54 protein-coding genes, 3 tRNA genes and 2 pseudogenes (1 of these 59 cut by a window edge) are annotated in these 57,116 nt (G+C 70.3%); 37 read left to right on the top strand and 22 right to left on the bottom strand.

What is annotated here, in order from left to right:
• Positions 1-16 precede the first annotated feature (16 nt).
• The 4 genes from GKE56_RS13985 to GKE56_RS13970 are packed head-to-tail and all read left to right on the top strand — an operon-like array spanning position 17 to position 4,589.
• A complete protein-coding gene (locus tag GKE56_RS13985) occupies positions 17-1,288 on the top strand; it encodes an amidohydrolase family protein (RefSeq protein ID WP_154685050.1) in 1,272 nt (423 codons plus the stop codon).
• Positions 1,289-1,319: 31 nt separating this feature from the next.
• Complete coding sequence (locus GKE56_RS13980; RefSeq protein WP_195908134.1) at positions 1,320-2,258, top strand: carbon-nitrogen hydrolase family protein; 939 nt, start codon at positions 1,320-1,322, stop codon at positions 2,256-2,258.
• 47 nt (positions 2,259-2,305) lie between these two features.
• Positions 2,306-3,067: an amidohydrolase gene (locus GKE56_RS13975; RefSeq protein ID WP_195908133.1), complete on the top strand. Its 762-nt coding sequence runs from the start codon at positions 2,306-2,308 to the stop codon at positions 3,065-3,067.
• 19 nt (positions 3,068-3,086) lie between these two features.
• Entirely contained in the window at positions 3,087-4,589 is a 1,503-nt protein-coding gene (locus tag GKE56_RS13970; RefSeq protein WP_154685813.1) for an aldehyde dehydrogenase (NADP(+)), read from the top strand.
• A 770-nt stretch (positions 4,590-5,359) separates the two neighbouring features.
• Here GKE56_RS13970 and GKE56_RS13965 read toward each other — a convergent pair.
• A complete protein-coding gene (locus tag GKE56_RS13965) occupies positions 5,360-5,560 on the bottom strand; it encodes a hypothetical protein (RefSeq protein ID WP_154685047.1) in 201 nt (66 codons plus the stop codon).
• A gap of 486 nt (positions 5,561-6,046) precedes the next feature.
• On the opposite strand from GKE56_RS13965, the gene GKE56_RS13960 reads away from it, so the two are divergent.
• The 9 genes from GKE56_RS13960 to GKE56_RS13920 all read left to right on the top strand — a co-directional run bounded on the left by GKE56_RS13960 (position 6,047) and on the right by GKE56_RS13920 (position 12,529).
• Positions 6,047-6,400 carry a hypothetical protein gene (locus GKE56_RS13960; protein ID WP_154685046.1) on the top strand — a complete coding sequence of 118 codons (354 nt, stop codon included), beginning with the start codon at positions 6,047-6,049 and terminating at the stop codon, positions 6,398-6,400.
• Between the two features lie 188 nt (positions 6,401-6,588).
• Entirely contained in the window at positions 6,589-7,572 is a 984-nt protein-coding gene (locus tag GKE56_RS13955) for a DUF6454 family protein (protein ID WP_154685045.1), read from the top strand.
• A gap of 59 nt (positions 7,573-7,631) precedes the next feature.
• A complete protein-coding gene (locus GKE56_RS13950; RefSeq protein ID WP_154685044.1) occupies positions 7,632-8,630 on the top strand; it encodes a pirin family protein in 999 nt (332 codons plus the stop codon).
• Positions 8,631-8,652: 22 nt separating this feature from the next.
• On the top strand, positions 8,653-8,874 hold the full coding sequence (locus tag GKE56_RS13945) for a hypothetical protein (RefSeq protein ID WP_154685043.1): 222 nt from the start codon (positions 8,653-8,655) through the stop codon (positions 8,872-8,874).
• A gap of 2 nt (positions 8,875-8,876) precedes the next feature.
• Positions 8,877-9,716, top strand: coding sequence for an oxidoreductase (locus GKE56_RS13940; protein ID WP_154685042.1), 840 nt, complete (start codon positions 8,877-8,879; stop codon positions 9,714-9,716).
• Between the two features lie 43 nt (positions 9,717-9,759).
• Complete coding sequence (locus tag GKE56_RS13935; RefSeq protein WP_154685041.1) at positions 9,760-11,202, top strand: GuaB1 family IMP dehydrogenase-related protein; 1,443 nt, start codon at positions 9,760-9,762, stop codon at positions 11,200-11,202.
• Between the two features lie 7 nt (positions 11,203-11,209).
• Complete coding sequence (locus GKE56_RS13930; protein WP_154685040.1) at positions 11,210-12,259, top strand: PHP domain-containing protein; 1,050 nt, start codon at positions 11,210-11,212, stop codon at positions 12,257-12,259.
• Positions 12,260-12,363: 104 nt separating this feature from the next.
• A tRNA-Glu gene (locus GKE56_RS13925) sits at positions 12,364-12,436 on the top strand.
• A 19-nt stretch (positions 12,437-12,455) separates the two neighbouring features.
• Positions 12,456-12,529 (top strand) — tRNA-Asp (locus GKE56_RS13920).
• 62 nt (positions 12,530-12,591) lie between these two features.
• Here the strand turns inward: GKE56_RS13920 and GKE56_RS13915 are convergent.
• A complete protein-coding gene (locus GKE56_RS13915; RefSeq protein ID WP_154685039.1) occupies positions 12,592-13,515 on the bottom strand; it encodes an NADP-dependent oxidoreductase in 924 nt (307 codons plus the stop codon).
• Positions 13,516-13,685: 170 nt separating this feature from the next.
• Between GKE56_RS13915 and GKE56_RS13910 the strand changes: the two genes are divergently transcribed.
• The 7 genes from GKE56_RS13910 (at position 13,686) to GKE56_RS13880 (ending at position 22,404) form a co-directional block, all read left to right on the top strand.
• Positions 13,686-13,762: transfer RNA gene (locus GKE56_RS13910), tRNA-Phe, on the top strand.
• Positions 13,763-14,201: 439 nt separating this feature from the next.
• Positions 14,202-14,990: a hypothetical protein gene (locus GKE56_RS13905; protein WP_154685038.1), complete on the top strand. Its 789-nt coding sequence runs from the start codon at positions 14,202-14,204 to the stop codon at positions 14,988-14,990.
• A gap of 48 nt (positions 14,991-15,038) precedes the next feature.
• Complete coding sequence (gene speB / locus GKE56_RS13900; protein WP_230208986.1) at positions 15,039-16,010, top strand: agmatinase; 972 nt, start codon at positions 15,039-15,041, stop codon at positions 16,008-16,010.
• A gap of 21 nt (positions 16,011-16,031) precedes the next feature.
• Entirely contained in the window at positions 16,032-17,492 is a 1,461-nt protein-coding gene (locus GKE56_RS13895; RefSeq protein ID WP_195908132.1) for a cytosine permease, read from the top strand.
• Between the two features lie 8 nt (positions 17,493-17,500).
• Positions 17,501-18,931 (top strand): amidase, encoded by a 1,431-nt coding sequence (locus GKE56_RS13890; protein WP_195908131.1) that lies wholly within the window; start codon positions 17,501-17,503, stop codon positions 18,929-18,931.
• Positions 18,932-18,999: 68 nt separating this feature from the next.
• Positions 19,000-20,391 carry a sigma 54-interacting transcriptional regulator gene (locus GKE56_RS13885; protein WP_154685036.1) on the top strand — a complete coding sequence of 464 codons (1,392 nt, stop codon included), beginning with the start codon at positions 19,000-19,002 and terminating at the stop codon, positions 20,389-20,391.
• 306 nt (positions 20,392-20,697) lie between these two features.
• Positions 20,698-22,404, top strand: a complete 1,707-nt coding sequence (locus GKE56_RS13880; RefSeq protein ID WP_230208985.1) for a VWA domain-containing protein — start codon at positions 20,698-20,700, stop codon at positions 22,402-22,404.
• Positions 22,405-22,433: 29 nt separating this feature from the next.
• Here GKE56_RS13880 and GKE56_RS13875 read toward each other — a convergent pair whose 3' ends face one another.
• The 3 genes from GKE56_RS13875 to GKE56_RS13865 form a co-directional block, all read right to left on the bottom strand.
• Positions 22,434-22,826 carry a hypothetical protein gene (locus GKE56_RS13875; protein ID WP_154685035.1) on the bottom strand — a complete coding sequence of 131 codons (393 nt, stop codon included), beginning with the start codon at positions 22,824-22,826 and terminating at the stop codon, positions 22,434-22,436.
• 133 nt (positions 22,827-22,959) lie between these two features.
• Positions 22,960-24,093, bottom strand: a complete 1,134-nt coding sequence (locus tag GKE56_RS13870; protein WP_154685034.1) for a CaiB/BaiF CoA-transferase family protein — start codon at positions 24,091-24,093, stop codon at positions 22,960-22,962.
• A gap of 111 nt (positions 24,094-24,204) precedes the next feature.
• A complete protein-coding gene (locus tag GKE56_RS13865; RefSeq protein WP_154685033.1) occupies positions 24,205-24,393 on the bottom strand; it encodes a BldC family transcriptional regulator in 189 nt (62 codons plus the stop codon).
• A gap of 223 nt (positions 24,394-24,616) precedes the next feature.
• Here GKE56_RS13865 and GKE56_RS13860 point away from each other — a divergent pair, with 223 nt between their 5' ends.
• The 4 genes from GKE56_RS13860 (at position 24,617) to GKE56_RS13845 (ending at position 28,261) form a co-directional block, all read left to right on the top strand.
• Complete coding sequence (locus tag GKE56_RS13860) at positions 24,617-25,729, top strand: Glu/Leu/Phe/Val dehydrogenase dimerization domain-containing protein (protein WP_230208984.1); 1,113 nt, start codon at positions 24,617-24,619, stop codon at positions 25,727-25,729.
• Between the two features lie 153 nt (positions 25,730-25,882).
• Complete coding sequence (locus GKE56_RS13855; protein ID WP_154685032.1) at positions 25,883-26,080, top strand: DUF3073 domain-containing protein; 198 nt, start codon at positions 25,883-25,885, stop codon at positions 26,078-26,080.
• A 130-nt stretch (positions 26,081-26,210) separates the two neighbouring features.
• Complete coding sequence (locus GKE56_RS13850; protein ID WP_154685031.1) at positions 26,211-27,713, top strand: cytosine permease; 1,503 nt, start codon at positions 26,211-26,213, stop codon at positions 27,711-27,713.
• Positions 27,710-28,261 (top strand): cysteine hydrolase family protein, encoded by a 552-nt coding sequence (locus GKE56_RS13845; protein WP_230208983.1) that lies wholly within the window; start codon positions 27,710-27,712, stop codon positions 28,259-28,261. The genes GKE56_RS13850 and GKE56_RS13845 overlap by 4 nt, the downstream gene beginning before the upstream one ends.
• A gap of 11 nt (positions 28,262-28,272) precedes the next feature.
• Here the strand turns inward: GKE56_RS13845 and GKE56_RS13840 are convergent, their stop codons facing one another.
• The 3 genes from GKE56_RS13840 to purM all read right to left on the bottom strand — a co-directional run bounded on the left by GKE56_RS13840 (position 28,273) and on the right by purM (position 30,472).
• On the bottom strand, positions 28,273-28,731 hold the full coding sequence (locus tag GKE56_RS13840) for a hypothetical protein (protein ID WP_154685030.1): 459 nt from the start codon (positions 28,729-28,731) through the stop codon (positions 28,273-28,275).
• 104 nt (positions 28,732-28,835) lie between these two features.
• Positions 28,836-29,318 carry a hypothetical protein gene (locus tag GKE56_RS13835; protein ID WP_154685029.1) on the bottom strand — a complete coding sequence of 161 codons (483 nt, stop codon included), beginning with the start codon at positions 29,316-29,318 and terminating at the stop codon, positions 28,836-28,838.
• A gap of 38 nt (positions 29,319-29,356) precedes the next feature.
• Positions 29,357-30,472 carry a phosphoribosylformylglycinamidine cyclo-ligase gene (gene purM, locus GKE56_RS13830; protein WP_154685028.1) on the bottom strand — a complete coding sequence of 372 codons (1,116 nt, stop codon included), beginning with the start codon at positions 30,470-30,472 and terminating at the stop codon, positions 29,357-29,359.
• Positions 30,473-30,571: 99 nt separating this feature from the next.
• Between purM and GKE56_RS13825 the strand changes: the two genes are divergently transcribed.
• The 3 genes from GKE56_RS13825 to GKE56_RS13815 all read left to right on the top strand — a co-directional run bounded on the left by GKE56_RS13825 (position 30,572) and on the right by GKE56_RS13815 (position 32,526).
• Positions 30,572-31,444, top strand: a complete 873-nt coding sequence (locus GKE56_RS13825) for a hypothetical protein (RefSeq protein WP_154685027.1) — start codon at positions 30,572-30,574, stop codon at positions 31,442-31,444.
• A gap of 101 nt (positions 31,445-31,545) precedes the next feature.
• Entirely contained in the window at positions 31,546-32,043 is a 498-nt protein-coding gene (locus tag GKE56_RS13820; RefSeq protein WP_154685026.1) for a hypothetical protein, read from the top strand.
• Positions 32,044-32,058: 15 nt separating this feature from the next.
• Entirely contained in the window at positions 32,059-32,526 is a 468-nt protein-coding gene (locus tag GKE56_RS13815; RefSeq protein ID WP_154685025.1) for a hypothetical protein, read from the top strand.
• Positions 32,527-32,550: 24 nt separating this feature from the next.
• On the opposite strand, the gene purF is transcribed toward GKE56_RS13815, so the two are convergent.
• On the bottom strand, positions 32,551-34,089 hold the full coding sequence (purF, locus tag GKE56_RS13810) for an amidophosphoribosyltransferase (protein WP_154685024.1): 1,539 nt from the start codon (positions 34,087-34,089) through the stop codon (positions 32,551-32,553).
• A gap of 21 nt (positions 34,090-34,110) precedes the next feature.
• The gene (locus GKE56_RS13805) at positions 34,111-34,335 is read right to left on the bottom strand and encodes a hypothetical protein (RefSeq protein ID WP_154685023.1); all 225 of its coding nucleotides are present in this window, start codon (positions 34,333-34,335) and stop codon (positions 34,111-34,113) included.
• 80 nt (positions 34,336-34,415) lie between these two features.
• Between GKE56_RS13805 and GKE56_RS13800 the strand changes: the two genes are divergently transcribed.
• The 4 genes from GKE56_RS13800 to GKE56_RS13785 all read left to right on the top strand — a co-directional run bounded on the left by GKE56_RS13800 (position 34,416) and on the right by GKE56_RS13785 (position 38,184).
• Positions 34,416-36,011 (top strand): molybdopterin-dependent oxidoreductase, encoded by a 1,596-nt coding sequence (locus GKE56_RS13800; RefSeq protein ID WP_195908130.1) that lies wholly within the window; start codon positions 34,416-34,418, stop codon positions 36,009-36,011.
• Between the two features lie 107 nt (positions 36,012-36,118).
• A complete protein-coding gene (locus GKE56_RS13795) occupies positions 36,119-36,763 on the top strand; it encodes a fasciclin domain-containing protein (RefSeq protein ID WP_154685021.1) in 645 nt (214 codons plus the stop codon).
• A gap of 24 nt (positions 36,764-36,787) precedes the next feature.
• Positions 36,788-37,441: a sigma-70 family RNA polymerase sigma factor gene (locus tag GKE56_RS13790; protein ID WP_154685020.1), complete on the top strand. Its 654-nt coding sequence runs from the start codon at positions 36,788-36,790 to the stop codon at positions 37,439-37,441.
• A complete protein-coding gene (locus GKE56_RS13785; RefSeq protein WP_154685019.1) occupies positions 37,438-38,184 on the top strand; it encodes an anti-sigma factor domain-containing protein in 747 nt (248 codons plus the stop codon). The genes GKE56_RS13790 and GKE56_RS13785 overlap by 4 nt, the downstream gene beginning before the upstream one ends.
• A 41-nt stretch (positions 38,185-38,225) precedes the next feature.
• Here the strand turns inward: GKE56_RS13785 and GKE56_RS13780 are convergent, their stop codons facing one another.
• Positions 38,226-39,089 carry an LLM class flavin-dependent oxidoreductase gene (locus GKE56_RS13780; protein ID WP_154685018.1) on the bottom strand — a complete coding sequence of 288 codons (864 nt, stop codon included), beginning with the start codon at positions 39,087-39,089 and terminating at the stop codon, positions 38,226-38,228.
• A 66-nt stretch (positions 39,090-39,155) separates the two neighbouring features.
• On the opposite strand from GKE56_RS13780, the gene GKE56_RS13775 reads away from it, so the two are divergent.
• From GKE56_RS13775 to GKE56_RS13765, 3 genes are read left to right on the top strand one after another with little or no spacing between them, the layout of a single operon-like run.
• Positions 39,156-40,202 carry a zinc-dependent alcohol dehydrogenase family protein gene (locus GKE56_RS13775; RefSeq protein WP_154685017.1) on the top strand — a complete coding sequence of 349 codons (1,047 nt, stop codon included), beginning with the start codon at positions 39,156-39,158 and terminating at the stop codon, positions 40,200-40,202.
• A gap of 11 nt (positions 40,203-40,213) precedes the next feature.
• Positions 40,214-41,011 (top strand): spermidine synthase, encoded by a 798-nt coding sequence (locus GKE56_RS13770; RefSeq protein WP_230208981.1) that lies wholly within the window; start codon positions 40,214-40,216, stop codon positions 41,009-41,011.
• The gene (locus tag GKE56_RS13765) at positions 40,996-42,063 is read left to right on the top strand and encodes a Gfo/Idh/MocA family protein (RefSeq protein ID WP_154685015.1); all 1,068 of its coding nucleotides are present in this window, start codon (positions 40,996-40,998) and stop codon (positions 42,061-42,063) included. The genes GKE56_RS13770 and GKE56_RS13765 overlap by 16 nt, the downstream gene beginning before the upstream one ends.
• A 50-nt stretch (positions 42,064-42,113) precedes the next feature.
• On the opposite strand, the gene GKE56_RS13760 is transcribed toward GKE56_RS13765, so the two are convergent.
• The 5 genes from GKE56_RS13760 to purS all read right to left on the bottom strand — a co-directional run bounded on the left by GKE56_RS13760 (position 42,114) and on the right by purS (position 47,142).
• The gene (locus GKE56_RS13760; RefSeq protein WP_154685808.1) at positions 42,114-42,476 is read right to left on the bottom strand and encodes a sterol carrier family protein; all 363 of its coding nucleotides are present in this window, start codon (positions 42,474-42,476) and stop codon (positions 42,114-42,116) included.
• A 241-nt stretch (positions 42,477-42,717) separates the two neighbouring features.
• The gene (locus tag GKE56_RS13755) at positions 42,718-43,917 is read right to left on the bottom strand and encodes an ATP-binding protein (protein WP_154685014.1); all 1,200 of its coding nucleotides are present in this window, start codon (positions 43,915-43,917) and stop codon (positions 42,718-42,720) included.
• Positions 43,918-43,919: 2 nt separating this feature from the next.
• Positions 43,920-46,220: a phosphoribosylformylglycinamidine synthase subunit PurL gene (gene purL / locus GKE56_RS13750; RefSeq protein WP_230208979.1), complete on the bottom strand. Its 2,301-nt coding sequence runs from the start codon at positions 46,218-46,220 to the stop codon at positions 43,920-43,922.
• Complete coding sequence (purQ, locus tag GKE56_RS13745; protein ID WP_154685013.1) at positions 46,217-46,888, bottom strand: phosphoribosylformylglycinamidine synthase subunit PurQ; 672 nt, start codon at positions 46,886-46,888, stop codon at positions 46,217-46,219. Before purQ ends, purL begins: the two co-directional genes overlap by 4 nt.
• Complete coding sequence (gene purS / locus GKE56_RS13740) at positions 46,885-47,142, bottom strand: phosphoribosylformylglycinamidine synthase subunit PurS (RefSeq protein ID WP_154685012.1); 258 nt, start codon at positions 47,140-47,142, stop codon at positions 46,885-46,887. Before purS ends, purQ begins: the two co-directional genes overlap by 4 nt.
• A 167-nt stretch (positions 47,143-47,309) precedes the next feature.
• Here purS and GKE56_RS13735 point away from each other — a divergent pair, with 167 nt between their 5' ends.
• Positions 47,310-47,762: a nitroreductase/quinone reductase family protein gene (locus tag GKE56_RS13735; RefSeq protein WP_195908129.1), complete on the top strand. Its 453-nt coding sequence runs from the start codon at positions 47,310-47,312 to the stop codon at positions 47,760-47,762.
• Here the strand turns inward: GKE56_RS13735 and GKE56_RS13730 are convergent.
• Positions 47,759-48,658, bottom strand: a complete 900-nt coding sequence (locus GKE56_RS13730; protein ID WP_154685010.1) for a phosphoribosylaminoimidazolesuccinocarboxamide synthase — start codon at positions 48,656-48,658, stop codon at positions 47,759-47,761. The two genes, GKE56_RS13735 and GKE56_RS13730, sit on opposite strands and share 4 nt — an antisense overlap.
• A gap of 53 nt (positions 48,659-48,711) precedes the next feature.
• Positions 48,712-49,996: pseudogene (purD, locus tag GKE56_RS13725) on the bottom strand (phosphoribosylamine--glycine ligase).
• A 297-nt stretch (positions 49,997-50,293) separates the two neighbouring features.
• Between purD and GKE56_RS13720 the strand changes: the two are divergent.
• Positions 50,294-51,292 carry a helix-turn-helix transcriptional regulator gene (locus tag GKE56_RS13720; RefSeq protein WP_195908128.1) on the top strand — a complete coding sequence of 333 codons (999 nt, stop codon included), beginning with the start codon at positions 50,294-50,296 and terminating at the stop codon, positions 51,290-51,292.
• 171 nt (positions 51,293-51,463) lie between these two features.
• Here the strand turns inward: GKE56_RS13720 and GKE56_RS13715 are convergent, their stop codons facing one another.
• The gene (locus GKE56_RS13715) at positions 51,464-52,171 is read right to left on the bottom strand and encodes a GNAT family N-acetyltransferase (protein ID WP_154685008.1); all 708 of its coding nucleotides are present in this window, start codon (positions 52,169-52,171) and stop codon (positions 51,464-51,466) included.
• A gap of 222 nt (positions 52,172-52,393) precedes the next feature.
• On the opposite strand from GKE56_RS13715, the gene GKE56_RS13710 reads away from it, so the two are divergent.
• Complete coding sequence (locus GKE56_RS13710) at positions 52,394-54,628, top strand: AAA family ATPase (RefSeq protein ID WP_230208978.1); 2,235 nt, start codon at positions 52,394-52,396, stop codon at positions 54,626-54,628.
• Between the two features lie 15 nt (positions 54,629-54,643).
• Here GKE56_RS13710 and GKE56_RS13705 read toward each other — a convergent pair.
• The 3 genes and pseudogenes from GKE56_RS13705 to fbaA form a co-directional block, all read right to left on the bottom strand.
• Positions 54,644-55,946: pseudogene (locus tag GKE56_RS13705) on the bottom strand (adenylosuccinate synthase).
• 300 nt (positions 55,947-56,246) lie between these two features.
• Positions 56,247-56,651: a DUF3151 domain-containing protein gene (locus GKE56_RS13700; protein ID WP_154685006.1), complete on the bottom strand. Its 405-nt coding sequence runs from the start codon at positions 56,649-56,651 to the stop codon at positions 56,247-56,249.
• Positions 56,648-57,116 carry the 3' portion of a class II fructose-bisphosphate aldolase gene (gene fbaA / locus GKE56_RS13695; protein WP_154685005.1) on the bottom strand. It continues 557 nt past the right edge of the window, so 469 of the gene's 1,026 nt are visible here — the last part of the coding sequence; the start codon falls outside the window, past its right edge; its stop codon occupies positions 56,648-56,650. The genes GKE56_RS13700 and fbaA overlap by 4 nt, the downstream gene beginning before the upstream one ends.

Below are 57,116 nucleotides of genomic sequence, written 5' to 3'. Positions count from 1 at the left end.
AAGGCATACGACGAGAATGACCACGAGTGACGACCTGATCTGGATCCGCGGCGGTACCGTGCTGACAGGCGACGGCGGAGGCGCCCTCACCGACTCCGCAATCGGGTTGCGAGATGGGCTTATCGAGCATGTCATCCCCTGGATCGACCTCGATGGCGAGTTGAGGGCCGACGCGATCGACCTGAGCGAGTACACGATTGCGCCCGGATTCATCGACGCTCATGTGCACCTCCTCTTCACCTGCGAGAGCGACCACGAGGTTACCCGCACGACTTTCCAGAGATCTTCGACAGCGGAGCTCGCACTAACGGGCGCGCGCAACGCGGTTGAGTGCCTCCTCGGAGGGATCACGACCGTCCGCGACCTCGGCGACACCCGACTGGTGGTGCTGGCGCTCCGCGACGCGATCGCGGCAGGCACTCTGCCAGGGCCACGCGTACAGAGCGCCGGCGCGCCCCTGACCACCACAGGTGGCCACCTTCATTGGTGCGGCAACACCGCCGACTCCGTAGACGAGGTACGCAAGGTCGTGCGCGCGCTGTGCACCGCCGGCGTGGATGTGCTCAAGATCATGGCGAGCGGTGGCAACATGACGCGCGAGTCGAACGTGCGCGACCCGCAGTTCTCACTGGAGGAACTCACGGTTGCGGTGACCGAGGCTCATCGGTTCGGGCGGAGGGTCGCCGCGCACAGCCTCAACGCCGAGAGCATCAGACGAAGCGTCCAGGCGGGGGTCGACACCCTCGAGCACTGTCTCTGGCGCGACCGGGAGGGTTTGCCCCTACCGACGGAAACCCTCGTCGAGTTGCTTCGCGGGTCCACGACCTCCGTTACGGTGACGCTCGCAGGAATCCAGCGCGCACTACTGCCTGATGCCGATCCTACCGACGTCGAACGTGCCGCGGCACTGGCCGCGTCCCCAACCGGAGGACTCTCCAGCGACTTCGGCTGGGTCAAGGCGCTGATGGATGCCGGTGTCAATGTCGCACTCGCCAGCGATGCCGGCGTGCGGTTCACTCCGTTCCGACGCTTCCACGAGACAGTGCGCTGCGGCATCGAAGGTTTCGGCGTCACTCCGTCCCAGGCGGTAGGTATGGCGACCCACAACGCGGCGAAGTCCCTCGGCATCTCCGACCAGGTCGGGCTCATCGCGCCCGGGCTGCGCGGTGACCTGGTCGTCCTCGAGGGCACGGACGTGTCGCAGAGCCTCGGCGCGGTCCACCAGGTCTACAGAGATGGCCGGCTCGTCGTGGACCGTGGGCAGATCCTGCTCGACGACCTCCGCTAGTCCTCAAGCCCCAGAGAAAGAAGGAGACCTCGTGTCACGCAACACCACGGTCAGCTGCTTGACCGCTGCCCCGCTCCCGTTCGATGCAGCCACCGACCTCGAGGAGATCGTCGAGCGGACGGTCGACTTCTGGGGGCGTCGGCTGGAGGACGTCCTACCAGACCAGCCTGACATCATCGTTCTGCCGGAAACTGTCGACCGACCCTCGGCCAGCACGTTCGGTCCTGAGCGCCTGCTGGAGTACTACCACCACCGCGGCACGCGCGTCCGCGACTACTTCGCCGAGGTCGCGCGGCAGAACGGCTGCCACATCGCATACTCCGCGGTCATGTTCGTCGACGGTATCGGTCAAAACTGCACGCAGATCCTCGACCGCTCGGGCGCGGTCGTGGGCGACTACGCCAAGAACTTCCTTGTCATCGACGAGAACGAAACCCTGGGACTGAGCTACGGCCAGCGAGCACAGTGCTTCGACCTCGACTTCGGACGGGTTGGATCCGCGATCTGCTTCGACCTCAACTTCGACGAGGTGCGAACGGCCTACGTGCAGGCGAAGCCGGAGCTGCTCCTGTTCAGCTCCGAGTACCACGGCGGTCTCATGCAGAACTACTGGGCCTACTCACTGCGGGCGTACCTAGCGGCCTGCGTGCGGCCCCCGGCGCCCAGCGCCATACTCTCTCCGCTCGGTGAGGTGGTGGCGACGAGCACCAACTACTTCGAGCACGTCACCCAGACGGTGAATCTGGACTACGCGATCCTGCACCTCGATGGGCACTGGACCAAGCTGGCCGACATCAAGAGAAAGTACGGACCAGGGGTCGGCATTCACGACCCCGGGCGGCTCGGACCCGTCCTGCTCACAAGCGAGTCCAACGACTTTTCGGTGACGGACATCGTCGCAGAATTCGACCTCGAGCTCCTCGACGACTACCTCGCGCGTGCGCGGCGCCACCGCGCGGAACACCTTTGACAGGCCTTTGTCCCGCGTCTGCGGCCTTCGACATCGTCGACAGCCACGTGCACGCAGGACCGCCGTCCTTTCCGCCGTTCGAGGAGTACCAGCGATATGCGCGCGCGGCGGGCATCAGCGGAGCCGTCCTGACCCAGCACTTCGGCGAATTCGACAACGAATACCTGCTCCGCTGTGCCGCCACGTCGCCATCTGACCTGGCGGTGATCGGGATGGTCGACTGCGCCTCAACGCAAGCACCTGAGGAGGTCGCTCGCGCCGCCTCGTTTCCGGCCTTCCGGGGCGTGCGGCTACGCGCGTCCACGCGCTCGCCCGGTGACGATCCGCTAGCGATCTGGCGCGCAATTGAGGCCAACGGCCTGGTCGCCAGCGTCCGCGGACCCGTCGCGTCGCTCGTCCACCCTTCGTTCGCGGAGATGCTGAGGGAGCTTCCCAGTCTCAAGGTGCGGATCGACCACCTTGGCCTCTTCGCATATGGCATCGACACGGACACCGATTTCGAGCGCCTCATGGCGCTCAGCGCCTTCCCCAACGTCCACCTGCTCTGGGCAGGCTTCCACGCCTACAGCACCCAAAGCTTCCCCTATCGCGATGCACACCCCTACCTGCTTCGAAGTCTCGCTGCCTTCGGTGCGCAGCGGATCATGTGGAGCGGGGACTGGGCCCGCGCGGGCCATGCAGCCCCACACGGCTACTACTCCGTTGACGCACGCCTCGTCAGGACCCAGCTCGGCTTCCTCACAAAACAGGACCGCGTCGCGGTTCTCGGCGGAACGGCACGGCGTCTGTTCCGCCTCGGCCGTCCCTGACAACACCCAGGAGAACTCAATGCACCCAGCCACTTTGCACGACCTCGACCAGATCGCCGCGCGTGCCAGCGCTGCTGCATCGGTGTGGGCCACGACCCCACCGCGCGAGCGCGCGCGAGCACTTGTCGCCATCGCCGACGCACTCACCGCTCATAGCGCCGAGCTCGTCGCAATCGGCTCCATGGAGACGGGGCTGAGCGAACCGCGGCTGAGCGGCGAGCTCACCCGCACGGCGGTTCAGCTGCGGCTGTTTGCCGACACAGTCCTCGATGGTGGCTACCTAGACGTTCGAATCGACGAGCCGGACCCCGAGTTCGCCCTGGGAGCGCGCCCTGACCTACGCCGATATCTGGTGCCAGTGGGACCAGTACTCAACTTCGCGGCCAGCAACTTCCCGTTCGCCTTCTCGATCGCCGGCGGCGACACAGCCTCGGCTCTGGCGGCTGGGTGCCCTGTTGTCGTCAAGGCCCATTCTGGGCATCCGCGTCTCTCGGCCCGCACGGGCGAGGTCGTCGTCGCTGCCCTCACCGCCGCGCATGCCCCCGAAGGAACCCTTCAGCTGGTCTATGGAGAGGACGAGGGGGTCACCTTGCTGAAGGACCCCCGAATCGCCGCGGCCAGCTTCACCGGCTCCATCCGGGTGGGACAGCTCCTCGCCAGGATCGCGGCGGCGCGACCGCAGCCGATTCCCTTTTTCGGGGAGCTAGGTAGCGTCAACCCGGTGTTCGCCACAGCGGCCGCCGTCACCGAGCGAGCGGCGCAGCTGGCAAAGGGGTATGTCACCAGCGTTTCTGGGTCGGCCGGTCAGCTGTGCACAAAGCCAGGCTTCCTGTTCCTTCCTAGCGGTCACGGCTTGACCGATCTACTCGCCGACTCTGCCTCCTCAGTCGATGAGCACCGACTGCTCAACTCATCGATCACACGCGGCTACCGGGACAGGCGGACAGCAATCCTTGAAACCGCCGGCGTGAAGGTCATCGCCGCAGGCTCTCTGCGCGTCGAGAACGAGGACCAAGGCTGGGCCAGCCCGACGATCGTCAGCGTTCCGGTCAGCACGCTTCTGGGAGAGCGAGACCGCCTCCTCGACGAGGCCTTCGGACCACTGTCCATAGTGGTCGAGTACGACGACGAGACGAACCTCGCAGCGCTATGCGCGGACCTCTTCGCCGGAAACCTCACCGGCACGGTGCACATCGCGACGGGTGAGGACACGCCAGCCCTTCGCCAGTTGCTGAGCGCCCTGTCCAGTCAGGTCGGTCGGGTGATCATCAACGGCTGGCCCACTGGCGTTGCCGTTACCCCCGCCATGCAGCACGGCGGACCGTGGCCAGCCACGACCAATGACTCCTCGACGTCGGTCGGCACCGCGTCGATCGGCAGGTTCCTGCGTGGGGTGGCCTACCAAGACACCCCACGTGCGCTCCTGCCGGAGCCCCTCCGCGACGACAATCCTTGGGGTGTCGTGCAGCATCGGAGCCCTGCCGGATCGTCCCGTCACTGGGGCTCGCTCGTCGACGCCTGACTCGCCAGCCTGCACCCTACGACGCGAGGGACCGTGAGGGGAGGGCGTCGCGCCGCGCCTGTCCCCCGCTTGCCGGGGGACACAGAGCGCTTCAACCGCACGCTGCTCGCCGAATGGGCCTACCGGCACATCTTCCTTCTTGCCCCGAAGGACATCAGTTAAGGAAGGCATCCCCGCACACATTCGGGATGCCCGCCTAGGCGCCGCAGGCGCCGATGCGACCCCTAATGCGCCGTGCTGCACACCTCCCGAGCCGTGAACCCATGTCACCTCGGACGTGCCCCTCCGTGCTGGGCCAACTCGGTGGGCGCACTCAGGTGACACCCCGCCTGTTAGCACGGGGTCCATCCTTCGGCGAGATTCGCAACGTGGACTCGCCGGAGCACCTTGGAAACGTACCTCGTCCCCGTACCGGCATCCCTTCCCCGGCTGGACATCCGCGGCTACTCGCGCGGAATGACAGCACGCCTGAAACAAACGGCATGCCCCCCTGTGGGGCGCGTGCACGCTCACTTCCTGCTGATGTCCTTGCCTGGAGTTCGGGACGAAGGGCGCGCGCCGCGATTTCGTGGGCGGGGAGCTCGAAGCGACCTCACCACCGCTCACCCGTACGCTCACACATGAACACAGACCGCCGGCGATCCCGACGGGCCAGCGAGCGTCAGCCGCGACTCCCAAGACGTAGTCGATAGCCGTACCTGCTCGCCCCCTTAGAGTCCGTAGGTTGTCGGTTCGAATCCGACGGGGCCCACGAACACCCAGCTGTGTGGCTAGGGCGGCCCGTGCCCAGGCACGTCCCAGGTACCGACACCATCGGGCAGCGGGCGGTTCCGCTTGGGGAAGAAGCCGTCATTCGGGCCTGCGCCCTCAGGTTCTCCCGGGCTCGACCCGTCCCAGCCGGCATACCCACCAAGCAGACCGAACGACGACTCGGCCGACAGCGCGGCGTCCGCCAGGCGCCGAGCCACCATCGCCGGGAGCCCGCTGAGCCACGCTCTGGGTGATCGATGGGCTCCGACGGCAATGAGATGCGCAAGTCCAGACGTGTTATCCGCCGCCACATGATGTCCGGTGTTGAACGTCTCGCGAACCGCCTGGAGCACAGAACGGCGCTCAGCGCCGGTGATCCTCTGGAGCGCTTCCTTGTGCGCGCCCTCGAGCGCGTCGACGGGGCCAGTGGTGAGCAGGTACCGATACTGCCTCAGCAGAGGGTCCTCCGACGGTCCCTCCAGGACCCTCGTCGGGTGATTCCACCGCAACCGGACCACGGCCCAATGGTAGGGCGGTTGGGGTCGAGCCGACCATCCTGCAGGGCCCGACAACCCGATCTGCGCGCGCGATTTGCGCGTACTCACCTCTGGCGCTTCGCGGCGTGTCCTTGCCAAGTCTTTACCTTTACCTGTCATATATTTACCCGAGTTCGCCCGCGCAGGGGCGACCGCTGGCAGGAGTTTTCGATGCGAATTCGCGAGCGACGCGCACGGCAGGTGCCTTCCGCGGGGCAAGAGGTCGACCCGGTCCTCGATGAGTCGGAGCCGATCCTCGACACCCAGTCGTTGGCCACGGCATACCCCCCACAGGCCGACGAAGACCCGTGGCCGATGGCGCGGATCTCGGTCATCCGCGCAGGGTTCTACGCGATCTCCGAGGCCGGCGCACCCCGCGCGGGCACCATCTACGGCGACTACGTCATCGGCTTCACGGTGACCTACGGAAACTTCCACGGCCGGTTCGCCACCATGGCCGAGGTGCACCAGTTCGTTGGCGAGGCGTATGCCATCCGCCACGGACTCGCAGTTCAGGCGTCGTAGCAGCCCGACACCCCCCAGGGCTCCGAGCCTGAGCTGCGAGCACGGCCGACGCATCGCGTCGGCCGTGCTGGCGTCTGCCCCGTTGGCCCTCGGCGGCTGTTCAACTGTTCGGCACCCGAGCCACCCGCGTTGTTCACGGGGGCGACCTAGGTTCGGTGGCCGCAGGAACCCGTCGCAGAGAGGTCGTCATGTACCGAGTTCGCACCCAGATCGTCGCCGTCGCCGTCCTCGCGACGGCCGTGCTGGGCGGCGCAGCAGCAGCGCGCGCCGCGTCAGCCGGCCAGCAGCACACCCCGGACACCGCCTTGGCGGACGATTTCAACGCCGTCACGCGAGACACGAAGTGGCAGCAGACGAGCAAGCTCAAGCTGACCTTCCCGACCTACCACACCGAGGGCCTCGCCTACTCGCCCGACCACATCTTCCTGTCGGCCGTGCAGATCCTGGAACCCACGGTGAAGTACCCGACGCCGCAGGGGGGCTACGACCGGACGCCCGGCAAGGGAATCGGCCACCTGTTCGTCATGGACAGGGCCGGCCACCTGCAGAAGGACATCACGCTCGGCGAGGGCGACATGTACCACCCGGGCGGCATCGACTTCGACGGCACGAACGTGTGGGTCCCGGTCGCGCAGTACCGGCCGAACTCGAGCGCCATCATCTACCGGGTCGACGCGACGACGTTGGCCGTCCACAAGCAGTTCCAGGTCGCCGATCACTTCGGCGGCATCGTCATGGACAAGCAGACGGGTCATCTGGTCGGGAACACCTGGGGATCACGGCGATTCGCCGAGTGGGATCTGCGTGGCAAGCAGCTGAAGACCTGGGCCAATCCCAACTTCTTCATCGACTACCAGGACTGCACGTACGTCCCGAGCAGCAAGATGCTGTGTGCCGGCGTGACCAACCTCCCCCAGACCCCCAGTGCCGGAGGGACGAGCGCGACGTACGAGCTCGGTGGCGTGGCCATGCTCGACCTCACCACCGAGCAGGTGACTCGCGAGATCCCGTTCCAGCAGTGGTCGACCGCAGGACACGTAGCCACTCGCAACCCGTTCACGATGACCGCCGACGGCAACCACCTCACGATGCGGGTCGCCCCCGACAACGGCGACGAGGGCAACGGCACCGAGATCCTGACCTACGAGACGACGGTCTCACCGCGCCCCTGAGGCAACCGTCAACGGCCATCAGCGGCCGCCGCCTGCGCGTCAGGTGCGAGACTGGATCGGTGAGCAATGTCGAGGCACGACCCGAGGAGCTGCAGTGCGCTGCAGCAGCACCGGCCGCGGGGCTCGAGGTGCTCGAGCCCCGCGACGTCCCGCTCGGCGGCCCCCGCGCCATGACCGTGCGACGGACGCTCCCTCAGCGCCAGCGCTCCCTGATCGGCGCCTGGTGCTTCGCCGACCACTACGGCCCGGACGACGTCGCCGCGACCGGTGGCATGGACGTCCCGCCGCACCCGCACTGCGGCCTGCAGACCGTCAGCTGGTTGTTCTCCGGGGAGATCGAGCACCGCGACAGCCTCGGCTCCCACGCCCTCATCCGACCCGGTGAGCTCAACCTCATGACGGGCGGCCTCGGCATCGCCCATTCCGAGGTGGCCACGCCCCAGACGACCGTGCTCCACGGTGCCCAGCTCTGGGTGGCGCTGCCAGAGCGAAATCGCCACGCCCCCAAGGCTTTTCAGCACTATGCACCCGAGCCAACCCTGATCGACGGCGCCTCCGTGTCGGTCTTCCTCGGTTCCCTCGCCGGGACGACCTCGCCTGTGGAGACCTTCACCCCGCTGCTCGGCGCCGAGATCGTGCTCGACGCGGGGGCCCGGCTGGAGCTGGCGCTCGACCCGGCATACGAGCACGGCGTCCTCGCCGACACCGAGGAGCTGACGCTCGAGGGCACCACCCTCCCCCGCGGTGCCATGGGCTACCTCCCGCCGGGGCGCGCGACCCTCACCCTGACCAACGACGCCCCCACTCCCGGCCGCTTGCTGCTGCTCGGCGGGCCGCCGTTCGAGGAGGAGATCGTCATGTGGTGGAACTTCGTGGGTCGTAGCCACGAGGACATCGTGCAGGCGCGTGAGAACTGGATGGCCCACTCCGAGCGCTTCGGCGAGGTCCAGGGGTATGCCGGTGACATCACCCACCTGCCCGCCCCGGTCATCCCCGGCGTGCGCATCCGCCCCCGGCGCAACCCAGCGAGCAGACCGTCGAGCAACCCGGCACGGTGACGATCTGCGGCACACTGGGCCCATGAGCCCTACCGACCGGCGCCGCGGCACCAGCTCGTCGTCGATGCTGCCGTTGGTGGCGGCGGTCTGTGCCCTGATCATCGCCCGGGAGGCCATTCAGTACTTCTTCCCCGGCCTCAGCTACTGGGTCGTCTTCGTGGTGGCCCTGGTCGTCGGCTGGCTCAGCTACTCCGTCGTGGAGCGCCTCCTCGCCCGGCGCCGCACCAACAGAGAAGGACAGTGACGATGACCGCCACCACCACCGGACCGATCCTGGTCACCGGCTGCTCGTCGGGCATCGGCAAGGCCGCCGCCGACCTGCTGGTCAAGGCCGGGCACCTCGTCTACGCCACGGCCCGACGACCCGAGACGCTGGCCGAGCTCGAGGCGGCCGGCGCCCGAGTCCTGGCCCTCGACGTCACCTCCGAGGCGTCGATGGAGGCCGCAGTGAAGACCGTCGAGGCCGAGCATGGCCGGGTGGGTGTCCTCGTCAACAACGCCGGCTACGGCGAGTACGGCACCATCGAGGAGACCGACCTCGACAAGGTCCGCACCATGTTCGAGACCAACGTCTTCGGCCTGGCCCGCCTGACCCAGCTCGTCCTGCCCGGCATGCGCGCAGCCGGCGCCGGCCGGATCGTCAACATCGGGTCGATGGGCGGGCGGATCACCTTCCCCGTCGGTGGGTACTACCACGCGACCAAGTACGCGGTGGAGGCCATCACCGACGCACTGCGCAACGAGGTCCGCGGCTTCGGCATCAACGTCGTGCTCATCGAGCCCGGCCTGATCCGCACCCAGTTCGGCGACACCGCCATGGGCTCCGAGGCCCACGCCCCCACGGACAGCTCCCCGTATGCCGCATTGCTCGCCGCCAGTGCCAGCAGCACCACCGGGGGCTACGACAACCCGATGCTCGCCACCGGGCCCGAGACGGTCGCCTCGACGATCCTGAAGGCGGTGGAGGCCCGGCGTCCCCGTTCGCGGTATGTGGTCACGCCCGCCGCCAGGGCCATGATCGCCGCGCGCACGCTCGGCGGCGACCGGGTCTGGGACACCATCGTGCGCCAGCAGTTCAAGCACTAGCGGCCACCCGGCATCCGCTGCTCCTCGTCCTAGACTCGAGGCCGTGCAGTTCCTCAACGGTCTCCAGCCCCAGTTCGACCTGACCTACGACGACGTCTTCATGGTCCCGAACCGGTCCGACGTCACGAGCCGGTTGGACGTCGACCTGTCCAGCTCTGACGGCAGCGGCACCACGATCCCCTTGGTCGTGGCCAACATGACTGCCATCGCCGGCCGTCGGATGGCAGAGACCGTCGCCCGCCGCGGCGCCCTGGCGGTGATCCCGCAGGACATCCCCGTTGAGGTGGTGGCCGAGGTGACCCGCTGGGTCAAGGAGCGCCACCTCGTCCACGACACCCCCATCACGCTCGCCGCGACGGAGACAGCCGGGACAGCGCTCGGCCTGCTGCCCAAACGCGCCCACAGTGCGGCCGTGGTCGTCGACGAATCGGGCAAGCGCCCCATCGGCGTCGTCACCGAGGCCGACCTGACCGGCGTCGACCGGTTCACCCAGGTGCACGAGGTGATGACCCGCGAGCCGGTGCTGGTCACCGACGGCACCGACCCCGAGGCCGCGTTCACGCAGCTCGCGACGGCGCACCACCACGTCGCCCCGGTCGTCGACGACGCCGGCAACCTGGTCGGCATCATCACCCGCGCAGGCGCGCTGCGCGCCCGGCTCTACACCCCCAACACCGACGCCCAGGGGCGGTTGCGCATCGCAGCGGCCGTGGGCATCAACGGCGACGTGGCAGCCAAGGCCGCCGCGCTGCTCGACGCCGGAGTCGACCTGCTCGTCCTGGACACCGCGCACGGTCACCAGGAGAAGATGCTCGATGCCCTCGGTTCGGTCCGGGCGCTCGACCCGCAGGTGCCGCTCGTGGCCGGCAACGTGGTCTCCGCGGCGGGCACCCGGGACCTCATCGAGGCCGGCGCCGACATCGTCAAGGTGGGTGTGGGTCCGGGCGCGATGTGCACCACGCGGATGATGACCGCCGTGGGGCGCCCGCAGCTCTCCGCGGTCCTCGAGTGCGCCACGGAGGCGACGAGGCACGGTCGCCACGTGTGGGCCGATGGTGGTGTGCGGCACCCCCGCGATGTCGCGCTGGCGCTTGCCGCAGGTGCGTCGAACGTCATGGTGGGGTCGTGGTTCGCGGGCACGCTCGAGAGCCCGGGCGACCTGTTCACCGACGAGTCGGGGCGCCGGTTCAAGGAGTCCTTCGGCATGGCCTCGAGCCGGGCCGTGCGCAACCGCACCGCCACCGACACTCCCTACGAGCGAGCTCGCAAGGCGCTGTTCGAGGAGGGCATCTCGTCCGCGCGCATGTTCATCGACCCCGAGCGCCCGAGCGTGGAGGACGTCATCGACCAGATCGTGGCCGGGGTGCGCTCGAGCTTCACGTATGCCGGGGCGCGCACCCTCGAGGAGTTCGCGGAGCGGGCGGTGGTGGGCATCCAGAGCACCGCAGGTTTCGCCGAGGGTCGACCGCTGCACACCTCGTGGTGAGGCCCTGATGGTCGCCCCGGTCGAGCCGCTGAGCGCCCCCGTCGACCCCGACGAGGCGCTGCGCCGGATCGCCTTCCTGCTCGAACGGGAGCGGGCGGGCACCTACCGCGTCGAGGCGTTCCGCAACGCCGTCGTCACGGTCCGCGAGACACCGACCGAGGAGCTCGCGGCCCGTCACTCCGCCGGCACCCTGCAGGACCTGCCGGGTATCGGGAAGTCCACGGCCGCGGTGGTGAGCGAGGCGATGGACGGTGAGTTGCCGGCATACCTGAAGTCGTTGCAGGACAAGGCGAAACCGTTGGTGACGGGCGGTGAGGAGCTGCTCGCGAAGCTCAAGGGTGACTGCCACTCGCACTCGAACTGGTCCGACGGCGGCAGCCCCATCGAGGAGATGGTCCTCACCGCCGTCGAGCTCGGGCACGAGTGGCTGGTGCTGACCGACCACTCGCCCCAGCTGCGCGTCGCCAACGGGCTCACCGCCGAGCGGCTCACCAAGCAGCTGCGAATCGTCGATGCGGTGAACGCGTCCCTCGACGGGCAGTTCCGGCTGCTCAAGGGGATCGAGGTCGACATCCTCGACGACGGCTCGCTCGACCAGACGCCGGCCATGCTCGACCAGCTCGACCTCGTCACCGCCAGCGTCCACTCCAAGCTGAAGATGAACCAGTCCCCCATGACCAAGCGCATGGTGGCCGCCGTCTCGAGCCCCCGCGTCAACGTCCTGGGGCACTGCACCGGGCGACTGGTCACCGGGTCGAGGGGCACGCGGGCGCAGTCGGAGTTCGACGCGAGGGCGGTGTTCGAGGCGTGCGCGGAGCACGGCACGGCCGTCGAGATCAACAGCAGGCCGGAGCGGTGCGACCCGCCCGACGAGCTCGTGCTGCTGGCGCTGGAGATCGGGTGCCTGTTCGCCATCGACTCCGACGCGCACGCCCCTGGACAGCTGGAGATGAAGGCGTACGGGTGCGAACGAGCCGAGCGGCTGGGCGTGCCCGAGGACCGCATCGTGACCACGTGGGACGTCGAGCGCGTGCTGGCGTGGGCTGCCGGAGGGTGACAGCTGCCCGTTTTGGATATCGGGCCACTCAACCCCTATGCTTTCCGAGTCCTCGACGGATCCGAGCGCTGGTGCGCTAGAGGCGAGGATCGGTTGAGAGGCCGGTCCCCATCGTCTAGCGGCCTAGGACCCCGCCCTTTCACGGCGGTAGCACGGGTTCGAATCCCGTTGGGGATACGCAGCACAGCACCACCCAGGCCCCGTAGCGCAGTTGGTTAGCGCGCCGCCCTGTCACGGCGGAGGTCGCCGGTTCGAGCCCGGTCGGGGTCGCCCTGCATGAGCTGAGGCCCGCACACCACGTGTGCGGGCCTCAGTCGTGTCTGGTCCCGGCGTCAGCGGCTGACCTCGATGGCGATCTTGCCGCGGACGTGACCGCCTTGGCTGAGCTCGAACGCCTTGGCGGTGTCCTTGAGGGGGAAGCTCGCGGCCACCGGCACCGTCAGCGTGCCCGCGTCGGCGAGGTCGCCGAGCGCCGTGAGGTCCTCCGCACTGGGGCGGACCCACATCGACAGACCACCGTGCTCCTCGACGCTGGCGTCGGTCACCGACCCGTGTCGTCCGCCGGGCTTGAGGACGGCCAGGGTCGCCTCGAGCACGCCACCGACGAAGTCCGCGACCACATCGACTCCCTCGGGCGCCAGCTCACGAACGCGCGCGGCCAGCCCATCGCCGTAGGTCACCGGCTCGACGCCGAGGCTGCGCAGGAACTCGTGGTTCGCCTCGGAGGCGGTGCCGATCACCCGTGCGCCCATGGCACGGGCGATCTGGACGCCGAGGATACCGACTCCCCCAGCCGCCGCGTGGATGAGGACCGTGTCGCCTGCCGTGGTGTCCAGCCGGCGGAGCAGCTGGTATGCCGTGAGGCCGGCGAGCGGCAGGCCCGCGGCCTCGTCCCAGTCGAGGGACCGCGGCTTGCGCGCGACGGTGCGCACCGGCGCCGTGACCAGCTCGGCATACGTGCCGCCATGCACCCAGTCCTTGCGGGCGTAGGCGATGACCTCGTCACCGACCGCGAACTCCGGGGTGTCCAGACCGACCTTCTCGACGACTCCGGCGACGTCCCATCCGGGGATCGCGGGGAACTGGACGTTCATCAGGCCCGCGAGGTAGCCCTTGGCCACCTTCCAGTCGACGGGGTTGACCGAGGCACTGCGCACCCGGATCAGGACCTCCCCGGGGCCGACCTTGGGGTCGGGGACCTCGGAAAGGGCCAGGATGTCGAGGTCGCCGAACTCTTCGTAGGTGATTGCCTTCATGGTGGCGGCAACTGGGGTTCCGGCGGGGGTATTCCGTGCCGTGGCGCCGGCTCGGCTCGATTCGAGAGTGGATGGGCGGATCGGCTATGATCCTGCGAGTCGCGACGGTCCCCCGGGCTCTCAGCAGCACCTCCCTGAGGCCGCCGCGATTGCATGTCCAGCACCACCACGGCCAGGTAGCTCAGTTGGTACGAGCGTCCGACTGAAAATCGGAAGGTCGGCGGTTCGACCCCGCCCCTGGCCACCACCAAAACCGCAGGCCAGATGTCTTCTGGCCTGCGGTTTCGTGTTTCCCGAGACCAAGCCGGGGGATTCTAGGGCGGCCCGCACGTTCCCCGCAGGCGATCGACGAAACGTTGACCGAATCACACCAAACGTATGGCAACGGCATACGCGAAACGCCCCAAATCTGTCCCGATGCGCCCCCGGAACGCCGCTTCGGTGCGAGTGTTGCACCACGCAACTAAGAGGTGGACGCGATGACGGCAGAGCTCAACCGAGTCGAAGCACTACCGGTACGGAAGCCCGGGGCCCCGACCGACGAACCACCCGGCACTGCTACGCCGGTGGTGCGACTCACGTGCCCGTCCTGCTCGGCCGAGCTGACGTCCATGCTGGATCACGCGGTCGCGCCCGGCGGAGCCGGAAGCGCCCAACCGGTGACGTGGACCGCTGAAGCAGCAGTCGTGGCCGCGACGTTGAAGGCGCTCCTTGCTTCGGTCGTCGAGGTGCCAGAGGTCACGCCAGAGGTCACGCCAGAGGTCACCGCATCCGCGCCCGTCGAGGTGACCAGCTCAGCCCCCAAGACGCCCCACCTGCGGCTGCTTCCGCCGTCCGCCGAGGACCCCGCCGCCGATGCAGTGACCACGGACGACGACGAGGCAGCGACCACGGACGACGCCGAGCCGGGATCCGCGGACGCCGCGAACCTGCCCCAGGCGGTCGCCACTCGCCGTCGCCGCCAAGGCTTCTTCTCACGGCTGCTGACCGTGCGGACGTTCCGGGTGGAGCGCGACGTGGCGAGAGGGGCGCGCGACCACGACGCCGCAGTGACTGCCCTCCTCGATGGCGCCGCGGGCGACGGCGTCCTGTCGCTCCACCACCACCGTCTCCCCGGGCGACGGGCAGAGGTCGCCCACGTCGCGATTGGCGCGTCAGGCATCTTCGTCATCGACGTCAGGCACCACAAGGAGGACGGGCCCAGGACGGATGCCACCGCGGCGGTCCGTGCCCAGGTGGCTGCGCTCCGGTCGAGCCTGACTGCCATCGAGCTGGGCGACGTGCACGTGGAGGGCCTCCTCTGCGTGGACACGAAAGGTCTTTCCGATCCTGCGGCGCACGGCGAGGCGTCCGAGGTAGCCGTGGTGTCGCTCGACCACCTCACCAGCCTGGTCACCGTCACCGGCCCCCTGACCGACGACCATCGCGTGACGCTCATCGAGTTTCTGCGGACCCAGATGACCTCCTCGCGCTGACGAAGGGCTAGCCTCCCGGTAAGCAATGCCGAGCAAGGAGGTGCAGCCTTGGTCGATCGACTGCTCCCACGCGTCACGAACGGCGACATCATCGGTCCCGTCGACGCCAGCCAGGTCCCTCGCTATGCCGGTGCGGCCACGTTTGCGCGCCTGCCCCGCATCGACGAGGTCGAGCGCGCGGACGTCGCTGTCGTCGGGGTGCCGTTCGACAGCGGCGTGAGCTACCGACCTGGTGCGCGGTTCGGGCCGGCGCACATCCGACAGGCATCGCGGCTGCTGCGGCCCTACAACCCCGCACTGGACGTCGAGCCGTTCAGCGCCCAACAGGTCGTCGATGCCGGCGACATCGCCTGCAACCCCTTCGACATCGCCGCGGCGATCGGCGAGATCGAGGCCGGCGCGCGGGCGCTGACCGCATCGGTCCCTCGGCTGCTCACCCTGGGCGGCGACCACACGATCGCGTTGCCGTTGCTGCGCGTCATGGCCGAACGACACGGACCGGTCGCCGTGCTGCACTTCGACGCCCACCTCGACACCTGGGACACCTACTTCGGATCGCCCTACACCCATGGCACGCCGTTCCGGCGCGCGTCGGAGGAAGGGCTCATCGACCTGAAGCACTCGATGCACGTGGGCATTCGTGGCCCCCTGTATGCCGCCAGCGACCTCCCCGACACCGAGCGGCTCGGCTTCGCCACCATCACGTGCGAGGACGTCGAGCTGCGTGGTCTCGGTGCCGCCGTCGAGCAGATGCGTGAGCGGCTGGGCGACGCGCCCGTCTACGTCTCGCTGGACATCGACGTCCTCGACCCGGCCCATGCGCCCGGCACCGGCACCCCCGAAGCCGGAGGGTTGACGTCGCGCGAGGTCCTCGTCATGCTTCGTGCGCTTGCCGACCTCGACGTGGTCTCCGCCGACATCGTCGAGGTCGCGCCCGCGTACGACCACGCCGAGGTGACGGGCATCGCCGCCGCGCACGTGGCATACGAGCTGTTGTCCGTCCTGTGTCGTCCGTCCTGACCTGCCAACCAAGGAGTCCGCATGTCCGTTGAGTCGCCGCCTGCAGGTACCGGCCGCATCGCCGGGGTCGAGGTCCGATCCATCGACTACGTGCCGCTGAACGAACGGCACGGCAAGGTCTGGAGCCAGGGCCCGCTGTGGTTCATGAGCAACGCCCAGATCGCGACCTTGGCTGTGGGCACGTTCTCCATCGTCGGCGGTGGCAACCTCCTCTGGTCCCTCATCGCCATCGTGGCCGGCGCCCTGTTCGGCACCTTCTTCATGGCGTTCCACTCCGCCCAGGGACCCCAGCTCGGCCTCCCCCAGATGATCCAGTCACGTCCCCAGTTCGGCTACATGGGGGCGCTGCTGGTCTGGGCCTTCGCCTACCTGCAGTACGCAGGCTTCAACATCTTCAACACGATCCTGGCGGGCGACGCCCTGCACACGACGATCCACGGCCCCGCCAAGCTCTGGATCATCGTGGCCACCGTGGTCGCCGCGGTGGTGGCGCTCGTCGGCTACGACCTCATCCACGGCGTCGAGCGTTGGCTGACCCTGGGCTTCCTCATCATCTTCGGGGTCCTCACGATCGCGGTCTTCACGCTCGGGTACCCGTCGGGGTCCTTCAACCTCAGCGGGTTCAAGTGGACGCCGTTCCTGATCCAGTTCGGCGCGGTCGCCGGCTACCAGATCAGCTGGGCGATCTACGTCTCGGACTACTCCCGCTACCTGCCCCCGAACGTCACCGTGCGCAAGACGTTCTTCTGGACCTACTGGGGTTCGGCGCTCGGCGCGATCTGGCTGATGTGCCTGGGTGCCGCGCTGGCCGCGTGGGCGGGCTCGAAGTTCGACACGATCGCCTCGCTCAAGGACGCCGGCGACCACGTGTTCAGCGGTTTCGGTGCCATCGCGCTCGTCTTCTCTACCCTGGGCCTGATCTCCGTGACCGCGCTGAACATGTATGGCGGGTCGCTCACCATGATCAGCGCCATCGACTCGTTCTCGAAGGTCCGCCCCACGGCGACCGTGCGCATCGTCACCATCGCTGTCACCGCGGTCCTCTCGCTCGTGCCCGCGCTGTTGATCGGTGCCAACTTCCTCACCAACTTCGAGGACTTCCTGCTGCTGGTCCTCTACCTGTTCGTCCCGTGGACCGCCGTGAACCTGGTCGACTACTACATCGTGCGCCGGGGCCACTACGCCATCGCCGAGATCTTCAACCCGCGCGGCCTCTACGGCCGATGGGGCTGGCGCGGCATCGCGGCATACCTGCTGGGGTTCGCGGCGATGCTGCCGTTCCTCAGCACCAGCAAGTACACCGGGTTCGTCGCGAACGACCTGAAGGGTGCAGACATCTCGATGTTCGTCGGCCTGCCGGTCGCGGGACTCCTCTACTTCGTGTTCGCCAAGTCCATCAACATCGACGCCGAGACCGCGATCGCCAAGGCTGAGGCGGTCGAGCTGGAGAAGGCGGCGATGCAGCACCTGCGCCCCGAGTGACGCCCCGAGTGACTCCGCTCCAGCCTTCGTCGAGCGACCGGGCCGACGCCTGGCAGACCGCGGAGGACATCCGCGCTGGCCGGGTCACCTCGGTGGAGGTGGTGACCCGGTCGCTGGCCCGGATCCACGAGCTGCAACCGGACGTCAACGCGTTCACCGTGGTCCTGGACGAGTCGGCGTTGGCTTCGGCGCGGGAGGCCGACGCGGCTGTCTCGCGGGGTGGGCCGCTGCCGGCGCTGCTCGGCGTACCAGTCTCCGTCAAGGACCACATCTGGATGACCGACACGCCCGCGACGAACGGGTCGCTGGTCCTGCGCGACTTCACCCCGCCCGAGGATGCCGTCCCGGTGGCCCGACTCCGTGCCGCCGGCGCGGTCATCGTCGGCAAGACCAACAACCCCGAGTTCTGCTACCGCGGGTACACCGACAACCGGCTCTTCGGCTTGACCCGCAACCCCTGGGATCTGCAGCGGACACCGGGCGGCTCGAGCGGGGGTGCGGGAGCCTCGGTGGCGGCCGGGATGACCGCGATCGCGCTGGGCACCGACGGCGGTGGGTCGATCCGGATCCCAGCGTCGTTCTGCGGCGTGGTCGGTCACAAACCGACCTTCGGTCTGGTGCCCAAGGAGCCGGGCTTCAAGGGCTGGAAGACCCTGTCCGTCGATGGTCCACTCGCGCGGTCGGTGCGCGACGCGGCCCTGATGCTCTCGGTGATGGCCGGCCCGGCAGCGGCAGACGACCTGAGCCATCCCGGCCCGCCGACCGGCGACTACCTCGCCGCCGTCGCGCAGGAGCCGGACCTCACGGGCCTGCGGGTGGCCTGCTCGGCTGACCTCGGGATGCTGCCCGTCGATCCCGATGTGCGATCAGCCTTTGCCGAGGCGCTCCAGGTTCTGGCAAACCTCGGCTGCGAGCTGGTCGAGGCCGCGCCGGCGACGGGCCACCCGACCGAGCTGTGGAACACCATCGCGCTCGCCGAGGGCTACTCCTCCGAGGGGCCCCTCCTCGCGTCGCGAGAGCTGATGTCGCCCGGAACCGCCGAGATCGTCGAGGCCGGGCAGGCCATCACCGGCGGCCAGTACGTCGACGCCCTCCACGAGCGGGCCGCCTACACCCGGGTGTGGGCCGAGTTCTTCGAGCAGTTCGACGTGCTGGTCACCCCGGCGATGCAGCTCACCGCGTTCCCGGTCGGGTTGCAGACTCCCGAGCAGATCGAGGGCCAGCCGGTCGACCCGTTCTTCGACGACTGGTGCACGATCTGCCTGCCGGCCAACCTCACCGGGATGCCTTCGACGGTGGTGCCCGCCGGGTTCGGCGCGGGCGGACGGCCGATCGGCCTGCAGGTCATCGGTCCGCGGTGGGCTGATGCGCTCACCCTGCGGGTCGCCAACGCCTTCGAACGGGCCACCCCGTGGAGCAGCTACCAGCCCCTGTCCTAGGCGAGCGCCGCTCGTTGCCGCGCGCATACGGGGTGTCGCGGAGCGGGACCCGGACGTAGATTCAGGCAATGACGCCTCCCGACCGTCCCGCCACCCTGGGTGAGCTCGTCTCCAGTGGCTACTCCCACCGTTCCGTCAAGCAGGAGCTCCGCGAGAACCTGCTCACCAGGCTCCGATCCGGCGAGGAGGCCTTTCCCGGGATCGTCGGGTTCGACGACACCGTGCTACCCGAGCTCGAGGCCGCACTCCTCGCGGGTCACGACCTCGTCCTGCTCGGCGAGCGCGGCCAGGGCAAGACCCGCCTCATGCGCACCCTCGGCCAGCTCCTCGACGAGTGGGCGCCAGCAGTCGCCGGGTGCGAGATCAACGACGACCCGACCCAGCCGGTGTGCACCCGGTGCCTGCGCCTCAAGGCCGAGCTGGGCGACGACCTGCCCGTGGTCTGGCGACACCGCACGGAGCGGTATGCCGAGAAGCTCGCCACCCCGGACACCAGCGTCGGTGACCTGATCGGCGACGTCGACCCGGTGAAGGTCGCGCAAGGACGCACCCTGGGCGACCCCGAGACCGTGCACTACGGGCTGGTGCCGCGGTCGAACCGCGGTGTGTTCGGCCTGAACGAGCTGCCCGATCTCGCCGAACGGATCCAGGTGGCACTGTTCAACGTCCTCGAGGAGCGCGACATCCAGATCCGGGGCTACTCCCTGCGCCTCCCGCTCGACCTGCTCCTTGTCGCGACGGCCAACCCCGAGGACTACACGAACCGTGGGCGCATCATCACCCCGTTGAAGGATCGCTTCGGAGCCGAGATCCGGACGCACTACCAGGAGGAGGTGGCCGACGAGGTCCGACTGATCTCCCAGGAGTCCCACCTGGTCGCCGAGGTTCCCGAGCACCTCATCGAGGTGATCGCGCGCTTCACGAGGGGCCTGCGCGAGTCGTCGGCCGTCGACCAGCGCTCGGGGGTGTCGGCGCGGTTCTCCATCGCCGCCGCCGAGAGCGTGGCAGCCTCGGCCCTGCGCCGCGCGGCCCGGGTCGGTGAGCCGGCGGCAGTCGCCCGCATCTGTGACGTCCCCACCGTGGTGCCGACCCTGCTCGGCAAGGTCGAGTTCGAGATGGGTGAAGAGGGCCGCGAGCGCGACGTGCTCGACCACCTGCTCCGCGTCGCGACGGCGGAGACGTTCCGGGCACGGCTGGCCGGGCTCGACCTGTCCGGCTTCACCGACCTGTTCGCCGAGGGCGAGGTCGTCGAGACCGGCGAGCTCATCCCGGCGGCGGACCTGCTCGCCCAGATCGGCGCAACTCCCGGCTTGTCCAAGGTCCTCGACCGGCTGGGCCACGGCGACGACGTGGGCCCGGGTGTCGTGGCCGCGGCGGTGGAGTTCGTCCTCGAGGGGCTGCACCTCACGCGACGCCTCGACAAGGACACCGTCGCCGGACGCACGGTCTACGGGGCCTGACGGTGGCCGGCATACCGGGTCCGTCAAGCTCGCACCCCTCCCATGGCTCGCATGGCGACCGGTTCCGCTACGGGCCGTGGCATGGCGGGGCCGACCCGCTCGCGCCGCCGTTCGACGTGCGTGCGGCGCTGGACCAGATCGGCACCGACGTCCTCGCGGGTGGCTCGGCGCGAGAGGCGCTGCGCGACCTGCTCCGTCGCGGGCTGGATGGTCGCCGGGGCCTGGACGCCCTCACCGAACGCCTCCGGCGAGCCCGCGACGCGGCCCGCCGTCGCGGCGACCTGTCAGGGACACTCGACCAGGTTCGTGCCGCACTCGACCAGGCGATCGCCACCGAACGCGACACCCTCGCCGGCGAGCAGGGGGGACGCCGCCCGGCTCGCCGAGCTCGACCTCGCCACGCTTCCCGACGACGTCGCCGGTCAGGTGCGGGCGCTGGCCTCCCACGAGTGGCACTCCCCCGAGGCGAAGGCGATCTACGACCAGATCGCCCGGCTGCTCCAGCGCGAGGTGCTCGACGCCCAGTTCGCAGGGCTGGCGCAGGCCCTCTCGGGGCAGGACCCCGAGGCCATGGCCGCCGTCCGCGACATGGTGGCCGACCTCAACCGGTTGCTCTCCGCCCATGCCCGCGGGGAGGACACGACCGACCTGTTCCGGGAGTTCATGGACAAGCACGGCGAGCTGTTCCCCGAGAGTCCACAGAACGTCGACGAGCTGATCGACGCACTGGCCCGTCGCCAGGCCGCCGCCGCGCGGATGATGGCATCGCTCAGCCCTGAGCAGCGCCAGCAGCTCGCCCAGCTCCTGAGCGACGCGCTCGCGGACGCCGACCTCGCGTCCGAGATGGCCCAGCTGTCCGACAACCTGCGGGCCCTGCGCCCCGGCCTCGACCGTTCCAGCCCGGCCGGGATGCGACCGGGCGGCGAGCCACTGGGGTACCGCGCCGCCGTCGAGGCGGTCGCCGATCTCGCCGACCTCGAGGCCCTCGATGCGCAACTCGGTCAGTCGTATGCCGGGTCGAGCCTGGACGATGTCGACGTCGAGCGGCTGGAGGAGCACCTCGGCGGTGATGCGGCGCGCGACTTCGAGGCGTTGCGGCAGCTGGAACGCGAGCTGGAGCGACAGGGCTACCTCAGCCAGGGGGACGACGGCCTCCGGCTCACTCCCCGGGCCGTACGTCGCCTCGGCGAGACGGCGCTGAAACGCGTCTTCGAGGGTCTCTCGGCCGAGGGCAGGGGCGACCACGACGACCACCGGACCGGCCAGGCGGACGAGCCGACTGGCCTGACCCGCGCCTGGCAGTTCGGCGACGAGCAGCCCCTGGACGTCGTCCGAACGGTGTCGAATGCCTTGCGTCGCAGCGGAATCCACCCAGGACCCGTGCAGCTCGAGGTGGCCGACTTCGAGGTTGTCGAGACCGAACGGCGCACCACGGCCGCCGTCGCGCTCTGCGTCGACATGTCGTTCTCCATGGTCAACGAGGGTCGCTGGGGGCCGATGAAGCAGACCGCTCTCGCGTTGTCACACCTCGTGCAGACCCGGTTCCGCCAGGACGCGCTCGAGATCATCGGCTTCACCATCGCAGCACGCCGCCTGACGCCGGTGCAGCTCGCCGAAGCCGAGCCCGAGTGGGTCCAGGGCACCAACCTCCAGCACGCCCTGGTACTCGCCTCCCGGCACCTGCGCCGCCACCCCCAGGCCCAGCCCGTGGTGCTGGTCGTCACCGATGGCGAGCCAACGGCGCACCTCGGGGACGGCGGCCTACCGATCTTCCACTGGCCCACCAGCCAGGCCACGCTCCGAGCCACGATCGCCCAGGTCGACGAGCTGCGCCGGACCGGGGCTGCGCTGAACGTGTTCATGCTCGGCGAGGACCCTGGGCTTGCGAGGTTCGTCGACGCGGTGGCCCGGCGGGCCGGCGGTCAGGTCTTCACCCCGAGCGTCGACCGGCTCGGGGAGTACGTCGTGAGCGACTACCTCCGCACCCGGCGCGGTCGGCGTCGCGCGGGCTGACGACGCTGCCATCCAGCTGACTGCTCGGCTCAGCCGAACTGCGCGCCGGTGTCCGCTCCGGAGTAGGAGCCCGGCGTCGCGAGGTAGCCGCCGGTCGCAGCCCCCAACACGAGTCGACGGCGCACCTCACGCATGAGGTCCTCGTTGGCGACGCGGTGCATCGCGACCTGGGGATCGGCCTCGACCTCGACGTGCAGGCCGCAGCCGTGCGCGGCATGCATGACGATCTCGCGCACCGACACGTTGAGCGCCCGCGCCAGCCCGAGCATGGCCTCGGGCGTCGGCCAGCCCATGAGGACAGGTGACTCGAACAGGACCTCGAGCTCGCACCGGTCGAGCCCGGAGCGCTCGACGAGCACCTCACGGCTCCAGCCGAGCAGGCCCATCTGCTCGTGCACGTAGCTGCCCAGGCTGTTGGTCACTCGCGCCTCCGCGTCTCGATGGTTCGTACCGGGTGGTACTCCAGCCATTGCAGCGGTCGGCGCGGGTCGTCAGCGGGCACTTTGCCAACCCTTGACCATTCACTCCGCCGTTCGGGCGAGGGGTGGCCTCGTCCTAACCGTCAAGACCGAGCTCGCGCAGCACCTCGTCAGTATGCCGCCCCAGCGTGAACTCCTCAGCCGGCCACCGACCGGGGGTCCGCGAGAAGCGCGGGGCCGGCGCCGGGTGCACCGGACGGACCGCGGTGGGACCGTCCACAACGGGAGGCAGGGCATACGTCGCCCGGGCCGTGAGGTGGGGGTCGCTCACGGCCTCGGCGGCGGTCAGCACCGGGGCCACGCAGGCGTCGCGGTCGGCGAACCAGTCGACCCAGTCCTGTCGCGACCGGGTCGCGAAGACGTCCTCGAAGAGCCGGCTCACGCGGGGCCATGACCCGGAGTCCATCTGCTCGGCTGCCAGCGCACCGACGTCGAGACCGAGTCCTGCCAGCAGCCGCTCGTAGAACACCGGCTCGATCGCTCCCACAGCCATCCAACGGTCGTCGCTCGTGCGGTAGCAGCGGTAGAAGGGAGCTCCGCCGTCGAAGAGGTTGGCGCCACGCGGCCTCGACCACATCCCCGACGAGAGCATGGCCTGGTGCATCGCCGTCATCGAGGCCACCCCGTCCACGATCGCGGCGTCGACGACCTGGCCCACGCCGCTCGCCCGCGCGTGCACGACCGCTGAGACGATGCCGAGCGCGAGCAGCATGCCACCGCCGCCGAAGTCCCCCAGCAGGTTCAAGGGGGGCACCGGCCGACCGTCCGGGCCCGCAAACGTCTCCAACGCTCCGCTCACCGCGAGGTAGGTGATGTCGTGGCCGGCGAGGGCGGCATACGGGCCGTCCTGTCCCCAGCCGGTCATCCGCCCGTAGACCAGGCGCGGGTTGCGGGCGAGGACCTCGTCGGGTCCGAAGCCGAGGCGCTCGGCCACCCCGGGGCGAAAGCCCTCGACCAGCACGTCAGAGCGCTCGGCGAGCGCCAGCACGGTCTCGCGGCCGAGGTCCGACTTCAGGTCGAGCACGACCGAACGCCGGCCACGCAGCAAGACCTGGTGGGTCGCCCTCAGGTCCTCGCCGGGGCGGTCGACGCGGACGACCGATGCGCCGAGATCGGCGAGCATCATGGCGGCGAACGGCCCGGGCCCGATCCCTCCGACCTCGACGACGGCGAGGCCCGCCAGCGGACCGGTGTGCGATGCCTCGGCCATGGGCGCACGCTACCGGCACCGCACGTCGTCCAGACTCCCTGCACCCGAGCGGCGCGCCGGTCCCTGCATCCGGCGACGCCCCGGCTGGACTGACCCCGATGGACTCCGGCGTCAGATGACGTCAGCGAGCAATGCGCGGACTTCGGCTTCGCGATACCGGCGATGGCCGCCAAGCGTGCGGATGGAGTTGAGCTTCCCTGCCTTGGCCCAACGGGTCACCGTCTTGGGGTCCACGCGGAACAGCGAGGCCACCTCGGCGGGCGTGAGCAACTTCTCGACCTCGGTGGTGCGAGTAACCATGATCTCTCCTCGTGCAGGGGATGTGCCTCAATAATCGGACAAGGCGACCCCAATGGGAACATTCCTTACGGGTGGTCCGGGATGGCTCGTCGGTACTAGTCACCCGTCCACCATGTGAGCCGGAATACCCTTGGATGTGACGCGCGACCCGCGTCACCCCAGCTGGCCCGACCCAGCACCGACCCGCGCCACCCCGCGCCACCGAGCCCAAGGAGTCACCACCGTGACCGCGTCCACGTCGCCCACCCAGCCCACGGCCCCGCTGTCCACCGACACGTCCCGCCACGAGCAGGTCGTGTTCTGCCACGACCGCACCACTGGCCTGCGGGCCATCATCGGCATCTACAGCACGGCTCTCGGGCCCGCGCTGGGCGGCACGCGGTTCTACCCCTACGCCAGCGAGGACGCCGCGCTCAGCGACGTCCTGCGGCTGTCCAAGGGCATGGCCTACAAGAACGCGGTGGCTGGGCTGGACCTCGGTGGTGGCAAGGCCGTCATCATCGGCGACCCGACGACGGACAAGACGCCCGAGCTGCTGCGCGCGTACGGCCGCTTCGTCGAGAGCCTCGGCGGCCGGTACGTCACGGCCTGCGACGTGGGCACCTACGTCGCCGACATGGACGTCGTGAGCGAGACGACGCGCTTTGCGACCGGCCGCTCGGAGGCCAACGGCGGCGCCGGCGACTCCTCGGTGCTCACGGCATACGGCGTCTTCCAGGGGCAGCGCGCCTGCGCCCAGCACCTCTGGGGCGCTCCCACGCTCAAGGGCCGCACGGTCGGCATCTCGGGCGTCGGCAAGGTCGGCCGGATCCTCGCCGGCCACCTCCTCGAGGACGGCGCGACCGTGGTCGTCACCGACGTGAACGAGCAGGCCCTCGCCGACCTCGTGGCCAAGCACCCCGAGGTCGAGGTCGTCGCCGACACCTTTGCGCTCGTCGCCGCCGACCTCGACGTCTACGCCCCCTGTGCCCTCGGGGGTGCCCTCGACGAGGTCACCGTCGAGAGCCTGCGCGCCACGGTGGTCTGTGGCGGCGCGAACAACCAGCTGGTGACCGAGGGCGAGGGGGGCACGGCCGACCGGCTGCGGGAGCGCGGCATCACCTACGCGCCCGACTTCCTGGTCAACGCCGGCGGCGTGATCCAGGTCAGCGACGAGCTGCACGGGTTCGACTTCGAGCGCGCCAAGAAGGGCGCGACAGCGATCTTCGACCACACCCTCGAGGTCCTGCAGACGGCCGACCGCCTCGGAATCAGCCCTGCCGCCGCGGCGGACCACATCGCCGAGGAGCGGATGGCCGCCAAGCAGGCTGGCGGGATCTGGCTGCCCGCTCGTTGAGACGCGGGTCTCGTCACAGAATTTGCGCCGCTCCTGTAGCGTAGGACCCACGACACATACACATTTCCCGGGACCGCTCCGTGGAGCCGAGGCGCCGACTTGGCGACTCGACAAGGCGATGCCGTCCCGGCAGACGCATGAGGGGGTCACGCCATGGGGCGCGGCCGGGCCAAAGCCAAGCAGACCAAGGTCGCTCGGGAGCTGAAGTACTTCTCCCCGAACACCGACCTGACGGCGCTTGAGCGAGAACTGCACGGGTCTTCGTATGCGGAGCCGGAGCGCGTCTCCGACGACTCCGCCAGCGAGGACGAGTACGACGAATACGGAAAATGGGCCTCTGGTCAGCGATGACCTGACGCCCTGATCCTCACCTCATGCGCGGGCTCCGGCCCGTGTCGAACACGCGATACCCGCACGGCACACGACCGTGTCGGTATGCCGCCGCGCCCTCCCGGGGGCGCGGCGGTCTACGCTCGCGCCCATGAGCAGCGACACCGGCACGCAGACGCGCGACCAGACGCGACGCCTGGGCATCGAGACGACCGGCATCGAGATCATCGACGAGGCCGAACGCACCGCCCGGCCGCGCGACCTGTTCTGGCCGTGGTTCGCGGCCAACGTCTCGGTGTTCGGGATCAGCTACGCCGGGTTCATCCTCGGCTTCGGCATCTCGTTCTGGCAGGCAGTGGGCGTCACCGTCATCGGCGTCGTGGTGTCGTTCCTGCTCTGCGGGGTCATCGCCCTCGCCGGCAAGCGGGGGTCCGCGCCCACGATGGTGCTCTCGCGGGCGGCGTTCGGCGTGCGCGGCCAGAAGGTGCCCGGGGTGATCTCGTGGCTGACCTCGATCGGCTGGGAGACCTTCCTCGCGATCCTGGCGACGCTGGCCACCGCCACGATCTTCACCCAGCTCGGCTGGGGTGGCGGCACCGGCACCAAGATCGTGGCGTGCCTGGTCACAGCGGCCCTGATCGTCACGGCGTCGGTCGCCGGCTACCACATCATCATGCGGCTGCAGTCGTGGCTGACCTGGATCACCGGGGCTGCGACCGTGGTCTACATCGCGCTGACCCTGGGGCACCTCCACTGGTCCGCCGTGAGCGCCATCCCGGCCGGCTCGACCCAGTCCGTCATCGGTGCGCTCGTCCTGGTGATGACCGGGTTCGGCCTGGGCTGGATCAACATCGCCGCCGACTGGTCGCGCTACCAGCGCCGGGACGCCTCGGGCGCCTCGATCGTCGCCTGGAACACCTTCGGCGGTGCCGTCGCACCCGTCCTGCTGGTGGTCTACGGCCTGGCCCTGGCCGGCTCCGACCCCAAGGTGCTCAAGGGCATCGGCGCAGACCCCATCGGCACCCTCGCCACCATCCTGCCGATCTGGTTCCTGCTGCCCTTCCTCCTCACCGCGATCCTCGCGCTCGTCAGCGGGGCGGTGCTGGGCATCTACTCCTCGGGGTTGACCCTGCTGTCGCTGGGCGTGCGGATCGCCCGGCCGCGCGCCGCGCTCATTGACGGTGTGCTGCTCACCCTCGGCACGATCTACGTCGTGTTCTTCGCCCAGAGCTTCATCAACCCGTTCCAGTCCTTCCTCATCACCCTGGGCGTGCCGCTGGCCTCCTGGGCGGGGATCATGATCGCCGACATCGCCCTGCGACGCCGTGACTACGACGAGGACGCGTTGTTCGACCCGCGCGGACGCTATGGCGCGTGGGACTGGACCTCGATCGGCGTGATGGCCGCGTGCACGGTCCTCGGGTGGGGCCTGGTGGTGAACAACTTCGCGGACGACGCGACGTGGAACAACTGGCAGGGCTTCCTCCTGCACCCGCTGGGCCTCGCCACGTACGTCACCGCAGCCGACGGGTCGCACTCGTGGGACGGCGCGTGGGCCTACGCCAACCTCGGGGTGCTGCTCGCCCTCGCCCTCTCCTTCCTCGCGACGCTGTTGCTGCGCCGGGGGACCGTGCGCAGGCAGGAGGCTCGGTGAGTGACCAACCGTGGTTCGTCGCCATCGACATGCAGCGCGTGTTCGCCGACCCCCACAGCGAGTGGACCGCTCCGAGGTACGCCGAGGTCGAGCCCCGCGTGGCCCAGCTCGCCTCCGCGTTCGGTGACCGGTCGGTGTTCACCCGCTTCGTCGCCCCCGCCGAGCCGGGCGGCGCGTGGACGGCGTACTACGAGTCGTTTCCGTGGGCCCTGGAACCGGCCGACCACCCGCTGTTCGAGCTCACCGACGCGGTGTCGCCGCTGGCGAGACGGACGGTCCACGCGACGACCTTCGGCAAGTGGACACCGCAGCTGCGCGCCGTGGTGGGCGACCGGCCACGACTGGTGGTCGCCGGGGTCGCCACCGACTGCTGCGTCCTGTCAACGGTGCTCGCCGCAGCCGACGCGGGCGCCTCGGTGACCGTCGTGACGGACGCGTGCGCCGGGTCCAGCGACGACAACCACCAGAAGGCGCTCGACGTCATGGCCCTCTACCAACCGCTCACGTCGTTCCTGACGACGGACGAGGTGCTGTCCCGGCTGGCCTGACCGGCGGCCGGCTAGGCGCTGACGCCGTGACCCAGGAGGTGCCGGGTCAACCGGGTCGCGGACTCCTCCTGGTCGGCGTCCCGGCCGTCCCACGCGTCGTAGCCGCCCATCACGCCCTCGGCGACCGCTCCGCGCACGACCGCGTGCGCCAACCGGATGAGGGCCGGCTCGCTCAGCCCGGCGCGCAGGATGCCAGGAATGCGCACCTCGCCGACCGTGACCAGGTGGGCGAGCTGGACCGGGTCGTCGACGGTGAGGTCCCGGCCGCTGAGCAGGCGCTGCTGGGCCGTCCGCAGGATGTTGGCCCGCACGAGCGGGTCCAGGACCAGCAGTGCGTGACAGTGCAACCTGCTCAACGTCGCGAAGTCGGCCGTGGCCAGGACGTAGCGGTACTCACGGACGTCGCCCCGTTCGACGGGTTCGATCACGGGCTCTTCATGGCGCCGCCTGGTCAGCGGCAGCAGACTCATGCCCCGACGGTAGGCCGCAGGTGACCGGCGCACGTCGGCCAGAATGCGTCTTCTCGCTCCCTCAGGGGTATGAGCGGCTGTCGCAGGCCGGTGGCTCGGCCGCCCTACGGCACGCCGAAGGTGTCCGGGCTGCTCGGACCCACGATCGGCCCGTTGTAGGAGACGTGCATGTCCCTGGCCACGTGCCAGGGCTCGGCGAACGGACTGTCGTCGATCCCCGGGTCGACGGCCGGCTCGGTGCCGTCCCACCCGGCATACCCACCGAAGCGCCCGAACGACGCCTCGGCGACGATGACGCCCTCGGCCAACGGGATCAGCACGTTCTGCGGGCAGGCGCTCAGGAAGTCGCCCGGGCTGCGGCGCTCGCCGAGGACGATGAGATGGGCGATGCGGCGGACGTCATCCGGCGTCAGCCGCAGGCCCGCGACCAGGCCACGCTGCACCGCCTGGAGCACGACCACTCGGCGGGAGGGCGCCATCCGCTCCAGGACCTCGACGTGCGCTTCCTCCATGGCGTCCAGAGGGGCGGTGCGCAGCAGGAAGCGGTACTGCCGCACCGACAGGTCCTCATGGTCGGGCGCCCACACAGGTCAACGGTAGTCCTGGCTCACAGGCCACAACAACGTCAAGCGAGCGGGTGGTCACCGACGATCTGGACCGCGCCTCCCGTGACGCCCTTGGCGCCGCTGACGACCTCGTGCCCCTCGGCGACCGGCGCATCCTCGAGGGCCGTCACCTCGCCGACCACCCACGTCGGTATGCCGCGTTGCCCCAGCTCGCGGATGGCTGCGTCCACCTGGTCGGCCGGAAGCATCGCGACGAAGCCAACGCCCATGTTGAGGGTGCGCTCGAGGTCGGTGCGCGGCACGCGGCCCAGCGCGCCGATGGTGGAGAACACCGCTGGCGGGGTCCACGTCGCGCGGTCGAGCCGGGCGAAGACGCCGGGCGGGAGGACTCGGGCCAGGTTGGCGGCGAGCCCGCCGCCGGTCACGTGCGAGAGGGCGTGGACGTCGATGCCGTCGGTGCGGATGAGGTCGAGCAGGTCGGCGGAGTAGACCCGGGTCGGGGTCAGCAGCTCCTCGCCGAGGGTGCGGCCGAACTCGGGAACCTCACGGTCGAGGGCCCACCCCGCCGCGCCAACCACCGTGCGCACCAGCGAGTAGCCGTTCGAGTGCAGGCCGCTCGAGCCGAGCGCCAGCACCACGTCGCCGGGGACGACACGGTCGGGACCGAGCACGTCGGCATACTCCACCACGCCGGTGGCGGCACCGGCGACGTCGTACTCGTCGGGCTCGAGCAGCCCGGGGTGTTCGGCGGTCTCGCCACCCACCAGCGCGACTCGGGCCTGAGCGCACGCGGCGGCGATGCCGGAGACGATGGCGGCGATGCGCTCGGGGACGACCTTGCCGGTGGCGATGTAGTCGGTCATGAACAACGGCTCCGCGCCACACACCACGATGTCGTCGACGACCATGCCGACCAGGTCGAAGCCGATCGTGTCGTGGCGGTCGAGGGCCTGGGCGATGGCGACCTTGGTGCCGACGCCGTCGGTGGAGGTGGCGAGGACCGGCCGCGTCATCCGGGCGATCGCACTCGCGTCGAACATGCCCGCGAAGCCGCCCAGCCCGCCGAGGACCTCGGGCCTGGTCGCGCGGCGCACCGAGGCCTTCATGAGCTCGACGGCCTTGTCACCTGCCTCGACGTCGACGCCGGCGGAGGCATAGGTGATCGGTTCGCTCACACGGCCCAGCGTAGTGGTCTGGCCATTTGCCGGACGGCCGGCCTCAACCGCGGGATACTGCAGGCAGCAGGGGCCGATCTCAGGGGTTGGGGGCCTGTCATGTCCAGCGACTACCAGTACGACCTGTTGCGCACCTACCGGTACGTCCGGGCGGGGATGATCTTCCTCGTCGCGCTCCTGGGCACGTCGTTGTTCATCGAGGCCCGCGCCCATCACTTCTCGATCCAGCCGTCGATCAGCGCCTACTACTACACGCCGGTCAAGCCGGTGTTCGTCGCGGCGCTGTGCGCGATCGGTGTGCTGATGATCGTCTACCGGGGCAACACCAGCGCCGAGGACGGCTTCCTCAACGCTTCGGGCTTCCTCGCGTTCGTCGTCGCGTTCGTGCCGACCCGGCCCGAGGACAGCTGCGTCGTCAGCGACCTGCCCGGCGACACGGTGTCCGCGATCAGCAACAACACCTCGGCCCTGTTCATCGTGGCCACGGCGGCCTTCGTGTTCACCATGCTGCTGGAGCGGCTCAGCCCCGACCGGAACCTGCTCGGCTCACGAGGCGGTCAGGCCTCGGTGGTGTTCTCCCTGCTCGCGTTCGCCCTGCTCGCGCTGTACTTCGTGACCCGCCGGGACTCGTTCATCTGCAATGGTCACAACACGGCGGCGGTCCTGCTGTTCGTCGGCATCGTCATCGTGGTCGGGCTCAACGGCTGGGGTCTGGCCGTCAAGCAGGCCGCCCAGACGAACACGACGCCGCGCGAGCATCGCTGGAACCGGTACTTCTACGGCTTCGTCCTCATGCTGGTCTCGATCGCGCTCGTGGTGGTGCTGGGACCGGTCACGCACGTCCTCGCCAACTGGGTCTTCTGGCTGGAGGGGGCGCTGATCGGGCAGTTCGCGACGTTCTGGATCACCCAGACCGCCGAGCTGTGGAACGAGCCCCAACGCGGTGCCCCGATCGTGCCCCCGAAGTCTTGACCACCGAGGGACGGGGGCGAGCCCTTGACACGCGAGCGGCGGGGGCGAACCATACCGAGGACTGCAGCGTGGCCCGGGGCGCTCTACCTGCAGGGGGAACAATGAAGATTCGTCGTTCGCTCGCCGCCTTGGTGGGCATGGTCCTTGCTATCGGGATCCTCACGCCCAGCGCCGCTTGGGCCGTCAACCCTGGCTCGGTCACTCCGATCATCAACACCACGCCCGGCAGCGGCTCCCTCTCCTTCCATGCCAACGCAGTGGGCTGGTACCGCGGCACGATCGCAGTGTCGTACACCATGTACGACGGCCCCAGCGCGTCGGGCCCATGGTCGTACTACTACAGCGATTCACACACCTGCTACAGCTCGACCGCTTGCAGCACAAGCACCCAGGACGGCGCCTGCAGCAACGGTTGGTACAAGATGGTTGCCCGGGCCAGCGGTCCGGGCGGCAACGCGGAGAACAACGGAGCATCGGTGACGAAGTACGTCTGGGGAACTCTGGGCGCGGTGGCGCCGCAGACCCGGACGAGCTCGTTCAGCTGGGTCATCCCCGCCTCCATCGCGGCAGAATGCAGATACAAGACCACACCGATCTAGACGAGGGGAGTCTCGTTGAGTGACGTCTTCACCATCGACGATGTAGACGGGATCCCCGACGCGGAGCTCCCGCCTCCTATGCAGGTCTGGTGGGGCCGTTACCACGATGCGTCGCTCGGCCTCATGACCGACCAGCACGGACCGGTGCGCGGCACAGCCGACCGGGTCGTCGTGTCTCACCTCTTCCGCGTTGGAGCCGTGACGAAGTGCGTGAGCCACGACGACATCGCGTTGGTAGCCGGTATCAACGCGCGTCGGGACCTCCAGTCCCTGGCGGACGAGCTCGAGCCGCTCGCCTGGGGCCAGGACAGCCTGCGCGTGGACGGCCAGGACGTCGCCATCGCCACGCTTGCCCATCGTGGGCTGGAGTTCGCCGCCGGCGGAGACTTCATCAGGTACCCGTTCGTGCTGATCCGGCTCGAGGGCGGGTCGCCCCCGTGGCCCGCCCTGCGCACCGTGCCTGCGCCCCAGTACATCCACTGAACGGCATACACCGCGGTCCAGCGCTCAGGGGCGGGAGAGCGCGTCAGCGGCGCCGCCGCTGACGCCGAGCGACACTCCGTCGACGTCGAGGGGCAGCGTCTCGAAGAGGTTGGTGCCGAGGTGGCTGGCGCTCGGCACCCCGACGGGGTACGAGCCGGTGAAGCACGCGGTGCACAGGGCGGATGCCGGCTGGTCGGTGGCGGCGATCATGCCCTCCTCCGAGATGTACCCGAGGGAGTCTGCGCCGATCGAGGTGCAGACCTCCTCGACACCGATCCCGGTCGCGATGAGCTCGGCGCGGGTGGCGAAGTCGATGCCGTAGAAGCAGGGCCAGCGGACCGGCGGGGAGGAGATGCGGACGTGCACCTCGGCGGCCCCGGCCTCGCGCAGCATGCGGACGAGCGCCCGCTGGGTGTTGCCGCGCACGATCGAGTCGTCCACCACGACGAGCCGCTTGCCCTTGATCACCTCGCGCAGCGGGTTCAGCTTGAGCCTGATGCCGAGCTGGCGGATCGTCTGGGACGGCGCGATGAACGTGCGCCCGACGTAGGAGTTCTTGACCAGCCCCTGGCCATAGGGGATCCCGGACTCCTGGGCGTACCCGATGGCGGCCGGGGTGCCGGACTCGGGAGTCGGCATGACCATGTCGGCCTCGACCGGGTGCTCCCGGGCGAGAGTGCGACCCATCTCGACGCGCGACTCGTGCACGCCGCGGCCGTTGATCGTCGTGTCGGGGCGGGCGAGGTAGACGTACTCGAACACACAACCCTTGGGTTCGGCAGGAGCGAACCGCTGCGTGCGCAGGCCGTCCTCGTCGATGGCGATGAGCTCGCCCGGCTCGACCTCGCGGATCATCGAGGCGCCGACGATGTCGAGCGCCGCGGTCTCCGAGGCGACGACCCACCCCCGCTCCAGCCGACCGAGGACCAGGGGACGGATCCCCTGGGGGTCGCGCGCGGCATACAGGGTGTGCTCGTCCATGAAGACGAAGCAGAACGCGCCCCGCAGCTGGGGCAACAGGTCGAGGGCGGCCGCCTCGAGCGAGCGGTCGGGGTCGTCGGCGAGCAAGGCCGTGACCAGCGCGGTGTCCGTCGTGTTGCCGCGGCCGAGCTCACCGCCGGCATGGCCGTAACCGTCGGCGCGACGCTCGGCCACGAGGTCGCGCAGCTCGATGGAGTTGATGAGGTTGCCGTTGTGAGCCAGGGCGACGGTGGACTCCGCGTGGCCACCGAGCGTCGGCTGGGCGTTCTCCCAGGTGGAGCCACCCGTGGTGGAGTACCGGCAGTGGCCCACCGCGAGGTGACCGCGCAGCGAGGCCAGGGAGCGCTCGTCGAAGACCTGGGACACCAGCCCCATGTCCTTGTAGACCAGGATGCTGTGCCCGTCGGAGGTGGCGATGCCCGCCGACTCCTGGCCGCGGTGCTGCAGCGCGTAGAGGCCGTAGTAGGTCAGCTTGGCGACGTCCTCGCCAGGAGCCCAGACGCCGAACACCCCGCAGGCGTCCTGCGGGCCCTTCTCGCCGGGAAGCAGATCGTGGGAGAGCTGTCCGTCGCCGCGTGCCACGGCCCTAGTCTCCCACAGGCGTCAGCCGCGCCGGTCCAGCAGCACCGCGACGACGGCCGCGAGCAACCCGAACACACATGCCCCCAGGACGCCGATGAACATCACGGCCGAGCCGGAGGTGTAGGAGTGGCCGTACTCGGTCATGACCGGACCCCGGGAACCCACGAACGACCCGACGACGAAGCCCAGGATCACGCCGGTCGAGATGAACGCGACGAAGTTGGGCTGACGGCGGGTCCTGGACACGCCACCACGATAACGGCGTCACCACCTCGTAATCCCGCTGGGGGACCCATCCGCCGGGCCACGGGGTACGAATGGTGAGTATGAGCAGCAACAGGTGGACCCGAACGTGGCCTTATGCCGTCTGCGGCCTCGTGGCTGCCGCCGCAGGGATGGCCGTGGGTCACCTCGTCGCCGCCTTCGTCAACCCGGCCGCCTCCCCCGTGCTCTCCGTCGGCTCGACCGTCATCGACGCCACGCCCACCCCGGTCAAGGAGTGGGCGATCAAGCACTTCGGCACGAACGACAAGCCGATCCTCCTGCTCAGCGTCGCCATCGTGACCGCCCTGGCTGCCGCGGGCATCGGCCTGGTCGCCCGCCGACGCCCGACCGTCGCGCTGGTACTCCTCGTCGGCCTGGCCGGGCTGGCCGGCCTCGCCGCCATGACCCGACCCGCCGCGCTGCCGCAGGACATCATCCCGGCGCTCGCCGCCGCGATCACTGGCGCGGCCATCCTGTCGTGGCTGCGGGGTCTGCTCGCCCTACGGGCGGCTGGGGCCGCACCGGCCTCCGCGGCCGGGGCGGCTGAGTCGGCCGAGTCGCCGCTGGACCACACGGCATACGCGCCGGGCACCCCGTCCACGCCGCCGCGGCGCAGCTTCCTGCTCGGCGCCGCCGGTGTCACGGCCGGCGCCGCGGTGGTCGGCACCATCGGGCAGAACCTGTCGGCCGCACCGAGCCTGCCCACGTCGTTCACGTTGCCCGCGCCCACGACGCCCCTCCCTCCACTGGCCACCGGCCTCGAGGGCACGGTGAAGGGGATCAGCCCGTTCCGCACGCCGAACAAGGACTTCTACCGGGTCGACACCGCGTTGGTGATCCCCCGCGTGGACGTCTCGTCGTGGCGCCTGAGCATCGACGGCGACGTCGAGCAGCCGATGACCCTGTCGTTCAAGCAGCTCCTCGCGATGCCGATGATCGAGCACGACATCACCCTCAACTGCGTGAGCAACGAGGTCGGCGGCCCGTTCATCAGCTCCACCCGCTGGCTCGGCGTCCGGGTGCGCGACCTGCTCGAGGCCGCCAAGGTCAAGCCCGGCGTGGAGCAGATCCTCAGCGAGTCGACAGACGGCATGACCATCTCGACGCCCATCGAGGCACTGACCGACCAGCGGGACGCGATCATCGCCGTGGCGATGGACGGCCAGCCGCTGCCGGCTCAGCACGGCTTCCCCGCGCGCATGGTCACCCCCGGGCTGTACGGCTACGTCGGCGCGACGAAGTGGGTCACTCGCCTCACCGCCACGACGTATGCCGCGCAGCAGGCCTACTGGACCCAGCGCGGGTGGGCGGAGAAGGCCGACGTGAAGACCCAGGCGCGGATCGACACCCCCATGGGGCTGGCGACGTACCCGCCCGGCCGGATCGCCATCGGTGGCGTCGCCTGGGCCCAGGAACGAGGTATCGAGGGCGTCGAGGTCCGCATCGACCAGGGCCCGTGGCAGAAGGCCACGCTCGGCCCCGACGGTGGTACCGACTACTGGCGCCAGTGGTACCTGCCCTGGGACGCGACCTCCGGCCGCCACGAGCTGACGGTGCGCGCCACCGATGGCACGGGAGCCCAACAGACGCAGACGCAGGCCGCGCCCTTCCCCAACGGCGCCTCGGGGTACCACTCCGTCGTCGTCCTGATCTCCTGACGGAACGCTCGCGAACTCGCCGAAACTTGCTGCGTATCAGGGCAATCCGGCTCAGCCGCGGCCCCGAATCACTGGTGTCAGAACGTCCCACACCAAGGAGCGACACCATGCGACTCGCACGAAGCAGCACGATTGCTGCCCTCTCCCTCGCCCTGCCGCTCGGCCTCGCCGCCTGTGGCAGCACCGGCTCGAGCAACGCCGCCTCGACGATGTCCTCATCGAGCACCTCGGCGATGAGCTCGCCCAGCTCGTCCAGCTCGTCCACGACCGACGCGATGTCGGCGACGCCGTTCGGCGCCGCGTGCTCGGCAGTCCCGAAGGACGGCAAGGGTTCCTTCTCCGGCATGGCCACCGACCCGGTCGCCACCGCCGCGAGCAACAACCCCGTCCTGAGCCAGCTCGTCGGTGCGGTCAAGGCTGCCGGCCTGGTCGAGACGCTCAACTCCGCGAAGGACATCACCGTCTTCGCCCCGGCGAACTCTGCCTTCGCGGCCCTCCCCAAGGCCACCCTGAACGCGGCGATGAAGGACCCGAAGGGTCTGCTGACCAAGGTCCTGACCAACCACGTCGTCGCCGGCCGGCTCACCCCGGACCAGCTCGCGGGTGACCACAAGACCCTGGCCGGCACCACGATCTCGGTCACCGGGTCGGGCGAGTCGTTCAAGGTCGGTACGGCGAACGTCGTCTGCGGCAACGTGCAGACCGCGAACGCCACGGTCTACATCATCGACAGCGTCCTGCTCCCCAAGTAAGAACGCCGGTCAGAATCCGCCATGATGGTGTCCATGCCAGCGACTCCCCCAGGGCCCCCGCAGTCCTGGGGGAGCGCTGGCCCGGGCGTCGCCCCCGAGCTCGGCCAGCCCAGCCAGCCCAGCCAGCCCGGCCAGCCCGACCTCGCCGAGCTCCTCAGGTGCAGCGCCCGCGGTGACGAGTCGGCCTTCGCCGACCTGTACGACGCGGTCGCCGCCCGGGTGTACGGCCTGGTCCTGCGGGTGGTCCGCGACAGGTCCCAGTCCGAGGAGGTGACCCAAGAGGTGTTCCTCGACATCTGGCGCACGAGCGCCAGGTTCGACCCCTCCTTGGGCAGTCCCCTGGGCTGGATCCTGACGATCGCCCACCGCAAGGCCGTCGACCGGGTGCGCTCGGCTCAGGCCTCCACCAACCGGGAGGACGTCTACGGGTCCCGAAACCGCGACCGCGACTACGACGTCACCTCCGACACCGTCGAACGTCGTCTGGATGCCCAACGCGTGCGCCACGCACTCGACTCCCTGACCGAGACCCAACGCGGCGCCGTCGAGCTGGCCTACTTCGGGGGCTACACCCACACCGAGGTGGCCGGGCTGCTGGGCGTGCCGCTCGGCACCGCCAAGACCCGCATCCGCGACGGCTTGATCCGACTGCGAGACACCCTGGGGGTGAACCCATGAACGCCGACATCCACGGCCTGTCCGGTGCGTATGCCGTCGACGCCCTCGACCCCGAGGAGCGCATGGCGTTCGAGCAGCACCTGGCCCAGTGCCCTGAGTGCCAGGCCGAGGTGGCCAGCCTTCGGGCGACGGCGACCAACCTGTCCGCGCTCAGCGCGACGCAGCCACCGCCGGCCCTGCGGGCCTCGGTGCTCGCGGCCATCACCACGGTCCGCCCGCTGCCCCCGCTCGAACCCCCCGTCGCCCCGCCTGCCGTCGACGCCACCTCGGTCGTCGTGCCCCTGCGGTCCCGGCGTCCACGGGTGCCCTGGCTGCTCGCCGCGGCAGCCGCGGTCGTCCTCGGCATCGGTGGCCTCGCGTGGAGCCCGTGGCACACGGGAGCAGGCCGCACGCAGCTCACCGCCACCGAACAGGTGCTCCGCGCCGACGACGCCCAACGCCTGCAGAAGACGATCGGCAGCGCCCGCGCCACGATCGTGCGCAGCGTGTCGCTCGGCAAGGCGGTCATCATCGCCGACAACATGCCGGCGGCCCCGCTCGGGAAGGACTACCAGCTCTGGCTGGAGTTCCCGGGCAAGGGCATGGTGTCGGCGGGACTGATGCCCCATGACGCCAGGCCGACCCTGACGATGCCGCTCGAGGGCGATGCCAGCAAGGCCATCGCTGCCGGGATCACGGTGGAGCCGACCGGCGGATCCCCAGCCCCGACCAGCGCGCCGATCGCGCTGTTCAGCTTCTCCTAGCCGACGAGCGCAGGCGTCCGCGCAGGCGTCACAACCAGGCGTCAGCGCCAGTCGTCGAGCCGCGAGGCGACCTCGTCGAGGATCGCCTCGCGGCCGGCATACACCCCGTCGGGGCGCGGCCAGTGGGACACCACGTCGGTGAAGCCCAAGGCCGCCGCACGCCCCACGAGCTCCTCGAACAGGCCGACGCTCTCGAGCGAGAACCGGGGTGAGCCGTCGAGGGACAGGTAGCGGCGGAGCGGCTGCGGACGCTGCGCCTCTGCCTCAGCCGCGTCGAGCCGGCGGCTGAGCTCGGCCACGCCGTCCCACCACTCCTCGAGCGTGGCCCCGCCCGTGCCGAAGGTGACCCACCCCTGCCCGTATGCCGCCGCGAGCCGCAGCACGCGCGGCCCGTTCGCGGCGATGACGAACGGCGGGTGCGGTGGGCGCAGGGGGCCGGGCAGGGTGCGGGCGTTCACGGTGCGGTAGTGCGCGCCGTCATGGTCGACGTGGTCCTCGCGGAACAGCCGGTCGAGCAGCCCCACGAACTCGTGGAACCGGTCCACCCGTGCCTTGAGCGGCAGGTCGTCGCCGAGGACCCCCGAGTCCAGGTCGCCGCCGGTGCCGAGGCCGCAGATCAACCGCCCGCCGGAGATGTCGTCCACTGCCAGCAGGTCGCGCAGGAACAGGTACGGGTGCCGGTAGTTGGGCGAGCTGACGAAGGTGCCGAGCTGGATCGTCGACGTCACCATCGCCGCGGCGATCAGCGTGGGCAGTGCACCGAACCACGGCGAGTCCGGAAGCCCCGCCCAGACCAGGTGGTCGTAGGTCCAGGCGTGGTCGAAGCCCAGCTCCTCGGCCCGTCGCCATCGGGGAGCCGCCTCGGGCCAGCGGTGCTCGGGCAGGATCGTGATGCCGAAACGCATGCCGCGAGCGTATGCCGTGCCGCCCACGGACGACCGCGCCCCACCGCCCGTGAAAGGCTGGGGCCCATGAAGGCCACGATCCTCCACGCCCCCCGCGACATCCGCATCGAAGACGTGCCCGACCCGCGGCTCGTCGCCCCGACCGACGCCATCGTCCGCGTCACGGCAGCCTGTGTCTGCGGCAGCGACCTCTGGCCGTACCGCGGCATCAACGAGGTCACCCATGCCGCGCGGATCGGTCACGAGTTCGTCGGCATCGTCGAAGAGGTCGGTGCCGAGGTCCGCAGCGTGCGCCCGGGCGACTTCGTCATCGCCCCCTTCATGTACTCCGACAACACCTGCCCGCACTGCCGCGTCGGCATCCAGTCCCGCTGCGACCACGGCGGCTTCTGGGGCGGCCACGACCGCGACGGCGCGATGGTCGACGGCGGCCAGGGCGAGTACGTCCGCGTGCCCCTCGCCGACGGCACGTTGGTGTCCACCCGCGAGGTGCCCGACGACGCCATGGTGCCGAGCCTGCTGACGCTGTCCGACGTGATGGGCACCGGCTGGCACGCCGCGGTGGCCGCCGGGGTCCAGGAGGGTGACACCGTCGTGGTCGTGGGCGACGGGGCTGTCGGCCTGAGCGGGGTCCTCGCGGCCCAGCGCCTGGGCGCCGAGCGCGTCATCGCGATGTCGCGGCACGAGCCCCGGCAGCGGATCGCCCGCGAGTTCGGCGCGACCGACATCGTCGAGGTTCGTGGGGACGAGGCCGTCGCGGCCGTCCTCGAGCTCACCGCCGGGGTCGGTGCGGACGCCGTGCTGGAGTGCGTCGGCACCAACGAGTCGATGCAGACCGCGATCGCCGCCGCCCGGCCTGGCGCCACCGTCGGCTACGTCGGCGTCCCCCACGGCATCGAGTACCCGGTCCGGGACCTGTTCGCCCGCAACGTCGGCATCGCGGGCGGCATCGCCCCGGCCCGCCAGTACCTGCCGCAGCTGCGTGACGACGTCCTCGACGGCAGCATCAACCCCGGTGCCGTCTTCGACCTCGACCTGCCGCTCGCCGAGGTGGCCGAGGCGTATGCCGCCATGGACGAGCGGCGGGCGATCAAGTCCCTGCTGCGCCCCTGAGCCAGCCCGCCGTGTTCGAGGTCGAGACCGATGCTCACGGCGGCACCACCGTGAGCATCGACGGCTACCCCCAGTCGTACGTTCATCCGGGCGACCCGGAACTGCTCGTCTTCGGCTACGTCCAGCACCTCGCGGCCGTCCTGGACGCGCTCGGGACAGGGCCCCTGGCGGTGACCCACGTGGGGGGCGCGGCCATGACACTGCCGCGGTACGTCCACCACACCCGGCCGGGGTCGCCCCAGATCGTCCTGGAACCCGACGCCGCCCTCACCGAGCGGGTGCGCCAGGTGCTCCCCCTGCCACGCGGACACCGGATCCGGGTCCGGCCGCAGCCCGGGCGCCAGGGAGTCGCCGCCCTCAAGGACGACAGCGCCGCGGTAGTCGTCGTGGACGCGTACGCCGACAGCCAGGTGCCCGCGAACCTCACCACCACCGAATGGTTCGCCGACGTCGCCCGGGTCCTGCACGAGGACGGGGTGGTGCTCATGAACGCCGCCGACGAGCCGGACCACCGCCACGTGGCCCGCGTCCACGCCGCCCTGGCCAGCGAGCTGCCCCACACCCTCGCCGTCGCCGAGGTCGACATCTGGAAGCGACGCCGGTTCGGCAACCTCGTGCTCGTCGGGTCGCGCGTCCCGCTGCCTGTCGCCGAGATCGTGCGGCAGGTCGCGAAGGCGCCGTTCCCCAGTCGGGTCCTGGACGGGACCGCCCTCACGCGCGCGCTGGGGTCTGCCGCCCCGTTCACCGACCACGACGCGCGGCCCTCTCCCCCGCCGCCGACCCCGGCCGGCCAATGGCGGCTGCGGTAACCGACCGGCAGGATGGGCCCGTGGCCCTCTCACTCCCCGCACCGCGCACGCCCGACCCCGCGAGTGCTCCGGCCCTGCGCTGGGGCATCCTCGCTCCGGGCGGCATCGCCCACGCGTTCGCGTCCGCCCTGCGGGCGAGGACCGGTCAGCAGCTCCAGGCGGTCGGCTCCCGGAGCCTGCCCCGCGCCGAGGCGTTCGCGCGGGAGTTCGGGGTCAGGACGGCATACGGCTCGTATGCCGCGGCCGTCGCGGACCCGGACGTGGACGTGGTCTACATCGCCTCACCGCACTCCGAGCACCAAGCGCTGGCGCTGCTCGCGATCGAGGCCGGTAAGCCCGTGCTCGTCGAGAAGGCCTTCACCCGCAACGCCGCCGAGGCGAGCTCGGTGGTGGATGCCGCCAGGGCCGCTGGCGTGTTCGCCATGGAGGCGATGTGGACGCGGTTCCAGCCGCGCATCGACGTCGTGCGGCAGTGCCTCGAGCAGGGCCTCCTCGGCGAGGTCCACACCGTGCTGGCCGACCACGGCCAGCGGCTGCATCCGGGCGGCCCGGCGCGGTTGGCCCAGCCCGAGCTCGCGGGTGGGGCGCTGCTCGACCTGGGCATCTATCCGGTGTCGTTCGCCCACCTGGTCTTCGGGGGGTTCGAATCGGTCAGCGCCACCGGCCAGCTGACCGAGCTCGGCGTCGACGCCCAGGACGCCATCACCGTCACGGCGACGAACGGTGGTCTCGGCCTGCTCGGCACGACCATGCTCGCCAAGACCCCCACGACCGCCTCGATCAGCGGCACCGAAGCGCGCCTCGAGCTCGACGGCGACTTCTACAGTGCCGGCGCCGCCATCAGACTGGTCGACACCGACGGCTCCGAGCTCGACCGGTTCGAACCGCGTGACCGTGACCACGGCCTGCACTTCCAGGCGGCCGAGGTGGCGCGACGGGTCGTGGCGGGCGAGCTCGAGTCACCGCTCATGCCACTCGACGAGACGGTGGCGATCATGACCGCTCTCGACCAGGTCCGCGCACAGGTCGGGGTGCGCTACCCCGGCGAGTGAGACCTGCGCGACCGCTCAGCCGGCCGCTCGGACCCCACTCAGACCGGCACTCAGACCAGAGGCAGGTATGCCGTGAGGTCTGCCCGGTGGCCGCTCACCCGTAGCGAGCCGGCCTCCCAGGCCGCCTGCCAGCCGAGCTGCCCCGTCGCCACGGCGAGCCAGGTCTGGGCGTCCGTCTCGACCACGTTGGGCGGGGTGCCGCGGGTGTGGGTGGTGCCCTCGACGCACTGCACCGCCCCGAACGGCGGCACCCGCACCTCCACGCTGCGACCCGGCGCCACCGTGGCGAGCTCTTCGAGGGTGTACCGCACGGCGGCGGCCAGGATCGGCCGCTCGACCGAGGTCGGACCCTCACGCCATCGCCGCACTGCGGCAGCGCCCTCGGCGACGGGAACTCGGCGGCGCGGCGGCATACCCGGAATCGTCGCACGACCGGACATTCCGGTGACTAGCCCCTCCGGGCCATGCCGAAAATGGGTACTTCTACCCATGTACGACTGGCCAGCACCCGGCCTACTGTCACAGTCGGGGAAACACAGGGGACGAACGGCCCGGCCGCGCAGGGGGTAGCGCGACCGGGCCGTTCGACGCCGTCAGGCCAGTAGTCAGGGCAGTCGTCCGGGCAGTAGTCAGGGCAGTCGTCCGGGCAGTCGGTCAGTCAGGAAGGACTGCCCAGACGCTGGCCCCTCCGAGGGGTGAGTCATCGATCCCGATGCGACCGCCGTGGGCCTCGACGATCCGCTGGCAGGTGCTCAGGCCGATGCCCCAGCCCTCGACGTCGGGACGGGTGCCACGCTCGAGCAGCCTGAAGACGCGCTCCCGGTCGGCCGGCGGAACTCCCGGACCGTTGTCGTCCACGGCGATCCGCCAGCCACCAGCGACCCGCGACGCCGACACCGTCACCCGCACCCCACCCGACCGTGACCGGCTGAACTTCAGGGCGTTGGCGACGAGGTTCTGCAGGAGCACGCGGAGCAGCGTGCGATCGCCAGGCACCATCGGCAGGCCGCTCACCTCGACGGCGCTGCGGGCTTCGGCGTCGTCTGAGCAGAGGTCCTCGACGACCGCCCGCGCCTGCTCCTGGAGGTCGACCGGCAACCGGGCCACCCGACCACCGATGCTGGCGAAGTCGAGCAGGTCGGAGACCATCGATTGCATCCGGCGCACGCTGGACTCGGCGCGGGCCAGGGCGCGGCTGGCCTCGGGCGCCTGGACCATCTCCGGGGAGTCCGCCGTGATCTCGAGGAAACCCGCCAAGGCCGCGAGCGGGTTGCGCAGGTCGTGGCTGACCTGGGCGGCGAAGTGCGAGAGCTGCTCGTTGGAACGCTTCAGCTCGGCGGTGATTCGGCGCAGCTCCAGGACGTCGATGATCTGGCCCGCGAGCACCTCCAGCCCCCCGGCCGCGGTCGGGGTGAGCTGGCGGGGGACCTCGTCGAAGACGCAGAGGGTGCCGATGACGACGCCCGCCGGCGTGACGAGCGGGCTCGATGCATAGAAGCGGACGGTCGCGATCTCACCGGTGACGAACGGGTTGGTGGCAAAGCGGGGATCGAGCCGGGCGTCGGGGACGACGACGTTCTGCGGCCTCTCGATGACCCGGGCGCACATGGAATCCTCCCGCGCACACACGTCGGGCGCGAAGCCGACCGCCGCGACCTGGTGCTGGAGGCGTTCGTCGATGATGTTGATGACGGCGGTGGGGACGTCGCAGAGCCGAGCGGCCAGCTCGACCAACCCCTGGAGGTTGGGCTCGGGGGCCCAGCCCACCACGCCGTACTCGTCGATCGCCCGTCGACGGGCGAGATCCTGCGGCGAGAACTCCGAACCCCTCGTCGCTTCTGTGCTGACCGCCACGGCTACCGGCCGAACACCGCAGGGAGGGTTCGGGTGTGCGCCTCGCGCAGGTCCTCGAGGGCGACCGAGAAGTGACCCTGCACGTCGAGGCCGTCGGTCTCGTCGTCGACCACGCCGATCCGCGCGTGCACCTGGCCGCGGGCGGTGCACATGTCGGTGAACCGCACCTCCTCAGAGCGCGGCACGGCGACGATCGCCCTGGCTGTCGACTCGCTGAACAACGCCGTGAACGGGTCGATTCCGTCGCGCTCGCACACGGCATCGAGCCAGATCCGCGCCCCGACTCCGTGCCGCATCGTCGCCTCGGCCAGGGCGATGGCCAGGCCCCCGTCGGACAGGTCGTGGGCGGCGTCGACCAGGCCGTCGCGGCTGGCGTTGACGAGGATGTCGGCGAGGAGCTGCTCCGCGGCAAGGTCGACCACCGGGGGCAGGCCGCCGAGGTGACCGTGCACGACGTTCGCCCACTCGCCGCCAGCCAGCTCGGTGCGCGTGGCGCCGAGGAGGTAGATGACCTGGCCGGGCGTCTTCCAGCCCGACGGGGTCCGGCGGGCGACGTCGTCCATGACGCCGAGCACGCCGATGACCGGGGTCGGGTGGATCGCGACGTCACCGGTCTGGTTGTAGAACGACACGTTGCCGCCGGTCACCGGGATGCCCAGGGTCTTGCAGCCCTCGGCGATGCCGCGCACGGCCTCACGGAACTGCCACATGACGCCCGGGTCCTCCGGCGACCCGAAGTTGAGGCAGTCGGTGACGGCCAGGGGTGTGGCGCCGGCGGTCGCGACGTTGCGGTAGGACTCGGCCAGCGCGAGCTGCGCACCGGCATACGGGTCGAGCTTGGCGAACCGGCCGTTGCAGTCGGTCGAGACGGCGACGCCGCGCCCGGTCTCCTCGTCGACGCGGACGACGCCCGCGTCGTCCGGCATCGCGAGCGCGGTGTTGCCGAGCACGTAGCGGTCGTACTGGTCGGTGACCCACGACTTGTCGCACAGGTTGGGCGAGGCGAGCAGGGTGAGCAGGTCGGCGCGGAACCCGGCGCCGTCCTGAGGACGCGCCAAGGTGTCAGGGACGTCGGCCTGCAACGCGTCGAGGTATGCCGGCCGCTCCAGCGGGCGGTGGTAGGTCGGGCCCTCGTGGGCCACCGAACGCGGGGGCACGTCGACGATGACCTCGCCGTGCCAGGTGATGACGAGGTGGTCGCCGTCGGTGACCTCGCCGAGCACGGTGGCCTCGACGTCCCAGCGGTCGGTGATCGCCAGGAACTCGTCGAGGTGCTCGGGTGCGACGACCGCCATCATCCGCTCCTGGGACTCCGACATGAGGATCTCCTCGGGCCGCAGTGAGGCGTCGCGCAGTGGAACGCGGTCGAGCTCGATCTGCATGCCGCCGTCGCCGTTGGAGGCGAGCTCGCTAGTGGCGCACGAGAGCCCAGCCCCGCCGAGGTCCTGGATGCCGTCGACCACGTGCGCGGCATACAGGTCCAGGCAGCACTCGATGAGCACCTTCTCGGCGAACGGGTCGCCCACCTGCACCGCCGGGCGCTTGGTCGGACCACCCTCGTCAAAGGTCTCGGAGGCCAGCACGGAGACGCCGCCGATGCCGTCGCCACCGGTCTTGGCCCCGAACAGGATCACCTTGTTTCCGACACCGGACGCCTTGGCGAGGTGGATGTCCTCGATGCGCATCGCACCGACGCACAGGGCGTTGACGAGCGGGTTGCCCTGGTAGCAGTCGTCGAACACGACCTCGCCGCCGATGTTGGGCAGGCCGATGCAGTTGCCGTAGCCACCCACGCCGGCGACGACACCCGGCAGCACGCGTTGGGTGTCGGGGTGGTTGAGGTTGCCGAACCGCAACGGGTCCATGATCGCGATCGGGCGCGCGCCCATCGACATGATGTCGCGGATGATGCCGCCGACCCCGGTCGCGGCGCCCTGGTAGGGCTCGACGTAGGACGGGTGGTTGTGCGACTCGACCTTGAAGGTGACCGCCCACCCGTCGCCGATGTCGACGACGCCAGCGTTCTCGCCGATGCCGACGAGGAGCTTCTCGCGCATCTCGTCGGTGGTGTTCTCGCCCCAGAGGGAGAAGTGCACCTTGCTCGACTTGTAGGAGCAGTGCTCGGACCACATCACCGAGTACATCGCGAGCTCGGCGCTCGTCGGACGACGGTCGAGGATCTCGCGGATGCGGTCGTACTCGTCGGTCTTGAGGCCGAGCTCGACCCACGGTTGCTCGACGTCAGGCGTCTGGGCGGCGCGGCCGACGGTGTCGACACCGGGCCGCTCGATCTGTGCGGTCACGCGTTTGCCACCTGCTTCAGGACGGAGGTGAAGAACGGGAGCCCGTCGGTCGAGGGGCCGTAGCCCGGCTCGATGGCGTGCTCCGGGTGGGGCATGAGGCCGACGATGGTGCCGCTCTCGTTGGTGATGCCCGCGATGGCGCGGTAGGAGCCGTTGGGGTTGTCACCGGCATACCGGAACACCACCCGGCCCTCGCCCTCGAGCTCGTCGAGCGTGCGGTCGTCGGCGACGAAGCCGCCCTCGCCGTTCTTGAGCACGATGGTGATCTCCTGGCCGGTCTCGAAGTCACCGGTCCAGGCGGTCTGGTTGTTCTCGACGACAAGGCGCTGGTCGACACAGTTGAACTTGCGGTGGTCGTTGCGGATCAGCGCACCTGGCAGCAGGTGGCTCTCGCAGAGGACCTGGAAGCCATTGCAGATGCCGAGCACGGGCAGGCCGCCGCGGGCCGCCGGGACGAGGGCGTCCATGACCGGCGCGAACCGGGCGATCGCACCGCAGCGCAGGTAGTCGCCGTAGGAGAACCCGCCAGGCAGGATCACGGCATCGACGCCCTTGAGGTCTGCGTCACCGTGCCAGAGGCTGACCGCCTCAGCGCCGACGGCGCGCACGGCCCGAGCCGCATCGCGGTCGTCCAGCGACCCGGGGAAGGTCACCACCCCGATCTTCACTGGTCGCGGTCCTCTGCGCGGACAGAGACAACGTCCTCGATCACCGGGTTCGACAGCAGCTTCTCCGCCGCCTCCGCGGCGGCAGCCAGGTGCTCGTCGGTGACGTCACCGTCGACGGTCAGGACGAAGCGCTTGCCCTGCCTCACGTCGGTGAACTGCTCGAACCCGAGCCGGGGAAGGGCGCCGTTGACGGCCTGTCCCTGCGGGTCGAGGATCTCTGGCTTCAACATGACGTCAATGACGACGTGGCCCATTCGGGTGTCTCCGTGTCTGCTGGAGTTGGTACCTGCGCTCGCGCGGGAGGGAAGCGTCCGCAGTCTATCCGCGCCCGCCGGTGGGTATGCCGCGCGGTCCGGCCCGTTGACACCGCTCGGGGCGGGGAGGACCGTCCGAGATGGGACGCGGCACCAAGGAGGACCCCATGAACCCGGTGATGAAGGCGGCCATGAAGGCCGGCGCCAGCATGATGGTGTCGCTGTACAAGGCGTCGGGAGGCCGGATCGGGGGCACGGTCAAGGGGCTGCCGATCATTCTCCTCACCGTCCCGGGCCGCAGGACCGGCCAGCCCCACACGAGCGCGGTGAGCTGCTTCGAGCATGCCGGCGGTTACGTGGTGGCCGGTTCCGCCGGAGGGATGCCCCAGGAGCCGCAATGGTTCAAGAACCTGCGGAAGACCCCTGCGGCCACGGTCCAGCTTGGCCGTCGACAGTTCCGGGTCGGGGTCCGCGAGCTGCTCGGCACCGAGCGGGACGACGTCTGGCGCGACGTCGTGGTCGCTCGCGCTCCGTTCTTCGCGGACTACAGCACCAAGGGGAATCGCACGATCCCCCTGGCGCTGCTCACCCCCCTCGCCGAACCGTCGCTCGGCGCCTAGGAAGCGAAGCTGCGCCCGGTCAGGCGCTCGTATGCCTCGACGTACTTGGACCGCGTCTGAGCCACGACGTCCTCGGGCAACGCGGGCGGAGCCTCGCCAGAGGCACGGTCCCACCCACTCGCCGGCGAGGTCAGCCAGTCGCGGACGAACTGCTTGTCGTACGACGGCTGCGGGTGCCCGGGCTCCCAGAGATCGGCCGGCCAGAACCGCGACGAGTCGGGGGTCAGCACCTCGTCGGCCAGCACCACGTCGTCCCCCGCGAGCCCGAACTCGACCTTGGTGTCGGCGATGAGGATGCCTCGCTCCGCCGCGATCTCGTTGCCCCGGGCCAGGATCGCCGTCGTGAGGTCTCGGACCTGGGCGGCCCGTTCGGCGCCCACGGCACGCTCCACGTCGGCATACGGCATCGGCTGGTCGTGCTCACCCAGCGGCGCCTTGGTCGAGGGGGTGAAGACCGGCTCGGGCAGGCGCGAACCGTCGACGAGCCCGGGCGGCAGCGCAACACCGCTCACGTGGCCGTCGGCGACGTACTCGCTCAGGCCGCCCCCGGTGAGGTAGGCCCGCGCCACGCACTCCACCGGCAGCATCTCGAGGCGCCGCACGAGGACCGCGCGACCGGCCACCGCCGCAGGGACCTCGGTAGAGACGACGTGGTTGGGCACGAGGTCGGCCAGCTGCTCGAACCACCACAGGGACAGCTGGGTCAGGACCGCGCCCTTGTCCGGGATCGGCGAGTCGAGCACGTAGTCGTAGGCCGACAGCCGGTCGCTGGCGACGAGCAGCAGGAGGTCGTCACGGGTCTTGCCGGACTCGTCGAGCGGCGCGTAGAGGTCGCGCACCTTTCCGGAGTAGACGCGGGCGTAGCCGGGCAGCTCAAGCGGCTGGGAGGACGTCATGGCGCACATCCTTCCAGCCGAGGTGGCCTGGGGTGGTGTCGGCTCGACGCGGCCTAACCGACGTGCAGCTCGTCCTGTTGGGCGGCCAGGGCGATGTCCGAGCGATGGTGCGCGCCCTCGAGACCGATGTGGTCGACGGCCTCGTAGACGCGTTCCCGTGCCTGGGTGAGGCTGTCGCCGAGAGCCACCACCGAGAGCACGCGACCGCCCGCCGACACGAGGGTGCCGTCGGGGTCGCGGGCCGTGCCCGCGTGGAGCACGTATGCCGTGGGCACGTCGGTCGCTTCGTCGACCCCGGTGATCGGGTCACCGGTGCGCGGCGTGCCGGGGTAGTTGGCCGAGGCCACCACCACCGTGACCGCGTGCTGGCTGGACCACCGCAGGGCGTCCACCTGGTCGAGCGTGCCGGTCGCGGCGGCGAGCAGCAGCGCGCCGAGGGGCGACTTGAGACGGGCCAGGACCACCTGGGTCTCGGGGTCGCCGAAGCGGGCGTTGAACTCGATGACCCGGGGGCCCCGAGCGGTGACCGCGAGGCCGATGAAGAGGAGCCCGACGAACGGCGTGCCCCGGCGCCGCATCTCGTCGACCGTCGGCTGGGCGACGCGCACGACCAGCTCGTCGACCAGCGAGGCGGGGGCCCAGTCGAGCGGCGAGTACGCGCCCATGCCACCGGTGTTGGGGCCGACATCGCCGTCACCCACCCGTTTGAAGTCCTGGGCCGGAGCGAGTGGCACCACGGTCGTGCCGTCACAGACGCAGAACAAGCGAGATCTCAGGGCCGTCGAGGAACTCCTCGACGACGACGCGGCTGCCCTCCTTGGCCAGACAGGCGCGCGCATGCTCGAGGGCCTCGTCGCGGTCCTCGGTCACGACGACCCCCTTGCCAGCGGCCAGCCCGTCATCCTTGACCACGTGCGGAGCGCCCAGCGCGTCGAGGGCCGAGGCGACCTGCTCGATGGTCGTGCAGACATGGGCCATGGCGGTGGGCACGTCGGCGGCTGCCATGACCTCCTTGGCAAAGGCCTTGCTGCCCTCGAGCCGGGCGGCCGCGGCCGAGGGCCCGAACACCGGCACGCCGGCCGCGCGCACCGCGTCGGCCACCCCCGCGACGAGAGGGGCCTCGGGCCCGATCACCACGAGGTCGACGCCGTGGCGCTGCGCCAGCTCGACGATCCCGGCCCCGTCGAGGGGGCCCGCCGGGAGGGTCTCGCAGAGCGCGATGGCGTCCATCCCCGGGTTGCCCGGGGCGGCGATGACGGCGTCCACCTGGGCATCCGCGGCGAGGGACTTGACGAGGGCGTGCTCGCGGGCGCCTGACCCGACGACGAGAATCTTCACGGGATCAGGGTATTCACTCGGGCTGAGACGAGTGCGCGGCGTCCCGGGGAGGCAGGGGGGACATCTCCCGGGGACGCCGCGCGGCCGACGTGCGGTCGCCTGGCGGGGGAACCTGCGACACAGCACGCGGGTCGACTAGGTCGACTGGCTCAAGAGTGGACCATGAGGGCCCCCACGGTAAAGCCCCGACGTGGCGGAAGTGCGTCATTGACGGGGATTCGCCAACGCGCCACGATGGGCCCAGTCGGACGCCGATCCCCAGACGGTTCGACCCGCTCCACAGAGAGAAGTCGGGAGATGCCCGAACCCGAGGGACGACTCCCCATAGAGGGCGTCGACCCCGAGACCGAGGCCCTCCTCACGCGCGCCTACCTCGCCGCCGTGCAGCACCCGGAACCATCCAGATCCCTGCTCATCGCGCAGGGGATGCACGCCGAGGTCGTGGACCGCGCCCTGGAGATGCTGGCCGCTCAGGGCCTTGTCCGGTTGGGCCCCGGCGGCGCGATCGACGTCATCTCGCCTGACATCTCCCTGCCGGTGCTCGCCTCGGCGTTCGAACGCCGGGCCCGCCAGGCCCGCTCGGCCGCGCACGAGCTCGCCCAGGTGTACTTCCAGGCCCGGAGTGCCTCGGCCGTCCCGGACACGGGCGCCATCCGGATCCTCGGCTCCTTCGACGAGATCGGGCCGGTGACCGCAGAGATGATCGCCTCCGGCAAGGAGTCCGTCCGCACCTTTCGGTCCCTGTCGCCGCGGACCCGGGCCATCTTCGACAGCCCCCAGCACAGCCACGAGGAACCCACCCGGGGCGCGGGCGGTGCCATCCTCACGATGACGACGGTCTACGACACCCAGGTCCTCGAGCTCGAGGGGGCGCTCCGGGTGCTCGAGGCGCGCGAGCGCGGCGGCGAGCGGTTCCGCTTCACCACAGCCGTGCCGTTCTCGGCGGTCATCGTCGACGACACCGCAGCGGTGGTGGACGTCAGCGCCTTCGACCCGGCGGGGTTCGGATCCGCGCTGGTCCGGTCACGCTCGCTGGTCATCGCTCTCATCGCGCTCTACGACCACCTCTGGAACCTCGGATCACCCTTGCACCGGGCGGGTCGTACGGCCTCCGACCGCCGCGACCAGACCATCCTCGGCCTGCTCGCGGCCGGGGCCACCGACGCGACCATCGCCCGGCAGACGGGGGTGTCGCAGCGCACCGTCGAGCGTCGGGTGCGCGCGCTCATGGACCAGGTGGGCGCCGGCACCCGGTTCCAGGCGGGGGTGCAGGCCGCCCGCCGCGGCCTCGTCTGAGCCACGCGGCATACCTGCCACGGGCCGCCCCGAACCATCGCGGCAGGACCCTCTGCTTGCGTAGGTTCCTGCCGCGAGCACAGGTTGCTCCATGTCCCGACTGCAGCAAGGTCTGCAAGCAGAGCTTGCTGCAGAGACGCCCAGGGGTGAGCCGCGGGCTGTGCAGGTGGGTCAGGTCGCGGTGGGGAGCCAGACGTACTGGCTGATGTCGGTGACGTGCTCGAACCCGAGCCCTTCGTAGACCGGGTAGCCCAGCTCGCTCGCGTGGAGGATCGCGCTGTGGCAGCCGGCCTCGCGCCCCATCCGCATCAACGCCGCGGTCGTCGCGCGCCCGACACCCTGGCGTCGGGCCGCCTCGAGGGTGCCCACGTTGTAGACGCCCATGACGCCGTCGAGGGCGACACCGGCGGCGGCCCCGACCGGAACGCCACCCACCCTCGCCACGAGCTGGAGCGAACCCGGCACGGCTCGCCACACCGCGACGAACACCTCGGCGAACTCGGCGGGGATCTCGAACGCCTCCGTGAAGACCCGGTTCGCCTCCAACCACTCCTCGTCGGTGGAGCAGACCTCGACGCTGACCGGGCCGTCCTGGTCGGGGAGGTCGACTGCGGCGAGATCGGCGTGCATGCCCGGGGTCAGCCCCTCGGTCACCAGACCCCGAGCCGCGAGCAGCTCCTCGACCTGCACCGAACGCGTCAGGGCGCCTGACCACCACTGGAACGGCTGACCGTTCGCGAGCAGTGCCTCGAGCAGCTCACCGGCCCGTCGCAGCTCCGTCCCCGGCGCGAAGCGCGGTGCGATCGCGCCACTGAAGATCGGCAGCGGCAGGTCGGACACGTAGGCGAACACGTCCGGGTCGGGCAGCCTGGTGAACAAGCGGGCTGTCGATGGCCCCGAAGGTGCGCACGAAATGGTCCTCGACCATCGCGACCCGAAGGTCACTCGTCTCCATGCTGCGATGGTGGACCGCCGGACCCGCTCACGTCAGCCAGATGGCGCAAAACCCGCGCCGTATGCCGGATGCGGGGGATGGGCGCGAATGGACCGAATCCGGTCGCTAGACTCGTGCGTTCCCGCAGGGCCAACAGGAAGACCACAGTGACCGGTCAGGACCACCCGACCACGAAGGCGACCAGCGCCGAGGTCGCCCGCGAGATCGCCATCGAGCAGTCTCACGTCGACCTTGTCTACGCCGAGCTCGCCAAGGCGCAGACCCGCGCTGGTCTCATCGAGGCCGACGGGTTGGCCCGGGGTCGCACGGACCGCACCGGCGACGTGCGCGACGAAGAGCTCACCGGCCTCTTCGAGCGCGATGCGCTGGTGTTCAACGCCGCCCGGCGACGCTCGACCCTCGACACCCAGTACGAAGGACTCGTCTTCGGGCGCCTCGACCTCGACCACGCCCTGACCAGCGGGCAGGCCCCCTCGACCTCAGCGGCCGGCCGCGAGGTCCGCTACATCGGGCGTCTCGGCGTGCGCGACGACGACTACGAGCCGCTCGTCGTCGACTGGCGCGCGCCGGCCGCCGCCGCCTTCTACCGGGCGACTCCCGTGGAGCCCATGGGCGTCCTGCGGCGCCGGGTGCTGCGCTGCAAGGGATCCGACGTCGTCGGCGTCGAGGACGACCTCATGGTCGCCGAGGCGCCCGAGGACCTCGTGGTCGTCGGCGACGGCGCCCTGCTCGCCGCCCTCACCCGCAGCCGCGGCGCCCGGATGCGCGACATCGTCGCGACGATCCAGCGCCACCAGGACGAGGCGATCCGCGCCTCCGCCAGAGGCATCACCGAGATCACGGGCGGCCCCGGCACCGGCAAGACGGTCGTCGCGCTGCATCGGGCGGCCTACCTCCTCTACTCCGACCGGCGACGCTTCGAGTCCGGCGGGATCCTCGTCGTCGGTCCCTCCGCGGCCTACACGGCATACATCGAGCGGGTGCTGCCCTCGCTCGGTGAGGAGTCGGTGACCCTGCGCTCGCTCGGCGACGTGATCGACGGGGTCACGGCCAACCGGCTCGACACCCCCGCGGTGGCCGCCATCAAGGGTTCCGTCACGATCCGGAGGCTGCTGGCCCGGGCCGCCGCCGACGCTCCGCCGGACGCGCCCGAGCAGTTCCGCGCCTTCGTCGGCGGCCAGGCCGTGCGCGTCGACCGGCCGGCGCTCGACCGCATCCGGGCGCAGGTCCTGCGCAACCACCAACGCAACCTCGCCGCCAAGGCCGTGCAACAAGCCCTGGCCGAGGCGGCGTGGGCGAGCGTGCGCGACGGCGACCGGGCCGAGTTCATGGACCGGTTCGACGACCACCTCGAGGTCGACGCGTTCCTGCAGCGCTGGTGGCCCCAGGTCGACCCGCGCGAGGTCCTGCTGTGGCTCGCCGACGCCGAGCGCACCCGCCGCTACGGCCACGGGGTCCTGTCACCGGACCAGTGCGACGCTCTGTCGGAGTCGATCCGCGCGGCCCTGGCGGCCGGCACCTGGTCCGTCGCCGACGCCGCCCTCGTCGACGACCTCGCGGCCCGGCTCGGCCCCGTCCAGGAGGGACCCTCCGAGGAGCGCGGGTTCTACGAGATCGAGGAGTTCGAGGACCTCACCGAGTACGGCGTCACCGAGGTCCGCGCGGGCCGTCAGGGAACCCGCTGGACGTCGTCGAGCTCGCCCCGCACGCCGCTCGACCCGCGCGAGCGCCTGCTCGCGGGCCACGTCGAGACCCCCGGCGAGTACGCCCACGTCCTGGTCGACGAGGCGCAGGACCTGTCCCCCATGCAGTGGCGGATGCTGGGTCGGCGCGGCCGGTACTCGTCGTGGACCGTCGTCGGCGACGCCGCCCAGGCCTCCTGGCCGGATGCCGCGGAGGCCGGACGCGCTCGCGAGGAGGCGTTCGGCACCCAGCAGCGGCGGCTGTTCCACATGGACACCAACTACCGCAACGCCCGTGAGATCTTCGACTACGCGGCAGCGGTCGTGCGCGCCCAGGTGCCCGATGCCGACATCCCGCAGGCCGTTCGCGAGACCGGCGTCGAGCCGACCGACCTCACCGTGAGCGAGGGTCAGTGGCTGGCAGTCGCGACCGAGGCCGTCGAGGCGCTGCTCACCGAGGTCGAGGGCTCGGTCGCCGTGGTCGCTCCAGCGCGTCAGGGCGCTGGCCTGACCGCGCTGGCCGAGCTCAGCGACCGCGTCGTGGTCATCGACCCGATGTCGACCAAGGGCCTGGAGTACGACGCGACCGTCATCGTGGACCCCGACGAGATCGCCGCGGAGTCACCCGGTGGGGTACGCGTCCTCTACGTCGCGCTCACCCGCGCCGCCCACCGCATGACGGTGCTGCGCCCAGCCTGAGCGCGTCCTGACCGCTCAGGCGCCGAGCAGGGAGTGCCGGCTGATGATCTCGTCGCGGCCGGGCCCGACACCGATCGCCGAGACCCGCGCCCCGATGAGCTCCTCGAGGCGAAGCACGTAGGCCTGCGCGTTGACAGGGAGCTCCTCGAACGTGCGGCACTTCGAGATGTCCTCCCACCAGCCGGGGAGCTCCTCGTAGATCGGCTTGGCGTGGTGGAAGTCCGTCTGGTTGACCGGCATGTCGTCGTGGCGCACTCCGTCGACGTCGTACGCGACGCAGACCGGCACGGTGTCGAGGCCCGTGAGCACGTCGAGCTTGGTGACCACGAAGTCGGTGACGCCGTTGATCCGGGTGGCATAGCGCCCGACCACGGTGTCGACCCAGCCGCACCGACGCGGCCGGCCCGTGGTGGTGCCGAACTCCGCACCCGTCTTGCGCAGGAACTCGCCGTTCGCGTCGAACAAGCTCGGTCGGGAACGGCCCCTCGCCCACCCGGGTCGAGTACGCCTTGAGGATCGCGATGACCCCGGACACCCGGGTCGGTGGGATGCCGGAACCCGTGCACGCCCCGCCCGAGGTGGCGTTCGAGGACGTCACGAACGGGTAGGTGCCGTGGTCGACGTCCAGCAACGTCGCCTGCCCTGCCTCCAGCAGCACCGTCTTGCCCTCGTTGAGCGCACGCTCGAGCACGAGAGAGGTGTCGGCGACCATGGGACGCAACCGCTCGGCATAGCCGAGCAGCTCGTCCATCACCTCGTCGACCTCGACCGCGCGGCGGTTGTAGATCTTGGCGAGGACCTGGTTCTTGAGCGCCAGCGCAGCCTCGACCTTCTGGCGGAGGATCTTCTCATCGAAGAGGTCCTGCACGCGGATGCCGTTGCGCGCCATCTTGTCGGCGTACGTCGGGCCGATGCCGCGGCCGGTCGTGCCGATCTTGCGTGAGCCGAGGAAGCGCTCGGTCACCTTGTCGAGCACACGGTTGTAGGGCGCGATGATGTGGGCGTTGGCACTCACGAGCAGGCGCGAGGTGTCGACCCCGCGAGCCTCGAGGCCGTCGAGCTCCTGGAACAGGACAGCGAGGTCGATGACGACGCCGTTCCCGATGACGGGGGTGCAGGTCGGCGTGAGGATGCCGGAGGGCAGCAGGTGCAGCGCGTACTTCTCGCGCTTGCCGTCGGTCTCGATGACGATGGTGTGGCCGGCGTTGTTGCCGCCGTTGAACTTGACGACGTAGTCGACGTCGCCACCCATCAGGTCGGTGGCTTTGCCCTTGCCCTCGTCGCCCCACTGGGCGCCCACGAGCACGATTGCCGGCATAAGGCGGCACCTCTCCTCTTCACGGTGTTCCCGAACCCCCGAAGGCTACCGGTCACCCTCGCTGACGAGCGCGGTCGCGTCCTTGGCGAGACCCACGACCAACCTGCCTCGGTGTCGCTCACCTCGACGGGGTGGTTCCGACAGGGCAGAATGGCCACGTCATTTGCGAGACGGCACGGGACGCTGCGCCGATGACGCAGGCGGGCTGGGTGCCCGCACAGGGGGCGTTGCCGGGGGACGGACCTCCCGGCCCGTCCCTCGGCGAACTGCGGACTGCGGCCGTCGCGCCGGCCCGGTCGGTCAGAAGCCGAGCTGGCTGGCACCCGTCGGCGACGAGTCACGCAGGAACTGCGCACACCGCTCCTGCTCGGGCGTCTCGCCGATCGCCCCAGCCGCCTGCGACAGCGCCGCGAGCGCACGCAGGAAGCCACGGTTGGGCACGTGCTCCCACGGCACCGGACCCTGGCCGCGCCAGCCGCTCTTGCGCAGGGTGTCCAGGGCGCGGTGGTAGCCGGTGCGCGCATAGGCGTACCCCTCGACCGTGCGCCCGTCGGCGAGGGCGTCCTCGGCCAGCGTGGCCCAGGCCAGCGACGACGTCGGGTATGCCGCGGCCACCTGGTCGGGGGCCACGCCCGCCTCGAGCTGTGCGGCGGCGGGGTCCTCGGGCAGGTGTGTCTCGGGAATGCCCAGCAGGTTGTCACTCATGAGTGGGTGCCAGCCGACCGCAGGTTCTGGCAGGCCTCGACCACGCGGGCGGCCATGCCCGCCTCGGCCTCCTTGCCCCAGGCGCGTGGGTCGTAGGCCTTCTTGTTGCCGACCTCGCCGTCGACCTTGAGGACACCGTCGTAGTTGGTCAGCATGAAGCCGGCCACGGGACGGGTGAAGGCGTACTGGGTGTCGGTGTCGACGTTCATCTTCACGACCCCGTAGTCGACGGCCGCCGCGATCTCCTCCGGCGCAGAACCCGACCCGCCGTGGAAGACGAGGTGGAACGGCTTGTCGTCGGGCGTCGCGAACTCCTGGTGCACCGCGTCCTGCGCGGCCTTGAGGATCTCGGGGCGCAGCTTGACGTTGCCGGGCTTGTAGACGCCGTGGACGTTCCCGAAGGTCAGGGCGGTCAGGTAGTACCCGTGCTCGCCCGTGCCGAGCGCCCGCGCGGTGGCGATGGCG

The sequence above is a fragment of the Nostocoides sp. HKS02 genome (assembly GCF_009707485.1).
Classification (GTDB): Bacteria; Actinomycetota; Actinomycetes; order Actinomycetales; family Dermatophilaceae; genus Pedococcus.
The sequence above is the reverse complement of the archived record's forward strand: the minus strand, read 5'-3'. Positions and strand labels throughout refer to the sequence as shown.

Coding starts and splice junctions, on each gene's coding strand:
- GKE56_RS13985 (WP_154685050.1), top strand. CDS start 17: ATGACCACGAGTGACGACCTGATCTGGATCCGCGGCGGTACCGTGCTG.
- GKE56_RS13970 (WP_154685813.1), top strand. CDS start 3,087: ATGCACCCAGCCACTTTGCACGACCTCGACCAGATCGCCGCGCGTGCC.
- GKE56_RS13965 (WP_154685047.1), bottom strand. CDS start 5,560: ATGGTGGCTCGGCGCCTGGCGGACGCCGCGCTGTCGGCCGAGTCGTCG.
- GKE56_RS13960 (WP_154685046.1), top strand. CDS start 6,047: ATGCGAATTCGCGAGCGACGCGCACGGCAGGTGCCTTCCGCGGGGCAA.
- GKE56_RS13955 (WP_154685045.1), top strand. CDS start 6,589: ATGTACCGAGTTCGCACCCAGATCGTCGCCGTCGCCGTCCTCGCGACG.
- GKE56_RS13945 (WP_154685043.1), top strand. CDS start 8,653: ATGAGCCCTACCGACCGGCGCCGCGGCACCAGCTCGTCGTCGATGCTG.
- GKE56_RS13940 (WP_154685042.1), top strand. CDS start 8,877: ATGACCGCCACCACCACCGGACCGATCCTGGTCACCGGCTGCTCGTCG.
- GKE56_RS13930 (WP_154685040.1), top strand. CDS start 11,210: ATGGTCGCCCCGGTCGAGCCGCTGAGCGCCCCCGTCGACCCCGACGAG.
- GKE56_RS13915 (WP_154685039.1), bottom strand. CDS start 13,515: ATGAAGGCAATCACCTACGAAGAGTTCGGCGACCTCGACATCCTGGCC.
- GKE56_RS13895 (WP_195908132.1), top strand. CDS start 16,032: ATGTCCGTTGAGTCGCCGCCTGCAGGTACCGGCCGCATCGCCGGGGTC.
- GKE56_RS13885 (WP_154685036.1), top strand. CDS start 19,000: ATGACGCCTCCCGACCGTCCCGCCACCCTGGGTGAGCTCGTCTCCAGT.
- GKE56_RS13870 (WP_154685034.1), bottom strand. CDS start 24,093: ATGGCCGAGGCATCGCACACCGGTCCGCTGGCGGGCCTCGCCGTCGTC.
- GKE56_RS13865 (WP_154685033.1), bottom strand. CDS start 24,393: ATGGTTACTCGCACCACCGAGGTCGAGAAGTTGCTCACGCCCGCCGAG.
- GKE56_RS13855 (WP_154685032.1), top strand. CDS start 25,883: ATGGGGCGCGGCCGGGCCAAAGCCAAGCAGACCAAGGTCGCTCGGGAG.
- GKE56_RS13850 (WP_154685031.1), top strand. CDS start 26,211: ATGAGCAGCGACACCGGCACGCAGACGCGCGACCAGACGCGACGCCTG.
- GKE56_RS13840 (WP_154685030.1), bottom strand. CDS start 28,731: ATGAGTCTGCTGCCGCTGACCAGGCGGCGCCATGAAGAGCCCGTGATC.
- GKE56_RS13825 (WP_154685027.1), top strand. CDS start 30,572: ATGTCCAGCGACTACCAGTACGACCTGTTGCGCACCTACCGGTACGTC.
- GKE56_RS13820 (WP_154685026.1), top strand. CDS start 31,546: ATGAAGATTCGTCGTTCGCTCGCCGCCTTGGTGGGCATGGTCCTTGCT.
- GKE56_RS13800 (WP_195908130.1), top strand. CDS start 34,416: ATGAGCAGCAACAGGTGGACCCGAACGTGGCCTTATGCCGTCTGCGGC.
- GKE56_RS13795 (WP_154685021.1), top strand. CDS start 36,119: ATGCGACTCGCACGAAGCAGCACGATTGCTGCCCTCTCCCTCGCCCTG.
- GKE56_RS13790 (WP_154685020.1), top strand. CDS start 36,788: ATGGTGTCCATGCCAGCGACTCCCCCAGGGCCCCCGCAGTCCTGGGGG.
- GKE56_RS13785 (WP_154685019.1), top strand. CDS start 37,438: ATGAACGCCGACATCCACGGCCTGTCCGGTGCGTATGCCGTCGACGCC.
- GKE56_RS13780 (WP_154685018.1), bottom strand. CDS start 39,089: ATGCGTTTCGGCATCACGATCCTGCCCGAGCACCGCTGGCCCGAGGCG.
- GKE56_RS13775 (WP_154685017.1), top strand. CDS start 39,156: ATGAAGGCCACGATCCTCCACGCCCCCCGCGACATCCGCATCGAAGAC.
- GKE56_RS13765 (WP_154685015.1), top strand. CDS start 40,996: ATGGCGGCTGCGGTAACCGACCGGCAGGATGGGCCCGTGGCCCTCTCA.
- GKE56_RS13760 (WP_154685808.1), bottom strand. CDS start 42,476: ATGCCGCCGCGCCGCCGAGTTCCCGTCGCCGAGGGCGCTGCCGCAGTG.
- purS (WP_154685012.1), bottom strand. CDS start 47,142: ATGGGCCACGTCGTCATTGACGTCATGTTGAAGCCAGAGATCCTCGAC.
- GKE56_RS13735 (WP_195908129.1), top strand. CDS start 47,310: ATGAACCCGGTGATGAAGGCGGCCATGAAGGCCGGCGCCAGCATGATG.
- GKE56_RS13730 (WP_154685010.1), bottom strand. CDS start 48,658: ATGACGTCCTCCCAGCCGCTTGAGCTGCCCGGCTACGCCCGCGTCTAC.
- GKE56_RS13720 (WP_195908128.1), top strand. CDS start 50,294: ATGCCCGAACCCGAGGGACGACTCCCCATAGAGGGCGTCGACCCCGAG.
- GKE56_RS13700 (WP_154685006.1), bottom strand. CDS start 56,651: ATGAGTGACAACCTGCTGGGCATTCCCGAGACACACCTGCCCGAGGAC.